Here is a 57,671-nt window from a genome sequence, read left to right on the forward strand (position 1 = left end):
TGCGCGACGACCTCCAGGTCGTGCTCGACGCCACGACGCCCGACGACACCGGCTTCTCGACGGTCGAGCGCACCATGCTGCGCAACATCCTCGGCCTGCACGAGCGTCGCATCGCCGACGTCATGGTGCATCGCGCCGACATCGTCGCGGTCAAGCGCGACATCCCGCTCGGCGAGTTGATGGACCGTTTCGAGAGCGCCGGCCATTCGCGCCTCGTGGTCTACAACGAGACGCTCGACGATCCCGTCGGCATCGTCCATATCCGCGATCTGCTCGCCTTCATGACCGCGCGTGCGCGCGTGTCGGGGGTCACGAAAACCAAGCGCAAGAAACCGCTGCCGGCCGGGCTCGATCTGCGTACGGTCGATCTCGCGCTGCCGCTCGAGGAAGCGCGCATCATCCGCAAGCTGCTCTACGTGCCGCCGTCGATGCGGGCGATCGACCTGCTTGCGCAGATGCAGGCCACCCGCATCCATCTGGCGCTGGTGGTCGACGAATATGGCGGCAGCGACGGCCTGGTCTCGCTCGAGGACATCGTCGAGCAGATCGTCGGCGAGATCGACGACGAGCATGACAGCGACGAGCCGCCCTCGATCGTGCGGTTGCCCGACAACGCCTTCATCGCCGACGCCCGCGCCAGCCTCGACGACGTCCGCACCGTGATCGGCGAGGACTTCGTCACCGGCGAGGCCGGCGAGGAAGTGGAGACGCTGGGCGGCTATCTCGTCAGCTTCGTCGGGCGCCTGCCGGTGCGCGGCGAGGTGATCTCGGGCCCCGGCCATTACGAGATCGAGGTGCTCGATGCCGATCCGCGCCGGGTCAAGCGACTGCGGATCTCGACGCGAAAGGAGCGTCCCGCGCCGCGCACCCAGCGCGAGAGCCGGCGCCGCGAGGCTGCGCCGGATGGCAGCCAGCCGACGGCCAGCGACACGCCCACCCCGCCGCCAAGCGACGGGACCGGTCCGCAGTGAGCCCTTTCCAGCGATTTCGCCAGATCGCGCTTGCCATCATCCTGACCTGGGGATGGAAGCGCGCGCTCGTCGCGATGGCTGCCGGCGCGCTCTCGGTGCTGGCGCTGGCGCCGTTCAACGCCTTCCCGGTACTGTTCATCACCTTCCCGGTGTTGGTCTGGCTGATCGACGGCGCCGGCGCCGGACGATATCGCGGCGTCCCCGCCGCGGCGCTTACCGGCTACTGGTTCGGCCTCGGCTATTTCGTGCCCGGCCTCTACTGGATCGGCTACGCCTTCTTCGTCGACGCCGATGTATTCGCCTGGCTGACGCCGTTCGCCGTGCTGGGCCTGCCGGCCTATCTGTCGATCTTCACGGCAATGGGCTTTGCGCTCGCCCGCCTGCTCTGGACCAAGAACGCGACGCGCGTGCTTGCGCTCGCGGCAAGCCTCACCATCACGGAATGGCTGCGGGGTCATGCGCTGACCGGCTTTCCCTGGAACGCGTTCGGCTATGCGCTGTCCGAGCCGCTGCCGCTGGCACAAACGGCGTCGCTGATCGGCCTGTGGGGCATGACGTTCCTGACGGTTGCGATCTTCGCAAGCCCCGCGGCGCTGATCGACCGCACGCCCGATCGCCGCCTGGCGTGGCGCGCACCGGCCGCGGCCCTGGCGCTCCTGCTGGTCATGAGTATCTTCGGCGCGATCCGCCTGTCGCTGCATCCGACCACGATGGTCGCGGGCCCCAAATTGCGCCTGATGCAGCCGGATCTCCAGCAGGACGCGAAATTCAACTACGCCGCCAAGGCGGAGGTGATGAAGAAATATCTGGCCTTGTCGGACCGCGCCTCCGGACCGCAATCGACCGGCGTGCGCGATGCCACCATCCTGATCTGGCCGGAATCCGCCTTTCCGTTCTTCCTGACTCGCGAAGCCGATGCGATGGCGCAAATCGCGGAGCTTCTGCCCAAGGGCACGGTGCTGATCACGGGCTCTGTCCGCGCGCCCGACCTGCCGCGGGGCACGCCGATCACACGCGCCTATAATTCGATCTACGTGATCGACCACGACGGCAGCGTGCTCTCTATGTACGACAAGCTGCATTTGGTGCCGTTCGGCGAGTTTCTTCCCTACCAGGGCCTGATGGAGAAGCTCGGTTTCGAGCAACTCACGCGTGTGCGCGGCGGCTTCATTGCCGGCACCGTGCGCCATGCGCTGCCGGTCCCCGGCGCGCCGTCCGCGCTGCCGCTGATCTGCTACGAAGCAATCTTTCCCGGCGAGGTGGCCGGACGCAATGAACGTCCGGGCTGGATCGTGAATCTCACCAATGACGGTTGGTTCGGAATTTCGACCGGTCCCTACCAACACCTCGAACAGGCGCGGATGCGCGCGATCGAGCTCGGATTGCCGCTAGTTCGCTCCGCCAATACCGGCGTTTCCGCAGTGATCGATCCGGTGGGACGCATCGTCGCCAGCCTCGGTCTCGGGATCGAAGGCATTTTGGATGCAAATCTGCCCGCCGCGATCCCGCCGACTATCTATGCGCGCGTGGGCGATGTCCCCGCGGCCATGTTTGTCGCGCTCGCCGTGTTTCTGGCGGTCCGCCGACGTGTTGCCAAACGGCGTCCCTGATCACGCAGCCGCGGCCGATAGCTTTTGACAACCGTAGTCCCACGGTTGACAGACTGCACGCGGCCTCCTCATTCTGCACCGGCTGCAAAAGACAGTGGGTATTGCTAAATTTCTCCGCAATGTTTCCCAATAACAGGGTCTGATTTTGACGTTGCTTACACCTCAGGCATTCCTGATTGCGCCGAAGGTGATGTTTGGAGGGCTGAGGAAATGTCGAAAGCGCCCAACCCTGTTGACAAATATGTCGGCAGTCGCGTGCGGATGCGCCGCATCATGTTGGGCATGAGCCAGGAAAAGCTCGGTGAAGCTTTGGGCCTGACTTTCCAACAAGTTCAGAAATACGAGAAGGGCACAAACCGGGTCGGCGCGAGCCGCATCCAGCAAATTGCCGAAATTCTCCAGGTGCCGGTGTCCTTCCTGTTCGAGGGCGGTCCGAGCGGCGTGGCGGGGCCGGACGGCTTCGCAGAAGGCGCATCGCCGTCTTACGTCTCGGATTTCCTCGCGACTTCCGAAGGACTCGCTTTGACCAAGGCGTTCACCCGAATCACCGATTCGAAGATGCGCCGCTCGATCGTCGATCTCGTCGAGCAGATTGCGGCCCGCGAAGGCCCCGACAAGCGCTGACGCGCCATCTCAATCCGATTTGAGACTGCGTCAAATCTGGCCTATGTCGTCATTTGTGGCCGCGCTTTGATGCGCGTCCTCCTTGATGATGCGATTCAAAGGCACAGATGCGCCCATGGCCAGCTCCAATTGGTTCGATTCTCAAACTATTCTCGATGGCATCCGCCGCTGGGTGGAGGTCGAGACGCCAACGGACACGCCTGAACAGGTCAACAAGCTCGTCTCGATGGTCGCGGAGCAATGCCGCGATCTCCCTGTTACGCTCGAGCGCATCGCCGGTGTCGATGGTTGCGGCGATCATCTCGTGGCGCGCTCGACCTGGGGCCAGGACCGGCCGGGCATCCTGGTGCTGAGCCACCTCGATACCGTTCACCCCATGGGATTCATCGAGCGCCTGCCGTTCAAGGTCGAAGGCGACAGCGCGTTCGGTCCCGGCATCTACGACATGAAGGGCGGCGCCTACATCGCCCACCACGCCTTTCGCGCGCTTTGCGCCACGGCCGATCGCCGGCCGCTCGGCATCACCCATCTGTTCACTTCGGACGAGGAGATCGGCAGCCCCACCTCTCGCGCACTCATCGAGACCGAAGGGCGCAAGGCGAAGTACGTGCTGGTGACGGAGCCGGCGCGCGAGGGCGGCAAGATCGTCACCGGTCGCAAGGGCGTCGGGCGATTCGAAGTGTTCATCAAGGGCGTGCCCGCGCATGCCGGCACGCGGCCCCAGGATGGCCGCAGCGCGATCCGCGAGCTTGCCAACGTCATCCTGGCGCTGGAGGCGATGAACGATCTGGCGCGCGGCGTCACCGTCAATGTCGGCGTGGTGCGCGGCGGCACGCGGCCCAACGTGACGCCGGAAGAAGCCTATGCTGAAATCGATCTGCGCGTGCCGAGCTTCAAGGACGCGGATGAATTCGTCGGCAAGATCCTCGCTTTGACATCGAAGACAGATGGCGTCACCGTCAAGGTCACGGGCGGGCTCAATCGTCCGCCTTACGAGAAGAGCAATGCAGGCGCTTCGCTGTACGAACATGCAAAGACGGTTGCCACGGAGATCGGCTTCGATCTGGTGGACGTTCACACCGGCGGCGGCTCGGACGGCAATTTCACCGCCGCCCACACCGCGACGCTCGACGGGCTCGGCGTCGACGGCAAGGGCGCGCACACCCATTATGAGCAGCTCTATGTCTCGTCGCTCGCACCGCGCGCGCGGCTGCTCCACCGCCTCTACCAGACGCTACGATGAGTGAGCGCAAATCAGATCCGGATCGCGAGGACAGCGAGCGCGCCTTCTTCGGACGCCGCAAGGGCCACAAGCTCAGGCAGCACCAGGCCGAGCTGATCGATCATCTGCTGCCGCGTCTTGCGCTCGCCATCGACCGCGCAGCACCGGCGGATGCCCGCGAGATCTTCGCCCCCGCAGCCGACGATTTGCGGCTCGAGATCGGCTTCGGCGGCGGCGAGCATCTTGCGGCGGAAGCGCAGACCTTCGCCACAACCGGCTTCATTGGCTGCGAGCCTTACGTCAACGGCATGGCGAAGATCCTCGCGCAGATCGAGGCCGCCGAGATCGGCAACATCCGCCTGTTCGCAGGCGATGCCGCCGAGCTCCTGGCCTGGCTGCCGGAAGCTTCGCTGTCGCGGATTGACCTGATCCATCCCGATCCCTGGCCGAAACGGCGGCACTGGAAGCGGCGCTTCGTCCAGGACCGGACCATCGCCGCGATGGCGCGCGTGCTGAAAGCCGGCGCCGAATTTCGTTTCGTCTGCGACATCGACGATTACTGCGCCTGGACGCTGTCGCATCTGTCGCGCTCGCAGGACTTTGTCTGGCTCGCGGAGCGCGCCGATGATTTTCGCCTGCCGTGGGCCGGATACACGATGACGCGCTACGGCCGAAAGGCCACGCGCGAGGGGCGCAAGGCGGCGTATCTGCGGTTCAGGCGGGTCTAGATCGTCTGCCGGTTGCGCCAGAAATTCACGACGCGCTCGGCGGTCGTCGGCATCAAGCGCGTGAAATTCGCGCGCGCCTGCTCAAGATCGGCATCGGCTGGCGTGCGATTCGGGCCGTGCCACATCAGGATCAGCGCCCGCACCGTCGGCCAGCTGACATTCAGCACACGCCCCAGAACCAGGATTGGATCGTAGCGGTCGCCCGTGATCAGGCGGTCGAGGACCGAGAGGCGGACTCCGGACATCGCCGAGAGCGAAGCGATCGCCTCCTCGTATTTGTAGGCCTTCGCGAAGCCAAACAGCGCGCTCTCGCCAAGATGGCCCCCGCGATGCAAGGCCAGCACCGTACGTTGCGCTCCCGAGAAATCGCGACGCGGGCCCGGCGGCAGCGTGGCTTCCTCGATGGCCGCCATGGCGCGCGTGATCTCGACCTGGCGCACGGGATTGACCACGCTCGAGAGGCGACGGCGGATGACGTCGAGCGTACCGTCGAGAAGCTGTTTCAGGTTCTCACCCGAAAGATCGCTGCGCTGGCCGATCCTGAGCGTCAGCACGCCATCCTGCGCGGCACGCTTGATCAGCTCCGAATAGCTGCCAAGCGAGAACACCGCGCCGGCATTGCCCGCGGCGCGGCGCACCACGTCGCGATCGCCGCGCTCGACCAGCACGTCGGTGATGACAGCCGACAGCGTGGGGCGTTCGCTCATCGCCAGCAGATGTCCCTGGCCCTTCAGTCGCGCGATTTCGACGAGAGCGGCGTCGTCGAGCACGGGCGAATGGCGCAGCACGGGGCCCGCCACCGCGATTTCGTTTTCGCGCGCGAGCTCGCTCACGAGACGCCGCGGCGCGTTGTTCAGGCGCGAGAAGCGTTCGGCGAGATCGACGCGCGAGGCGAGCTCGGCATGCGGGACGAGATCGATCAGCAGATTGTCGAAGAGATCGATGACATCGGGACGGAGGTTCTCGGCGTCCTGAAAGAACAGTTGGGAAATGGCATGCGCGATCTCGCCGCGACGCCGCGGGTCGCCGCGTTTGACGATATCGTCCAGTCCGGGAATGAGCGACGTGGCAACGGTCATGAAAACGCAAACTCGTAGGGGGCACGCCGCGGGTACGCCCTGGTCCAAGCCGCCCCACAATCAGGGAATCTAGGCCTTGGAGGTGAAGGAAGCGTTGCGCCAGCGGGCCGCACAGCGGGCGCAAAAAGCCTCGCGCGCCGTGCAATGGGCCTTGTCCGAGAGGGCGGAAAGGGCTATATCACCGGCAATTCATCTTCTCATACGATCCGCGTAGTGAGAGTGGGCCCGAAAGGACCCGCTCTTTTTTATTACCTGAACGCGGCCTGGTGGAAGATGTGCGGCCCGCCGATCTGTCGGGAGAGTTCCGAAGCGGGCTTGAAAGCTTAACCAAGCCTTAACCATACCGAGCGCCTTGACCTCTGACATGACCGAACCGAACCCTGGTTCCACGGATGCCGAATTGCTGGCCGAGCCGAGGCTCGTGGTCGAGCCGGGCGTCGCGGCGCGGGTGTCCGCGGTCGCGGGGCCGGTGCTCGAAGGCATGGGCTACCGCCTGGTGCGGATCCGCATTTCCGGGGAATCCGGCTGCACCGTGCAGGTTATGGCAGAGCGGCCGGACGGCTCGATGCAGATCGAGGATTGCGAGGCGATCTCGCGGGCACTGTCGCCCGTGCTCGACGTCGCCGATCCCGTCGATCGCGCCTATCGGCTGGAAATCTCCTCACCGGGGATCGACCGCCCGCTGGTGCGCCGCTCCGATTTCGAGCGTTATGCCGGCCATCTGGTGAAGGTCGAAATGGCTGTCGCCCATGAGGGGCGGAAGCGGTTCCGCGGCACGATCGGCCCCGTCGAAGGCGACCGCGTGCATCTGCATCGCGACGACATCAAGGCGGGCGAGGCTGCCGACGTTCTCCTGACGATGGAAGACATCGCCGAGGCACGGCTGGTGCTGACGGACGAGCTGATCGCGGAATCCATGCGCCGCGGCAAGGCCCAGGCCCGCGAAATGCGCCGCAATCTCGGCCTCGAGCCGCCGGCGGCGCCGCACGCCAGCATCAGCGAAAAAACGACCAAGAACACCAAGCCGACTAAGAAACCGACGCCGGCCGCGACGAAGAAGCCGGCTCCGACCAATACCAAGAAACATCGCCTGGCCGCCGAACGCGCGCGACGGGGCGAAATCGATCCTGACGAAGGAGACTAGCCATGGCAGTCAGCGCCAATCGACTTGAATTGCTTCAGATCGCCGACGCCGTTGCGCGCGAGAAATCGATCGACCGCGGCATCGTCATCGCGGCGATGGAGGATGCCATCGCCAAGGCGGCGCGGGCCCGCTACGGCAGCGAGACCGACGTTCACGCCGAGATCGACCCGAAGAAGGGCGAGCTGCGGCTGTCGCGCCACATGCTGGTGGTCGAGACGGTCGAAAACCATTCCAACCAGATTTCGCTGGTGGATGCGCAGCGCGCCAATCCCGGTGCCCAGGTCGGCGACACCATCGCCGACACCCTGCCGCCGCTGGAATATGGCCGCATCGCCGCGCAATCCGCCAAGCAGGTGATCGTGCAAAAGGTGCGCGAAGCCGAGCGCGACCGGCAATATATGGAATTCAAGGACCGCATCGGCGACATCGTCAACGGCGTCGTCAAGCGCGTCGAATATGGCAGTGTGATCGTCGATCTCGGCCGCGGCGAGGCCATCATCCGCCGCGACGAGATGCTGCCGCGCGAAGTGTTCCGCAACGGCGACCGCGTCCGCGCCTACATCTTCGATGTCCGCCGCGAGACCCGCGGGCCGCAGATCTTCCTCTCCCGCACCCATCCGCAGTTCATGGCAAAGCTGTTCGCGCAGGAAGTGCCCGAGATCTATGACGGCATCGTCGAGATCAAGGCGGTCGCCCGCGATCCCGGCTCGCGCGCAAAAATCGGCGTGATTTCTCGTGATTCCTCGGTCGATCCGGTCGGCGCCTGCGTCGGTATGCGCGGTTCGCGCGTGCAGGCGGTGGTGAACGAATTGCAGGGCGAGAAGATCGACATCATCCCCTGGTCGCCCGACATCGCGACCTTCGTGGTCAACGCGCTGGCGCCGGCCGAAGTCTCCAAGGTCGTCATCGACGAAGACCGCGAGCGCATCGAGGTCGTCGTGCCCGACACCAACAACCAGCTCTCGCTGGCGATCGGCCGCCGCGGCCAGAATGTGCGTCTGGCCTCGCAGCTCACCGGCTGGGACATCGACATCCTGACCGAGCAGGAGGAATCGGAGCGCCGCCAGGCCGACTTCGAGAACTCCACCCGCGTCTTCATGGAATCGCTCAATGTCGACGAAGTGGTCGGCCAGTTGCTGGCGTCCGAAGGCTTCACGTCGGTCGAGGAACTCGCGATGGTGGACGTCAAGGAACTCGCCGGCATCGAAGGTTTCGACGAGGAGACCGCGCAGGAACTCCAGAACCGCGCCCGGGAATATCTCGAACAGCTGGAAGCCGAGCTCGAGGCCAGGCGCAAGGAACTCGGCGTCGAGGACGCCGTGAAGGACGTGCCCGGCGTCACCTCGAAGATGCTGGTGAAGTTCGGCGAGAACGACATCAAGACGGTCGACGACCTCGCCGGTTGCGCCACGGACGATCTGGTCGGCTGGACCGAGCGCAAGGAAGGCGGCGAGCAGACCAAATATCCGGGCGCGCTCGATGGCCTGGAGATCTCCCGTGACGATGCTGAAGCGATGATCATGCAGGCCCGCGTCAAGGCCGGATGGATCACCGAGGCCGATCTCGCCAAGCCTGCTGAAGAGGCCGAGGCGACCGAAGATCAGCCGGCTTAGGGCGAAGGAGGATGTCACCCGGATGCTCGCCGATACTGACCCCGAACTCGACCATGGACCGCGGACCGAAAGGTCCGCGACCGTGCGGATGTGTGCGGTCAGCCGCGAGGTCCGGCCGATCGACGAGCTGATCCGCTTCGTCGTCTCGCCGCAAGGGCACATAGTTCCCGATCTCAAGCGCAAGCTGCCCGGACGCGGCATGTGGGTCACCGCCTCGCGCGAGGTGGTTGCGGAAGCCGTTCGGCGTCACCATTTTACGAAAGCCTTCAAGCGCGAGCTGCGCATCCCTCAGACGTTTCCCGCCGACCTCGAGGCGCTCCTGGTCCGGAGCGTGGTCGAAGCCCTTGGGATTGCGGCCAAGGCGCGCCAGATCGTCGCCGGTTTCGGCAAGGTCGAAAGCGCGCTTCGGGAGGGTACGGTCGAGGTCCTGATCCATGCCAGCGACGGGGCCGCGGACGGAATCCGCAAATTGGACATGCTGGCGCGTCAAAATGAGGGAAATCGCGGCGCCAAGCCGGAGATTCCCGTCGTCACTGCACTAAAATCGACAGAATTGGATTTGGCACTTACCCGGTCAAATGTGATACATGCTGCCCTGCTCGCGGGCCCGGCGAGCAAGTCATTCCTGTCACGTAGCCAGATGCTGGTCCGATACCGGATGGCGGACGCTGACAGGACTGCCGAAAAGCCCGGCCAGGATTTCTGAGAGACAACGACCACCCGATAGCACGGTGCGGCAACGCACAAGACAACAAGATCAGGATTAGGACTGCTTAATGGTTGATACCAAGACCCCTGGCGACAAGAAGCTGAGCGTTCCGAGCAAGACGCTATCGCTCAAGCCGCGCGTCGAAACGGGCACCGTGCGCCAGAGCTTCAGTCATGGCCGTAGCAAGCAGGTCGTGGTCGAGAAGCGTGGCAAGCGCCGTGTCGACGGCAGCCCTGAACCGCAGGTGGCCGAAGTGGCGAAGCCCGCGCCGGCCGCCGCGCCCAAGCCTGCCCCGGCACGCCCCGCGCCGCCGCGCAACGCCGGCTCCGGCGTGGTGCTGCGCACGCTGACCGAGGACGAACGTTCCGCCCGCGCCAGCGCGCTGGCCGATGCCAAGGTGCGCGAAGTCGAAGAGCGCCGCCATGCCGAGGAAGAGGCCCAGCGCCGCGCGGTCCGCGAAAGCGCCGAGCGTGCTGATCGTGAGGCCGCCGAAGCCCGCCGCAAGGCCGAGGAGGAGCGTCACCGTCACGAGGAGGAAGCCAAGCGGAAGGCCGAAACCGAGGCCAAGAAGCGTTTTGGCGAAGGCGAGCAGCCGCAATCTGTGGCGCGCCCTGCAACGGGGACCTCGGCCGCTCCTGCAGCGCGGCCCGGAGCGCCGATGGCGCGACCCGGCACAACCACCACGGCACGCCCGGGAACAACGACCGCGCGACCCGGAACGACCACGCAGCGGCCGGGAGGCCCGGTGGGCCGCGCCCCCGCCGTCGCAGCCGGACCGGACGAGGACGACGGTCCGCGCCAGATCCGTCGCGGCCCCGGCGGCGCTGCGCGGCCTGTGGTCGCTCCCAAGCCCACCCACAAGCCCGGCCCGCAGAAGGAGCGCGGCCGCCTGACGGTCGTCACCGCCTTCAATGCCGACGACGTCCGCGAGCGCTCGATCGCCTCGTTCCGCCGCCGCACCCAGCGCCTGAAGGGCCATGCCGCGAACGAGCCGAAGGAAAAGCTCATCCGCGAGGTGGTCATTCCGGAAGCGATCACCATCCAGGAGCTCGCCAACCGCATGTCGGAGCGCGCGGTGGAAATCATCCGCATGCTGATGAAGCAGGGCGCGATCCACAAGATCACCGACGTGATCGATGCCGACACTGCGCAGCTGATCGCCGAGGAGCTTGGTCACACCGTCAAGCGCGTTGCCGCGTCCGACGTTGAAGAAGGCCTGTTCGACGCCATCGACGATTCGACCGACACCGAGCCGCGCTCGCCGGTGGTGACGGTGATGGGTCACGTCGACCACGGCAAGACCTCGCTGCTCGATGCGCTTCGTCATGCCAACGTGGTCTCCGGCGAAGCCGGCGGCATCACCCAGCATATCGGCGCCTATCAGGTGCTGTCGCCCGAAAGCGGCAAGAAGATCACCTTCATCGACACGCCCGGCCACGCCGCGTTCACCGCGATGCGCGCGCGCGGCGCCAAGGTGACCGACATCGTCGTGCTGGTGGTTGCGGCCGACGACGGCGTGATGCCGCAGACGATCGAAGCCATCAACCACGCCAAGGCGGCGCGGGTGCCGATCATTGTTGCCATCAACAAGATCGACAAGCCCGACGCCAAGCCCGAGCGCGTGCGCACCGAGCTGCTCCAGCACGAGGTGCAGGTCGAATCCTTCGGCGGCGAAGTCGTCGATGTCGAAGTGTCGGCGAAGAACAAGACGAATCTCGACAAGCTGCTCGAGATGATCGCGCTCCAGGCCGACATCCTCGACCTCAAGACCAATTCGGATCGTCCGGCCGAAGGCACCGTGATCGAAGCCAAGCTCGATCGTGGCCGCGGTCCGGTCGCGACCGTTCTGGTCCAGCGCGGCACGCTCCGTGTCGGTGACATCATCGTCGCCGGCGCCGAAATGGGCCGCGTCCGCGCGCTGATCTCGGATCAGGGCGAGACGGTGCAGGAGGCAGGTCCATCCGTGCCGGTCGAGGTGCTCGGCTTCAACGGTCCGCCGGAAGCCGGCGATCGTCTCGCCGTGGTCGAGAACGAAGCCCGCGCCCGCCAGGTCACCAGCTACCGCGCGCACCAGAAGCGCGAGAACGCGGCTGCCTCGATCTCCGGCATGCGCGGCTCGCTCGAGCAGATGATGTCGCAGTTGAAGACGGCGGGCCGCAAGGAATTCCCGCTGATCATCAAGGCCGACGTGCAGGGCTCGCTGGAAGCGATCCTCGGCTCGCTGGAGAAGCTCGGCACCGACGAAGTCGCCGCGCGCATCCTGCATGCGGGTGTCGGCGGCATCTCGGAATCGGACGTGACGCTCGCGGAGGGCTTCAACGCCGCGATCATCGGCTTCTCGGTTCGTGCGAACAAGGAGGCCGCTGCGGCCGCCAAGCGCAACGGCATCGAGATCCGCTACTACAACATCATCTACGACCTCGTGGACGACGTGAAGAAGGCCATGAGCGGCCTGCTCGCGCCGACCCTGCGGGAAACCATGCTCGGCAATGCCGCGATCCTGGAGATCTTCAACATCTCCAAGGTCGGCAAGGTCGCCGGCTGCCGCGTCACCGACGGCACCGTGGAACGCGGCGCCAACGTGCGCCTGATCCGCGACAACGTCGTCGTGCACGAAGGCAAGCTGTCGACGCTGAAGCGCTTCAAGGACGAAGTGAAGGAAGTCCAGTCCGGTCAGGAATGCGGCATGGCCTTCGAGAACTATCACGACATGCGCGCCGGTGACGTCATCGAGTGTTACCGCGTGGAGACGATCCAGCGCTCCCTGTAAGTCCAAATCTTACCGAAGCGCCTGGATCTTTTTTGAACTGAATTGCGGGAGTACGATGGCCGGATTTTTTCCGGCCATCCACCCCTCTTCGTTTCAGCAAGACAAATGACAATGCCCGTGTCCCAAAAGCGGGCATGACGAGGTGATTTTCAGACCATGCCCCGCCATCATCAAAAAAAGAGTTCCGCGTCTGGCGGCTCGCAACGTCAGTTGCGGGTCGGCGAGCAGGTTCGCCATGCGATAGCCGAGATTCTGGCGCAAGGCAGCGTGCATGATGCTGACCTCGAAGGTCACATCATCACCGTGCCGGAGGTGCGGATGTCGCCCGACCTGAAGCTCGCAACAGTCTACGTGATGCCGCTCGGTGGCCGCGACACCGAGATCGTCCTCGCTGCGCTCGAGCGCAACAAGAAATTCCTGCGCGGCGAGGTCGCGCGGCGCGTTAACTTGAAATTTGCACCTGACCTTCGCTTCCGCGTCGACGAACGATTCGACGAAGCGGAACGGATCGAGAAGCTTTTGCGAACACCCGCGGTGCAGAAGGACCTGGAACAGGATCCGGATACGGATCGGGAAGAAGAACGATGACGATGGACCCGGCTCACGGCACGATCGGCGGCGAAGAGGCCGATCAGCTCGACGTGCAGAAGAATAATTTTGCGGACATGAGCGGCAATTCTCAGCCCGCTCAAGAGCCGCGCCGCGTCAACAACGATCCGCGCGCCAACAAGCAGAAGGGCAACCAGCCGCGCCGCGACCGTCGCGACGTCCACGGCTGGGTCGTGCTCGACAAGCCGATCGGCATGACCTCGACGCAGGCCGTTGCCGTGCTCAAGCGCCTGTTCAACGCCAAACGCGCCGGCCATGCCGGCACGCTAGATCCGCTGGCCTCCGGCGGCCTGCCGATCGCGCTCGGCGAGGCCACCAAGACCGTCCCCTTCGTCATGGACGGCCGCAAGCGCTACCGGTTCACGGTGTGCTGGGGCGAGGAGCGCGACACCGACGACATCGAGGGCCGGGCGACCGCAACCTCGGACCAGCGCCCGACTCGGGAGGCCATCGAGGCCCTGCTGCCCCGTTTCACCGGGGTGATCCAGCAGATCCCGCCGCGCTATTCCGCGATCAAGGTCCAGGGCGAGCGCGCCTACGACCTCGCCCGCGACGGCGAGATCGTGGAACTGGCCTCGCGCCCGGTCGAGATTCACCGATTAAGCCTTGTAGATCAACCGGATAGCGACCGGGCCGTGTTCGAGGCCGAGTGCGGCAAGGGCACCTATGTCCGCGCGCTGGCCCGCGATATGGGCCGGATTCTCGGCACTTACGGCCATATCTGCGCACTGCGGCGGACCCTGGTCGGCCCATTTGGCGAGAACGACATGATTCCGCTGGATCAGCTGGAGGCTTTGTGCGATAGAGCCGCGTCCGGCGAGGGTAGCCTCGCCGACGCGCTTATGCCCGTTGAGACCGCGCTGGACGACATCCCGGCACTGGCCGTCACTCGGGCTGATGCGGCAAGGCTCCATCGGGGCCAGGCCGTTTTGTTGCGCGGACGGGATGCGCCCACTTGTAGCGGCACAGTCTATGTCACGGTGGCAGGCCGGCTTCTCGCGCTTGCCGAAGTCGGCAATGGCGAAATCATCCCCAAGCGTGTGTTCAACCTGACCGGCCTGACTGCCAGCGCCGATCGCAACGAGAGAAATTGACGATGTCGATTGCCGCAGAACGCAAAGCGGAAGTCATCAAGACGAATGCCAACAAGGCCGGCGATACCGGCTCGCCAGAGGTTCAGGTCGCGATCCTGTCGGAACGCATCGCCAACCTCACCAACCATTTCAAGACCCACGTGAAGGACAATCATTCGCGTCGCGGTCTCTTGAAGCTGGTCTCGACCCGCCGCTCGCTCCTCGACTATGTGAAGAAGAAGGACGAGGCGCGCTACAAGGCGCTGCTCGAGAAGCACAACATTCGTCGTTAAGAGTTCTTGCGCGCGCCAACCGGCGCGCGTTTTCGCGCGTGATTTCGAACGAAAGCGTTTGTTTAAAGGTTTTTCGTCGAGGCTGCGTGCGCGTCGGATGCGAGCCGTTGACGGCGAGCATCCGGGCATGATGGGCGAACACCGCGCTTCGGTGTTCGCGTTCGTGCCGACTGACAGTCCAGCAGCAATCCGGCGGCTGGGCACAACGGGCAAGGCGCCCGTATGACCCGAAGGGATGGACGCCATCCGAAATCCAAAAACCATGGCAGGATCGCAGGACGCTGATCGCCCGCTTCGATCAACGTCCCGCAATCTTGCGCATGGTTTTTGTTTTTCGACCCGTCCTTCTTTCGAGAACCCATGAAAGAAGACCTCTATGTTCAATAAGCATTCAGTCGAGATCGACTGGGGTGGACGCCCTCTCAAGCTTGAAACCGGCAAGATCGCCCGCCAGGCCGACGGCGCCGTCGTCGCGACCTACGGCGAGACCGTGGTGCTCGCCACCGTCGTTGCCGCGAAGTCACCGCGTGAAGGCGTCGACTTCCTGCCACTGACCGTCGACTACCAGGAGAAGACCTACGCAGCCGGCCGCATTCCCGGTGGCTATTTCAAGCGCGAGGGTCGTCCGACCGAGAAGGAAACGCTGGTCTCCCGCCTGATCGACCGTCCGATCCGTCCGCTGTTCGTCGACGGCTGGCGCAACGAGACCCAGGTGATCGTGACCGTGCTCTCGCACGATATGGAGAACGATCCCGATATCGTCGCGCTGGTGGCCTCATCGGCTGCGCTGACCCTGTCGGGCGCTCCCTTCAAGGGCCCGATCGGCGCCGCGCGCGTCGGCTTCGCCAATGACGAGTTCATCCTCAACCCGACGCTCGACGAGATGGTCGACACTCAGCTCGACCTCGTCGTCGCCGGCACTGCGGACGCCGTGCTGATGGTGGAATCGGAAGCCAAGGAGCTGAACGAAGAGATCATGCTCGGCGCCGTGATGTTCGGTCACCGCCACTTCCAGCCGGTGATCAACGCGATCATCGAGCTCGCCGAAAAGGCCGCGAAGGAGCCGCGCGAGGTCACCGCGATCGACAATTCGGCGCTCGAAAAGGAAATGCTCGGCATGGTCGAGCAGGAACTGCGCGCCGCCTACGCCATTCCGGTCAAGCAGGATCGCTACGCCGCGGTCGGCAAGGTCAAGGAAAAGGTGATCGCGCACTACTTCCCGGAAGGCCAAGAGCCGAAATACGACAAGCTGCGCATCGGCGGCGTGTTCAAGGAGCTCGAAGCCAAGATCGTTCGCTGGAACATTCTCGACACCGGCAAGCGCATCGACGGCCGCGATTCCAAGACCGTGCGCAACATCGTCGCCGAAGTCGGCGTGCTGCCCCGCGCCCACGGTTCGGCGCTGTTCACCCGCGGCGAGACCCAGGCGCTGGTCGTGACCACGCTCGGCACCGGCGAGGACGAGCAGTACATCGACGCGCTGTCGGGAACGTACAAAGAGACGTTCCTGCTGCACTACAATTTCCCTCCCTACTCGGTCGGTGAGACCGGCCGCCTCGGCGGTACCAAGCGCCGCGAGATCGGCCACGGCAAGCTCGCCTGGCGTGCGATCCACCCGGTGCTGCCGCCGCACCACGAATTCCCCTACACCACGCGCGTGGTGTCGGAGATCACCGAATCCAACGGCTCCTCGTCGATGGCATCGGTCTGCGGCGCCTCGCTCGCGCTGATGGACGCCGGCGTGCCGTTGAAGCGGCCGACCGCGGGCATCGCAATGGGCCTGATCCTCGAAGACAAGCGCTTCGCGGTTCTCTCGGACATCCTCGGTGACGAGGACCATCTCGGCGACATGGACTTCAAGGTCGCCGGTACCGAGCAGGGCATCACCTCGCTCCAGATGGACATCAAGATCGAGGGCATCACCGAGGAGATCATGAAGGTCGCGCTCGGTCAGGCTAAGGATGGGCGTATCTACATCCTCGGCGAGATGTCGAAGGCGCTCACCAACGCCCGCGCCGAGCTCGGCGAATACGCGCCGCGCATCGAGACCTTCAAGATCGCCACCGACAAGATCCGCGAAGTGATCGGCACCGGCGGCAAGGTGATCCGCGAGATCGTCGAGAAGACCGGCGCCAAGGTCAACATCGAGGACGACGGCACCGTGAAGGTCGCCTCCAGCGACGGCGAGGCGATGAAGGCCGCGATCAAGTGGATCAAGTCGATCGCCTCCGATCCGGAAGTCGGCCAGATCTATGACGGCACCGTCGTCAAGGTGATGGAGTTCGGCGCTTTCGTGAACTTCTTCGGCTCCAAGGACGGCCTTGTCCACATCAGCCAGCTCGCCTCGGCGCGAGTGCAGAAGACCTCCGACGTCGTCAAGGAAGGCGACAAGGTCAAGGTCAAGCTGCTCGGCTTCGACGACCGCGGCAAGACCCGCCTGTCGATGAAGGTGGTCGACCAGGAGACCGGCGAAGACCTCGAGGGCAAGGGCGAGAGCCAGCAGCCCGCGCGCGAAGCGGCCGGCGAGTAAATCTCGCTACCTGCCAGAAACACGAAGGGCGGCCTCGCGGCCGCCCTTTTTGTTTGTCGCTTGCCGAACTTTGGAATCAGGCCGCGATGTCGTAGCGATCGAGGTTCATCACCTTGGTCCAGGCCTTGGCGAAGTCCTTGACGAACTGCTCTTTGGAATCCGACGTGGCATAGACCTCTGCGTAGGCGCGAAGCTGCGAGTGTGCGCCGAAGATCAGGTCGACGCGCGTGCCGGTCCACTTGACCGCGTTGGTCTTGCGGTCGCGGGCCTCATAGGTGCCGTCGGTGCCGGCCGGCGTCCACTGCGTGCTCATGTCGAGCAGGTTGACGAAGAAGTCGTTGCTCAGCGTTCCCACCTTCGAGGTGAGGACGCCGTTCTTCGAACCGTTCGCATTGGCACCGAGCACGCGCAGACCGCCGACGAGCACCGTCATCTCCGGGCCGGTAAGCCGGAGCAGCTGCGCACGATCGACCAGAGCCTCCTCGGGCATCATGAACTGCTGCCGCTTGCCGATGAAGTTGCGGAAGCCATCGGCCCGCGGCTCCAGCGGAGCAAACGAAGCGGCGTCGGTCTGCTCCTGCGAGGCATCCATGCGGCCCGGCGTGAAGCCGACCTTGACGTCGACGCCGGCATCCTTGGCGGCCTTCTCGACCGCGGCGGTGCCGCCGAGCACGATGAGGTCCGCCAGCGAGACCTTCTTCGCACCGGATGACGCGTTGAAGTCCTTCTGGATCGCTTCGAGCTTGCCCAGGACCTTCGAGAGCTGAGCCGGCTCGTTCACTTCCCAATCCTTCTGCGGGGCGAGGCGGATACGCGCGCCGTTGGCGCCGCCGCGCTTGTCCGAGCCGCGGAACGTCGAGGCCGACGCCCAGGCGGTCGAGACCAGCTCCGAGACCGACAGACCCGAGGCCAGGATCTTGGTCTTCAGCGAGGCGATATCCTGCTCGCTGGCCAGCTCGTGATTCACAGCAGGGATCGGATCCTGCCAGATCAGGGTTTCCTTCGGCACCAGCGGACCGAGATAGCGCACCACCGGACCCATGTCGCGATGGGTGAGCTTGAACCAGGCACGGGCGAAGGCGTCCGCGAACTGATCGGGATTCTCGAGGAAGCGGCGCGAGATCTTCTCATAGGCCGGATCCATACGCAGCGAGAGGTCGGTCGTCAGCATCGTCGGCCGATGCTTCTTGGACTTGTCGAAGGCATCGGGAATGATCGCCTCGGCGCCCTTGGCCGTCCACTGCTGCGCACCGCCCGGGCTCTTAGTCAGCTCCCATTCGTACTTGAACAGGTTCTCGAAGAAGTTGTTGCTCCACTTCGTCGGCGTCGTGGTCCAGGTCACCTCGAGACCGCTGGTGATGGAATCGCCGCCAATGCCCGACGCGTGCTTGCTCTTCCAGCCGAGGCCCTGATCTTCGAGCGCGCCCGCTTCCGGCTCCGGTCCGACCAGCGACGGATCGCCGGCGCCGTGGGTCTTGCCGAAGGTGTGGCCGCCGGCGATCAGTGCGACGGTTTCCTCGTCGTTCATCGCCATGCGGAAAAAGGTCTCGCGAATGTCCTTGGCCGCGGCGATCGGATCCGGCTTGCCGTTCGGGCCTTCCGGATTGACGTAGATGAGGCCCATCTGCACCGCGCCGAGCGGCTCGGCGAGCTGGCGTTCGCCGCTGTAGCGCTCATCGCCCAGCCAGGTGCCTTCCGGACCCCAATAGAGCTCTTCCGGCTCCCAGACGTCGACGCGGCCGCCGGCAAAGCCAAAGGTCTTGAAGCCCATCGACTCCAGCGCGACGTTGCCCGCCAGCACCATCAGATCGGCCCAGGAAATCTTGCGGCCGTATTTCTGCTTGATCGGCCAGAGCAGACGGCGTGCCTTGTCGAGATTTGCGTTATCGGGCCAGCTGTTGAGCGGCGCGAAACGCTGCTGTCCGGCGCCGGCGCCACCGCGACCGTCGGTGGTGCGGTAGGTGCCCGCGCTGTGCCAGGCCATGCGGATCATGAGGCCGCCGTAGTGACCGAAGTCGGCGGGCCACCATTCCTGCGATTCCGTCATCAGAGCGGTCAGGTCCTTGATGACCGCGTTCAGGTCGAGCGACTTGAATTCCTTGGCGTAGTCGAAGTCCTTGTCCATCGGGTCGGACTTGGCGGAATTCTTGTGCAGCATCTCGATGCTGAGCTGGGTCGGCCACCAATCGCGGTTCGCCGGCACACGTTTTCCACCCGAAAACGGGCACTTTGAAGTGTCGTCCATGAATACCTCCTCTGGTGGCGTCGAACTCGCGCCTTTGACCAGGTAGAAACACTCTAAGCTTCACGTTCGATCAGGGGAAGTTGACTTTAATGATCGCAGCGATAAGATTTTCTGATGCTAAACCTCACGCTGCGCCAGCTCCGGTATTTCGACGCCCTGGCCCGTCACAGTCATTTCGGCCGCGCGGCTGAGTCCTGCTCGATCTCGCAGCCTGCCCTGTCGATGCAGATCAAGGAGCTGGAGGAGGCGCTCGGCGGTCTGCTGCTGGAGCGCAGCGCCCGGCAGGTGGCGCTGACCCGATTTGGCGAGGAGCTCGCGCAGCGCGTCCGCGACATCTTGCGCTCGGTCGACGAGCTCGGCGATTTCGCCCGCGCCTCGCAGGACCGGTTCTCCGGACGGCTGCGCATCGGCATGATTCCGACGATCGCGCCCTATCTGCTGCCGACGATCACCAAGAATCTGACGCGCATGCATCCGGAGCTCGACATCCGCGTGCGCGAGACGATGACGCCGCGGCTGATTCAGGAACTGGTGGAGGGTCGGCTCGATACCGCCATCGTGGCGCTGCCGGTGTCCGAGCCCTCGCTCACCGAGGTCGCCCTGTTCGAGGAAAAATTCCTGCTGGTGCGGCCGAGTGCGGATGAGGGAACGCCGGCACCGTCGCGGGAGATGATGCGGGAGATGCGGCTGCTGTTGCTCGAAGAGGGGCACTGCTTCCGCGATCAGGCGCTGTCATTCTGCAACATGCAATCGGCGCCGCCACGCGAGATGCTGGATGCCAATTCGCTGTCGACGCTGGTCCAGATGGTCAGCGCCGGCATCGGCGTCACGTTGATCCCCGAGATGGCGGTGTCAGTTGAGACGCGATCGGCCTCGGTCTCGCTCGCGCGCTTCCGCGACCCGCAGCCGTCGCGCACCATCGGCATGGTCTGGCGCAAGACCAGCCCGCTGGCGCGGCAACTCCTGCAAATCTCCGAGGTGGTGTGCCTGTCGGCGGGCAAGGTGCGCGCACGTCCATCCGTGCGCAGCAAGCCAACCTGAGGCCTCGATGTCGCATCCCATCATTCGCCCAGCCCGCGCGGACGAATACGACGAGATCGGCCGTATCTGGATGGAGAGCTGGGTCTCGACCGGCCTCGGCGAGACGAGCGACTTCCTGCTGGCAAACCTGCGTGCACGGATCCGGCGCGAGACCGAGGACGGCTGGAGCCTGTTCGTCGCCGACGACGACGGCACGATCGCCGCGATGCTGGCGCTGCATTTGCCAAAACTCTATCTCGACATGCTGTTCGTCGCGCCCGCCTATCAGGGCCAATCGCTCGGCCGCCAATTGCTTGGCTTCACGCGCACACAAATGCCCGACGAGATGTCTCTGCGCTGCATCCGCGAGAACGAAAAAGCCTGGCGCTGGTACGAGCGCGAGGGCTTTGTGTTCGAGAAAGAAGAGGTCGAGCCGTCGAACGGATTCATGATGAAGTATTATCGGTGGCGGCGGCAGCGACCCGCCGGATAGGCAGTGGTCGCCTGGTGCAGCTTGCGGTTGTCACGGTTCCAATTTACTGTGGCGTATCCGCCGTCCTCCTGCCCCCTGATCTCCCGGAATCGATGCTTCGAATTGCTGTCTCGCTGATCGCGTTGCTGTCCCTGCTCACCACGGCAGCCGCGCAAACCCCTCCCGCAACCACCGCGCCTCCCGCTCAGACGGCGGCGCCAGCCAAGAAGGCAGTCAAGAAGGCGGCGCCGAAGGCCAAACCGGCTGCACAACAGCCAGTTGCGGCGGAGAGCGGCCCCTGTCAGATCGGCGTCATTTCCGCGATCGGAGACCAGTTCTCGGTGCAACATGTCGGCCTCACGATGTTCGGCAACGAGTATATGGAGGCGCCGATCGAGACGTGGGGTATCGATGATCTGTTCGTCGCGAGGGTTCGCGCCACGGCTCCCGGCACGGCTGTCCGAAAGGTCGCTTACGCAAGCGGAGCCTTCAGGCCGTACTATCATCCGGAAGCGAAACTGTTCCGCAATGACCGCGACGACCTGACGGCGCTGGTGCGGCAGATCGCCGGAGCTGCAAATTGCGAACGCTACGTCGTAGCCACGAAAGCCCGCGTTTCGGTGGATGGCACCAATCAATCAATCGAGGGCCTCGGGGTCTACAAGAATTGGGCGAGCCCTTCCGGGCGCGGCGTCGTGGTTTCCTATTTCCGCATAAACGTTTTTGACGGACGGACTTTCGACATCCATCGGGCGCCTACCCGCAGCTTCGGCGATGTGATTGCTTCGAGTTTCTCCAACAAGAACGACAATATGCAAATCCTCAACAATCTCGAATTTCCCAAGACCCCTGAACAGGTGACCAGCAGTGCATTGCTGCGTGACAGCACACGCAGCCTGCTCACGGCCCAGCTGGACAGGTATCTACCCGCGTATATCAAGGGCGAGTAAGCGCCTTTGCCGAGGGGACGCGACAAAGACTATCGCTCGTCCGCTTCCTGCGGCTGGGCTGCATTTGACGTTTTGGCCCGGCTCGTCGTCCTTGCGGCCGTCGCGTGGTGCTTTTCGACATCTGCTTGGGCGCAGACCAAATTGGTACCACCAGGGGCGGAAACGGCAGGATCAGCCGTCAAGCAAAGCAACAACAAGACGACCACGCGGCGTGAAGCGACGGGCAAACCCGCTCCCGTGGTCGGCGGCCCGTGCGACTTCGGTGTCGTCGTCACCACCGGCGATGAGTTCACCGTGCTGACGACCGGCCTGACCGTATTTCAGCACAAGAAGACGGTCGTCCCGATCCCGGGCTGGGGACTCAATGATCTGATCTTCGCGCGGATTCGCGCCACGATCCCTGCCGGCGTGTCCGTTCTGAGAATCCCCTACAACCCGGCGAAATTTCCTCCCCGCGATGAGTCCAAGGACACATTGAAGGACAGGTTGTTCCGCGATCTCAATGCGGAGCTGGCCCAATACATGCGCGACGTCGTGAAAGGAACGAATTGCCGGCACTACATCCAGATCCTCAATTCAATCAGCCCTTTCGGGTCATCCAACTATACGGTCCGCGGCTTCGGCATCCTCAACCATGATGTGGTGCTCGGGCGTCGCATCTATCTCTACGCCCTGGCGTTTGTCCGCATCTTCGATGGGCGCGACTTCTCCGTTGTCAGACAGAGTTCTGCGCTGATCAACACGCATCATTCCCTTATGGTGCAGAGGCTCCTGGGCGTGCAAATCGGCGGCCCCTATCGCGAACTACCCGCAGAATCGTTTCCAACCCGCCCTGAAGATGCCGCCGACAATCCCGCACTGCGCGACGACGTGCGTGCCATGCTGACGGAAAGCCTCGACAAGACGCTGCCGCTGCTGATCGGGGTTCAACGAGCGGCGCGCAACAGCGACGCGCGCTGATCGACACGTCCTTCGCAGCAGGAACTGGTCTCGATTATTGAGAAATCGTGGGCACGTCGCTTGCGCGCCTTTGCCCACTCTACGAGAGCTAATCCTGCGCCTTCAAATCGTCCGGCCGCGGCATCAGGACGGTGTTGTAGCCGGAATCGACATAGTGGATCTCGCCGGTCACGCCGCCGGAGAGATCCGACAACAGATACAGCGCCGAGCCGCCGAGCTCGTCGAGCGTCACGCCCCGGCGGAGCGGCGAATGTTTTTGCATGAAGGCGAACATCGCGCGCGCCTCGCCGATGCCGGAGCCGGCGAGCGTGCGGATCGGGCCGGCGGAGATCGCGTTGACGCGGATGCCGCGCGGTCCGAAATCCGAGGCGAGATAGCGCACCGAGGCTTCCAGCGCCGCCTTGGCCACGCCCATCACGTTGTAGTTCGGCATCGCGCGTTCCGAGGCGCCGAAGGTCAGCGTGATCATGCTGCCGCCCTCCGTCATCAGCTCGGCGGCGCGTTTTGCCACTTCCGTGAAGGAGAAGCAGGAGATCACCATGGTGCGCGAAAAATTCTCGCGGCTGGTGTCGGCGTAGCGACCCTTGAGCTCGTTCTTGTCGGCGAAGCCGATCGCGTGGATCACGAAATCCAGCCGGCCCCACTTTTCGCGCAAGGCCGTGAATGTGGCGTCGACGCTGGCGATGTCCTCGACGTCGCAGGGCAGCACCATGTCGACGCCAAGCTGCTCCGCCAGCGGCTTAACACGCTTGCCCAGCGCCTCGCCCTGGAAGGTGAAGGCAAGCTCGGCGCCGTGGGCATGCAGCGTCTTCGCCATGCCCCAGGCGATCGAATGATCATTGGCGATGCCCATGATCAGACCGCGCTTGCCTTTCATTAAACCTTCCATTGCCTGATAGCTCCCATTATTCCGGCGTCATCGCCCGCCTTGCGCGCACTTGCGCACTGGGGCAGGCGATCCAGTATTTCGAGGCGATTACTGCAAATCGAGAAGTTGCGGCGTGCTGGATGCCCGCCTTCGCGGGGCATGACAGCGTGCCAAAATTACGCATCCAGCCGGCTGAACACCAGCGTGGCGTTGGTGCCGCCGAAGCCGAAGGAGTTCGACAGCACGGTGCCGATTTTGACGTTGTCGATGCGCTTGCGCACGATCGGCATGTCGGCGAACACGGGGTCGAGCTCCTGGATGTGGGCGCTCTCGCAGATGAAACCATTGTTCATCATCAGCAGCGAATAGATCGCTTCCTGCACGCCGGTTGCGCCCAGGGAGTGACCGGTCAGCGCCTTGGTCGCCGAGATCGGCGGGCACTTCTCGCCGCTTCCGAACACCCTGCGGAGTGCGTCGATCTCCGGCGGATCGCCGGCCGGGGTCGATGTCGCGTGCGGATTGATGTAGTCGACCTTGGTCTTCACGGTCGACATCGCCATGCGCATGCAGCGCTCGGCGCCCTCACCTGATGGTGCGACCATGTCGTAGCCGTCGGACGTCGCGCCATAGCCGACGATCTCGCCGTAAATGCGTGCGCCCCGCGCCTTGGCATGCTCGAGCTCTTCCAGCACCAGCACGCCGGCTCCGCCGGCAATCACGAAGCCGTCGCGGTTGACGTCGTAGGGACGGGAGGCCGTCGCAGGCGTGTCGTTGTACTTCGAGGACATCGCGCCCATGGCGTCGAACAGCACCGACAGCGACCAGTCCAGCTCCTCGCAGCCGCCGGCGAAGATGACGTCCTGCTTGCCGATCTGGATCGTTTCATAGGCATTGCCGACGCAATGGTTCGACGTCGCGCAGGCCGACGAGATAGAATAGTTCACGCCCTTGATCTTGAACCAGGTCGCAAGCGTTGCGGAGGCCGTGGAGGACATCGCCTTCGGCACTGCAAACGGCCCGACACGCTTCGGTCCCTTGGTGCGGGTGATGTCGGCGGCTTCGACGATGGTGCGCGCCGACGGACCGCCGGAGCCCATGATGATGCCGGTGCGAATATTGGAAATTTCGTCGGGCGAAAGACCGGAATCCTGGATCGCCTGTTCCATCGCGACGTGATTCCACGCCGCGCCCTGACCGAGGAAACGCATGGCGCGGCGGTCGACCACCGTCGAAGGATCGAGCGTCGGCGCACCCTGCACCTGGGAGCGGAAGCCGAGCTCGGCATATTTTTCAGCCCGCGAAATGCCCGACTTCGCCTCGTGAAGGCTCGCAAGCACCTCCTGGGTGTTGTTTCCGATGGAGGAGACAATGCCCATCCCGGTGACCACAACCCGCCTCATGACAGCCTCGCCTCAATCGTTGTCTTCGTGGTGATGCGCTCAGCCCAGGCTCGTGCCCTGCTTGAACAGGCCGACCTTCAAATCCTTTGCGCGATAGATAATCTGGTCATCCACCGAAAGCCATCCGTCGGCGATACCGAGCACCAGCTTTGAACGCATCACGCGCTTGATATCGATGTTGTACACAACCTTGCGGGCCTCCGGCAGCACCTGGCCGCTGAACTTCAGCTCGTTCAGGCCAAGCGCGCGACCGCGACCTTCACCGCCGCTCCAGCCCAGATAAAAGCCGACCATTTGCCACAGCGCATCGAGCCCGAGGCAGCCGGGCATCACCGGATCGTTCTTGAAGTGGCAGCCGAAGAACCAGAGGTCGGGCTTCACGTCGAGCTCGGCGCGCACCACCCCCTTGCCGAATTCGCCGCCGGTCTCGCTGATGTCCGTGATGCGGTCGAACATCAGCATCGGCGGCAGCGGCAATTGCGCATTGCCAGGGCCGAACATCTCGCCGCGGGCACATGCCAGCAGATCTTCATATTCGTAACCGTTGCGCCTGTTCAGCATGCGGAAGCCTTTGTGTTCAAACCCCGATTGAGCGGCGTTTCCGGCGAAAATGGGCCCCATCCTGTTCGAAAGGCGACATCTGTTGCCATTGTCAGACGAGAATACCGAAGGACCCTGGATGGATAGCGAGCGGCCCTCAATGCCGGGTCGCGCCAAAATGGGTTAAGCGGAACCGCGGGCTCTCTAACACAGGCCATTTCGGGTAGCAAAGCGCTCTCATGAAGGTAAAATGACGGGCCGCCACCCCGGTTCCCTGCCTGATTAGAACCGCTCTAGTTGCGAGAAACTTGCATCTGCATCTATCTCTCCATATATGTTGGGCAACGACAGTGTTCACGCGTGCCCGAAGCTGGAAATGAACGAAAATAACGCGCCCCATCGCGACGAAGAGGCCCATGCGGCGGCTCTTATGTCCGGCCGCCAGCCGGCGTTGACCGGCTGCCCGTGGCACGACGTCAACGAAATGCTCCAGTCCGCAGGGCTTCGCCCCACGCGCCAGCGCATGGCGCTCGGCTGGCTCCTGTTCGGCAAGGGTGCACGTCACCTCACGGCTGAAATGCTTTACGAGGAAGCGACGCTGGCCAAGGTGCCGGTCTCGCTGGCGACCGTCTACAACACGCTGAACCAGCTCACCGATGCCGGTCTGCTGCGTCAGGTCAGCGTCGACGGCACCAAGACCTATTTCGACACCAACGTCACGACCCACCATCACTACTACCTCGAGAACAGCCATGAGCTGGTCGACATCGAGGATCCGCATCTGGCGCTGTCCAAGATGCCTGAGGTGCCCGCGGGTTACGAGATCGCCCGCATCGACATGGTCGTACGGTTGCGCAAGAAGCGCTGAGATCTATCCTGAACTGCTGATTTGATCGTCATGGCCGGGCTTGTCCCGGCTATCCACGTTATTCGGTCAGGCGTCGAAAAATGCGTGGATGCCCGGGCATGACGGTGGAGCAACAGTTCCGCTCCCGCCCAGATCAATTCACCTGCTCGTCCGAGTAGACGCCCCAGAGGCGCTCCTGCTGGATCCAGCCGTCAAAGCCGTTACCGCTGACGCGGCACCAGTTTGCAGTGCACTTCTTCACCTGGGTGACGACACCGGCCTGGAGCCTGGCCGCAACCGCGCTCTCGGGATCGGCGCGGTCGTAGATCGGCGCGAGCTCGTCCTTGTGCTTCATGGTGACGACAGCAGTACGGCGGCCCGACAGCAGCGAGTGATAGACCCAACCCTCGGCGCCCTCGGAATCGCGGACCCGGCGCCAGTTCTCGAACTCGGCGGTGATTTCGACCGGCAGGCCGGAACGGGTGTAGACCCAGGCGACGTCGTTGTCCTTGGTCGGGCCGGCGCGGACGTTGACGTGATCCGATTTCAGGCTGACGTAGCGCGGCACCGGGAGGCCTGAGGCCGTCTGAGGGGTGTTGTCCTTTGCCGAATGCCCGGGACTGACCGAAGCGCTCAACCAGGTGCAAACGAGCGCCATCACCGAACAAAAACGCCCCAACGCCATCAACCCGTCTCCTGTCGAAGGTCCGGCCGAGCCGGTCCCTCGCCCTAAATTCCCAAACCAGGCCGCTGTCGCCCCTGACCCCGCCCCACGCGGGTGTTCCCGAGCCCTTTACCCGTGGTTCTTGTCTTGGCCCGGCCTTCTGCTAGAGAGGACGGACATCTGAACAACCGGTTTGTCCCGATTTTCCGGCCGGAAATGTCGGGAGAGCTTGAAGGAAACGCCGGGGACGACACGGCAAGCGCAGTGTCGAACAACCGGGTTAATGAGGCCTCAACGGCCGGCCTTTGGCGACAGAGGCGGCTCGCAACGCCTCATGAGGGCAGGACATGTCGGTGAAGAAAAAGCCCCTCGTCGTGGTGACGCGCAAGCTTCCGGATTCGATCGAGACCCGGATGCGCGAGCTGTTCGACGCGCGGATCAATCTCGACGACACGCCGATGTCGCCCGAGCAGATCGCGGAAGCCGCCCGTACCGCCGACGTGCTGGTCCCAACCGTGACCGACCACATCTCCGCCGACATCGTCAACCAGCCCGACTGCAGGTTGAAACTGATCGCGAATTTCGGCAACGGCGTCGACAACATCGATGTCGAGGCCGCGCATGCCCGCGGCATCACCGTCACCAACACGCCGAAAGTTCTGACCGAAGACACCGCCGACATGACCATGGCGCTGATCCTCGCCGTGCCCAGGCGGATGATCGAAGGCGCCTCGATCCTGACGGAAGGAAAACCCTGGCCGGGCTGGTCGCCGACCTGGATGCTCGGCCATCGCATCGGCGGAAAGCGCCTTGGCATCATCGGCATGGGCCGCATCGGCCAGGCGGTCGCACGCCGCGCCCGCGCCTTCGGCTTGCAGATCCACTACCACAATCGTCGGCCGGTGGCGCCGAAGATCGCCGAAGAGCTGGGCGCGACCTATTGGGAAAGCCTCGACCAGATGCTGGCACGGATGGACATCATCTCGGTGAACTGTCCGCACACGCCGGCGACCTACCATCTGCTGTCGGCGCGCCGGCTGAAGCTTATTCGCAAGGACGCCTACATCGTCAACACCGCGCGCGGCGGGGTCACCGACGAGGACACGCTGATCAAGCTGATCGAAGGCGGCGAGATCGGCGGCGCCGGCCTCGATGTCTATGAGCACGAGCCCGCGGTGAACCCGAAGCTGGTGCGGCTCGCCAAGGCCGGCAAGGTGACGTTGCTGCCGCATATGGGCTCGGCCACGATCGAGGGCCGCGTCGAGATGGGCGAGAAGGTGATCATCAACATCCGAACCTTCCTCGATGCGCACAAGCCGCCGGATCGCGTGCTGCCGAGCATGCTGTGAGGTCTATTTGCTGCGTGTTTCGCGCTTGCGCCAGTCGGCAACGAAATCGATAAAGGCCCGCAGCGCCGGCGGCGTTTGTCGCCGGCTTGGATAGTACAGGAACGGCCCGGGAAACGGCTCGCACCAATCCTGAATCAGACTGACGAGCGCGCCGGACTTCAGGGCTTCGCCGACATAACCATCAAGCGTCGCCCAGATGCCGGCGCCGTCGAGCGCGGCGCGCATGGAAAGGCCCATGTTGGTCGAGATCAGCTTTGCCGGCGGATCGACCTTCACCAGCTGGCCGGCCTTCTCGAACTCCCAATCGTGCATGACACCGCTGGAGTAGCGGGCGCGGATGCAATTATGGTCGAGCAGATCCTTCGGATGCTCCGGCTTGCCGCGGCGCGCGAGGTAATCGGGCGAAGCGACCACGACATAGCTCTGCGGGCCGCTGAGCGAGATCGCCACCATGTCCTGCGCGAGATGCTCGCCATAACGTACGCCGGCATCGAAGCCCGCGCTGACGATATCGACAAACCCGCTCTCGGAAACGATCTCGAGGTCGACCTGCGGATAGGCCTTAAGGAACGGCCCGATCATGGGGGCCAGCACGAGATCGACCGCGGGTGGCGGCGCGTTAATGCGCAGCCGGCCCGAGGCCATCTCGCGCAGGCCCCGGACCTGATCGAGGGCCTCGCCGACATCGCGCAGCGCCGGAGCCACGCGCGACAGCAGCAGCTCGCCCGCCTCGGTCAGGGCGACGCTGCGGGTGGTGCGGTTCATCAGGCGGACGCCGAGGCGCTCCTCCAGGTCCCGCAATCGCTGGCTAAGGCTCGACACCGACACGCGAATATCGATCGCCGCGCGCCGGAAATTGCGGGTGCGGGCGACCGCCATGAAGACGTCGAGATCACGCAGGTCGGGCTCAGCCATTGTTCGTTAATGTGAACAAGCCATTCTCGATTGTCCAGCTTATCGGCGCAATCGATCAAGCGCATATCAGGCCTCGTCACGCGGCGCAGTCAGCGCCTTTTCGAGGAGAGCCATCATGGAACAGCGCAAACTCGGTTCGACCGGTCCCACCGTCTCCGCTCTCGGTCTCGGGTGCATGGGCATGTCCGAGGTCTACGGCCCCGCCGATCGCGGCGAGAGCATCGCCACGATCCACGCCGCACTGGATGCCGGCATTACCCTGGTCGACACCGGCGATTTCTACGCCATGGGCCACAATGAAATGCTGGTGCGCGAAGCGCTCAAGGAGGTGCCGCGCGACAAGGTGCAGATCAGTGTCAAGTTCGGTGCGCTGCGCGGTCCTGCCGGCGAATTCACCGGCATGGACACGAGGCCGGCCGCAACGAGGAACTTCCTAGCCTATTCGCTGCAGCGGCTCGGCACCGACTACATCGACGTCTACCGTCCGGCGCGGCTCGATCCCAACATTCCGATCGAGGAGACCATCGGCGGCATCGCCGATCTCGTGAAGGCCGGCTACATCAAACATGTCGGCCTGTCCGAGGTCGGCTCCGCCACCATCCGCCGCGCGCATGCCGTGCACCCGATCGCCGATCTCCAGATCGAATATTCGCTGATCGAGCGTGGCATCGAACGCGACATCCTGACGACCTGCCGCGAGCTCGGCATCGGCATCACGGCTTACGGCGTGTTGGCGCGCGGCCTCATCAGCGGCCATTGGTCGAAGGACTCCGGCAAGACAGGCAAGGACTACCGGCTGATGACGCCGCGCTTCCAGGGATCGAATCTCGATGCCAATCTCGCATTGGTGGAGCAGCTGCGCGCCATCTCCGCTGAGATTGGCGCGACGCCGGCACAGGTCGCGATCGCCTGGGTGGCGGCGCAAGGCAAGCAGATCGTGCCGCTGGTCGGCGCCCGCACCCGCAACCGCCTCACCGAAGCACTCGGCGCGGCCAAGGTCACGCTGACGCCGGCTCATCTCGCCGTGCTGGCAACGGCCTTCCCGCCCGATGTCGCTGCCGGCACGCGTTACGCCGCTGAGCAGATGGCGCATCTCGACAGCGAGAAGCCGGCCACAGCATAACGTCTGCAATCAAGTGCGATGGGCGCTGAGATCGGTGATCACAGGCCCATCGCCATTGAGCGGATTGGCGGGATCGCGCGCGTAACGCAGCGTCTCGAAGCGCATCGCGCGCGCATCGATCATCAGGAGGCGGCCGACGAGGCCGTCGCCAAAGCCGACGATCTCGCGGATCGCCTCCAGCGCCATCATCGAGCCCATCACGCCCGCGAGCGCGCCCATGACGCCGGCTTCCGCGCACGCCGGCACGGTCCCGGGCGGCGGCGCTTCCGGGAATAGGCAGCGATAGGTCGGATTGAATTCGCCCTGCTCGTTTGTCTCATGCGCGCGGATGGTGGTCAGCGAGCCATCGAAGGTGCCGAGCGCCGCCGTGATCAGCGGCCTCTTGGCGAAGAAGCAGGCGTCCGAGGCCAGATAGCGGGTCGAGAAATTGTCGGAGCCGTCGAGCACGAGGTCATAGTCCCCGATCAGCGACAGCGCATTGTCGGCATTGAGCCAGGTGGCGTGACCGACGAAGCGGACATGCGGGTTGAGCGCCGAGATCCGTTCGGCCGCGCTCTCGACCTTGTGCCGGCCGATATCGGGCGTGGTGTGAATGACCTGGCGCTGGAGGTTCGACAGCGACACCACGTCGTCATCGACCACGCCGAGCGTACCGATGCCGGCGGCCGCCAGATACATCAAAGCGGGCGCACCGAGCCCGCCGGCGCCGATCACCAGCACGGAGGCCCGCTTCAGCGCAGCCTGGCCGGGGCCACCGACATCGCGCAGCACGATATGGCGGGCATAACGTTCGAGTTCGTCCGGGCTCAGCATCGTTATCCTTCCAGATCCTCTCCTCATGGTGAGGAGGCGCGAAGCGCCGTCTCGAACCATGCAGGCCCCGCTGCGGCTGCACGGCCTTCATCCTTCGAGACGCCGCTTACGCGGCTCCTCAGGATGAGGAGCTAGACCTCTCCTGCCGGTCTGAACCACCGCAACATTGTTCGCGACCAACGAGATGTGCTTCAATGGCATTGCGTTCAATGGGCGGGCTGGATTTGTCATGAGATCGATGCTTGCGGCAACACTGATGTTTGCGGCTGCGACAGGCGCGAACGCCCAGATGACGACACCGCAGCTTCCCGGCACCAAGCCGAAGCCGGTCCAGACCGTTCCGATCCGGCCTCCTGCATTGCAGACGCCGGCTGCGACGGCCGATGCCATGGCGCAGGCGGAGCGGCTGTCGCTGCAGTCCGACCTCGCCTGGGTCGGCCAGTATAACGGCGCCATCACCGGCGACGTCAGCGCGCGCCTGGTCGAGGCCATCAAGGAGTATCAGAAGGCCAAGGGCGGCAAGGCGACCGGCGTGCTCAATCCGCAGGAACGCGCAGCGCTCGCCGAGACCGCGCGCCGCAAACAGGACAGCGTCGGCTGGAAGATCGTGACGGAAATGACCAGCGGCGCGCGGCTCGGCATTCCCTCAAAGCTGGTGCCGCAGCAGGCGACCGACGCCAACGGCTCGAAATGGACCTCGCCCACTGGCACGGTGCAGGTTCTGCTCAGCCGCCGCAAGGAGGCGAACCCGACCACAGCCAAGCTTGCCGAAGCGGAGAAGAAAGAGCCGGGTCGCAAGGTCGACTACACCGTGGTAAAGCCCGACTTCTTCGTGCTGTCGGGTCTGCAGGGCCTGAAGAAATTCTATTTGCGCGGCACCTCCAGGGGTGACGAGGTCCGCATCATGACGATCCTCTACGATCAGGCGACCGAGAACACGGTCGAGCCGGTCGTGATCGCGATGTCGAGCGCCTTCAACGCGTTTCCGTCGGGGCCACAGGCGGGGCCGCCGCCACGCAAGACCGTCGAATATGGCACCGGCATTGTCGTCAGCGACGATGGCGCGATCCTCACGGACCGCCTCGTCACTGATAGCTGCCTCGCGATCACGATCGCCGGCTATGGCAGCGCCGACCGTCTCGCCGAGGACCGGGAACACGACCTCGCGCTGCTGCATATTTACGGCGCCCGCGGCCTGGAGCCCCTCAACCTCGCGGCCGGCGCAGCGAAGACGAGTGTCGATGTCATCGGTATCGCGGATCCGCAGAGCCAGGGCGGAGCCGCGGGTGTGTCGAGCCTCAAGGCTACGCTGGCATCCGTCGGTGGTGGCGATTCCCCACTCTCACCGCCACCGTCTGTCGGCTTCTCCGGCAGCCCCGCCATCGACGGCGACGGCAAGTTCGCCGGCATCGCACTATTGAAGCCGGCGATGGTTGCGGGCCCCGCGACGTCGGTGCCGGCGTCGCAGGCGGTGATGGTCTCCGCGGAGACGGTGCGCGATTTCCTGAAGGCGAACGGTGTCGCGGCGAACGGAACGTCCACAGATGCGAAAGCCGCTGTCGTGCGCGTGATCTGCGTGCGCAAGTAGCTCTCGTGTCCCGGGCGCGGTGCGGCATGAAATGCGCGCCGCTGAAGAAGCGCTGCGCTGCGTCCGGGGCATGAGACCTAGCTCAGCCTGAACCTGATCCCGGCCTTCGCAAGACCACCCGAGATCCCGACCGGCGTGCCGTCCGCACGCCAGCAAGCGGCGCCACTCATGGTGCCGTCGTCGTGGAAGGCGATACCATTCATGCCGCCGGCGACTGCCGCGACAGGCTGCACCTTGTGGCCGAGCTCCGCGAGCTTCGCGCGCACGCTCTCCGGCACCCTCTGCTCGACCTCAAGCGCATTGCCTTCGGTCCAGACCCGCGGCGCCTCGACTGCTTCCTGCAAGCTCATACCGTGGTCGATCAGATTGAGCAGCGCCTGCATCGCGCTCGGGAAGATTCGTTTTCCGCCGGGCAAGCCGAGCGCATAGCGCAACTTTCCATCACGGAGTGCCATCATCGGCGACATCGAGGTCGTCACCCGCTTGCCCGGCGCCAGCGACAGGGCGTGGCCTGGACGCGGATCGAACAGGTTCATGTAGTTGTTGGCGATGGCGCCCAGGCCCGGGATCATGATCTTGGCGCCGAACAGATTGTTGATGGTCTGCGTGGTCGCAACCACGTTGCCGAACGCATCCGCCGCCGTCATGTGCGTGGTGTGAGCGCCTTCAAGCTGCGACACGCCGGCGCCCCAGCTCTGCGCCCGTGCCGGATCGATCGCAGCGCGGCGCTCCTCGGCGTAGGCCTTCGAGGTCAGCCGCTCCACGGGGACGCCGACATAATCAGGATCGCCGCTGGCCGCGGCGCGGTCGGCGAATGCGATCTTCAGGACCTCGGCAAGATAGTGGATGGTCTCGGGCGTACCGAAGCCGAGGCCTTGGATGTCGTAGCCTTCCAGGATGTTCAGCATCTGTGCGATATGCACGCCGGAAGCCGCGGGCGGCGGCGGGCCAAAGATAGTCCAGCCGCGGTAATCGGCGCGGATCGGCTGCCGTTCGACGGTCTTGTAGCTGGTGAGATCGTTGCGCCGGATGAAGCCGCCGGCCTTTTCCATATAGTCGACCAGGATATCGCCAAGCGGCCCCTCATAGAGCGCCTTTTCGCCGTGGTCGGCGATATGCCGCAACGTCTCGGCATACTCGGCCTGTACCACGCGCTCGCCGACCTTGAGCGGCTCGCCGTCTGGCAGATAGATCGCCGCGATCGGCTTGTCCTTGCGCATCTCGGCGGCGCTCTCGGTGATGCATTCGTGCAGATAGGGTGTCGTCGCATAGCCGCGCGCGGCGTGCTTGATCGCGGGCTGCATGACGTCGGCAAGGCTCATGGTGCCGAAGCAGCGCAGCGTCTCGCACCAGGCTTTCAGCGAGCCCGGCGTGGCGACCGCCTTTGGTCCGTTGAGATTTTCATTGCCGACGGTGTCGAACACATCATGCGCGGAACCCGGCGTGGGGGTGTAGCTGGTGTCAAGCACCGCCGCGGGCACGGTGCTCTGTCCGTCGATGAAACGGTGGCTGCCGTCGGCGAGCCGGATGTGCGCCATGCCACCGCCGATGATGCCCACCATCATCGGCTCGACCACGGTCAGCGTGAACAGGGTCGCTATCGCGGCGTCGATGGCGTTGCCGCCGGCGGCCAGCATCTCCGCGCCGGCGCTGGAGGCCAGTGGATGGTTGCTGACCACCATGCCGCGGCTCGATACCGCCGGCATCTTCTGGCATTCGAAATTCGTCGCCGTCCGGTCGCGCCAGTTTCCGCCCATGCCGCTTGTCCTTATTATTCACGGCTGCAAGCACAGCACACGGACGAGTACGGGTCCAGTAATGGTACGGATTCGTTGGCATTCCCGATTCCGCCATCATCGTGACTGCTGATTCGGACCTCCGCGATCCCCTTTGGATCGGGCCGGCACGTCCTGAGCGAGAAGAGCTCAGCATCGAGATCGATGCACGTTCGCGTGGCGTTTCCCGAGACCCAAGCACTCCAAAGGATTGATCTTCAATGCACACGATCGCACTGGCCACCCAAAAGGGTGGCAGCGGCAAGAGCACGCTCGCCATCGGCCTCGCGCTGGCAGCCAAGCAGGCCGGCTTCACCGTTCGCCTGATCGAAACCGACCCGCAGGGCACACTGTCGAACTGGCAGCGCCGCCGCACCACCGATGATCTCGTCGTCGAGCCGATCTATCACGCCGCCGACATCGAGCCGCGCCTGAAGATGCTGGCCGACGGCGGTCTCCAGATTGCGATCGTCGATACCGCCGCCGGCCTCAGCGCCGCGACCACCGCCGCGATCCGCCATTCCGACCTCTGCCTGATCCCGGCACGCCCGAGCGTCGCCGACATCGAAGCGACCGTTTCGACGCTGAGCGTCGCGCGCGCCTGGAAGCGGCCTTACAGCTTCGTGCTGAACCAAACCCCGATCCGCGGCCAGCGCATCGACAACGCCGCCAACACGCTCGCCGAGGAAGCAGCGCTTGATCTCGCCGAGGTGCTCGCGCGTCCCCTGATCGTGATGCGCAACGATCACCAGGACTCGCTCGCCAGCGGCCTTGCGGTGAGCGAATTCGCGCCGAACGGCAAGTCGACCGAGGAGATCCGCGGCCTCTGGCACTGGATCGAGACCCGGCTCGAGCTCGCCGCCACCAATGTCTTGATCGACCAGGTCATCGCGGCCGCGGACGGAATGTTGCACGTCGCCGCCGAGCTGGCCGCCGATGAAACTACGATACTGGCGTCCTGAGCGGGGGTATCGCTCGGATGGCAGCCGGACCTTCACCATCCGGAAGGGCCTTAGCGACGAAGCAATCCGGCCACCAGCCCGGCCGGATTGCTTCGCTTCGCGTTTTTGGGAAACTCTATCTCCGCTGTCATTGCGAGGAGCTTTGCGACGAAGCAATCCAGACTGCTTCGTTGGAAAGCTTCTGGATTGCTTCGCTGCGCTCGCAATGACGGTCGTGGTGGGCTCGTCACCGCCGCTGAACTTACGACCTCTCGGATACGAGCCTGATTTTCACTTCTGACATTTCGGACACCAGAAGGTCGACCGGCCGTTCTGCGTAAAACGCTTGACGATGCCGCCACATCGCGGCGTGGTGCATTTCTCGCCCTCGCGATCGTAGACCTTGAACGAGTGCTGGAAATAGCCGAGCTCGCCCGAGGTCTGGCGATGATCGCGCAAGCTGGAGCCGCCGGCCTTGATGGCGTCGTTCAGCACGGTGTGGATCGCGCCGACCAATCGCTTTGCATGGTCGGTCGGCTCGCCCCCGGCAACGCCCTTGCGTTGTCCGGCCTTGGTCGACAACGTCGCGGCGATCCGGCGCGGCGACAGATGCGAACGATGCAGGGCTTCGCAGACATAGATATTGCCGAGCCCGGCGACCACGCGCTGATCGAGCAGCGCGGCTTTCAGGCTCGTGGTCTTGCCGGCGCAGGATCGCGCCAGCATCGCGGCGTCAAATTCGTTGCCAAGCGGCTCGGGCCCGAGCCCGCGCAGCAGCGGCTCCTCGTCGAGCGCGCTGCGCGCGATCACTTTCATGTAACCGAAGCGGCGCGGATCGTTGAAGATGATGTCGGCGCCGGAGGACATCCGAAACAGCACGTGATCGTGCGCGGAGTCCTTGGCTCGCGGATAGTGAAACTCGCCCGGCGCCGCCTCGTTGTCCGGCTTGATGACGCGAAACGAACCCGACATGCCCAGATGCATCAACAGCACGTCGCCGGAGGTGAGATCGGCCATGAGATATTTTGCACGGCGGCCGAGCCCCGTGACGACCTGCCCCTTCAGTCGGGCCACGAAGTCCGGCTGGAAAGGAAAGCGCAAATCAGGCCTGCGGGTCTCCGCGACCAGGATTTTCGCACCCTCCATGACAGGCTGAAGGCCGCGGCGGACGGTCTCGACTTCGGGCAATTCGGGCATGGTCAGGCATTCACCTTATGAGAGCGGTGTGATAGCGCCATTGCGGCGGGCGCGCTATGGTCCGCCTCGTGGAGTAGAGTAATGGATCGGCCGGGCGAAACCACGCATTTTGGCTTCAGGGACGTCCCCCTGGGCGACAAGCAGACGCTGGTGAACGATGTGTTTCACAGCGTGGCGTCGCGCTATGATTTGATGAACGATTTGATGTCCGGTGGCCTGCATCGGGTCTGGAAGGACATCATGATCACCGCGCTCGACCCGCCGCGAGGCGACCGGCGGTTCGCGCTGCTCGACGTTGCCGGCGGCACCGGCGACATCTCGTTCCGCGCCGCCAAGGCCGCAGGCCCCGGCTTCCATGCCACCGTCTGCGACATCAATTCCGGGATGCTGGAGGTAGGCCGCGAGCGCGCCGCAAAGCGGCATCTCAAGACCCAGGTCGATTTCGTCGAGGGCAATGCGGAAGCGCTCTCCTTCGCCGACCGCAGCTTCGACGCATATACGATCGCTTTCGGCATTCGCAACGTGCCTCGGATCGATCTCGCGCTGGCCGAGGCCTATCGCGTGCTCAAGCCAGGCAGCCGCTTCCTCTGTCTGGAATTCTCCACCGTCGAGATGCCCGGACTCGATCGTCTTTATGACCTGTTCTCGTTCAAGGTCATCCCGCCGCTCGGCCGCATGATCACGGGTGACGCCGAGTCCTACCAATATTTGGTCGAGTCGATCCGCAAGTTCCCAAGACCCAACGCCTTCGCCGATATGATCCGTAATGCCGGCTTCGCCCGCGTGAACTGGCAGATATTGTCCGGCGGCATCGTCGCACTGCATTCGGGCTGGCGTTTGTGATCTCTGCCATAACCCATAGTGCGCGCCTGATGCGCGCCGCGTTCGTATTCGCGCGCGAGGGCGTGTTCGGCGCCGTCGATCCCAGCCTGGTGCCGCCGCCCGGACAGCTCGCGCTGAAGCTTGCGCGCATCGTCGAACGGGGCGGCCCTAAGGACGGGCCTCGGCTGTCGCGCGCGCTGACCCGGATGGGCCCGGCCTATCTCAAGCTCGGGCAATTTCTGGCGACGCGCCCCGATGTGGTCGGCGTTGCCATGGCGCGCGATCTGGAAAGCCTGCAGGATCGCCTGCCGCCGTTTTCGCAAGTCGAAGCGGAAGCCGTGATCGCGACGTCGCTGGAGCGTCCGCTGACGGACGTATTCGCGAGCCTCAGTGCGCCGGTCGCAGCGGCCTCGATCGCACAGGTGCATCGCGGCGAAGTCTTGCGCGATGGCATCCGCAAGGCGGTCGCCGTGAAAGTGCTGCGCCCCAACGTGGCCGCACGCTTCCGCCGCGACCTCTCCGACTTCTTCTTCGTCGCATACAAGGCCGAGTCCTATTCGTCCGAGGCGCGGCGCCTGCGTCTCATCGAGGTCATCAACACCATGTCGCGCTCGGTCGCGATGGAGATGGACCTGCGCCTCGAGGCCGCGGCGCTGTCGGAGATGGCGGAGAACACGCGCGACGATCCTGATTTCCGCGTACCGACCGTGGACTGGGACCGCACCACGCACAACGTGCTGACGATGGAGTGGATCGACGGCATCGCGCTGAACGATCACAAGCGCCTGGCCGAGTCGCAGGTCGACCTGCCCGATCTCGGCCGCAAGGTGATTCAGAGTTTCCTGCGCCACGCGCTGCGCGACGGCTTCTTCCACGCCGACATGCATCCGGGCAATCTGTTCCTGGATGACGCCGGTCGCCTCGTCGCGGTTGATTTCGGCATCATGGGCCGGCTCGGCATGAAGGAGCGGCGCTTCCTTGCCGAAATCCTGCTCGGCTTCATCACCCGCGACTATCGTCGTGTCGCGGAAGTGCATTTCGAGGCAGGCTACGTCCCGGCGCATCACTCGGTCGAGAACTTCGCGCAAGCGATCCGCGCCATCGGCGAGCCCATTCATAACCGCACGGCGGAAGAGATCTCGATGGCGCGGCTGCTGACGCTGCTGCTCGAGGTCACCGGCCTGTTCGACATGACCACGCGGCCCGAGCTGATCCTGCTCCAGAAAACAATGGTGGTGGTCGAGGGCGTGGCACGCGGCTTCGATCCCAAGCTCGACATCTGGAAGGTCGCCGACCCCGTGGTGCGGGAATGGATCGAGCGCAATCTCGGTCCGATCGGCCGGGTCCAGGGCGCGATCTCCGGCACCGGCGATCTCGCGCGCATCCTGATGCGCCTGCCTGATATCGCCGCGCGCTCGGTTACGGTGCTCGAACAGCTGGAGACCATGACCCGGGAGGGCATCCGGCTGTCGCCGGAGAGCATCGCGGCGATGGGCCGCAGCGAAGGCCGCAAGAACCGTTGGCGCACCGTGGCGCTCTGGATCATCGCCGCGACCTTCATCGGCATCCTGATCGCCGTCCGGAATCTTTGATTGCAGTGCAATCATGCGAATGATAGCATCGCCATCATTTGTGCTGGAGGGGTGTCATGGCGAGCCTGACCATTCGCAAGCTCGATGAAGGCATCAAAACTTACCTTAGGCTGCGCTCGGCCAGGAACCGCAGGTCGGTCGAGGAAGAGGTCCGGGTCATCCTCGGCGAGCTGATCGAGGGCCGCGAGGAGCCCCTGACGCCGTTCACGGCGCCGCCCGCGGCTTCCGCCACCCCCACGCCCCAGCGCAGCGGCGCCCTCCCCGAGGCCAACGTCACCCTGATCATCGGCGGCGGGATCGCGGCCTACAAATCGCTCGACCTGATCCGCAGGCTCAAGGAGCGGCGGATCGAGGTCCGCTGCGTGCTGACCAAGGCGGCGCAACAATTCGTCACGGCATTGGCCGTGAGCGCGCTCTCGCATGAGCGCGTCCACACCGACCTGTTCGATCCCGAGAGCGAGTTCGACGCCGGTCATATCCGGCTGGCGCGCGAGTGCGACCTGATCGTGGTGGCGCCTGCGACCGCGGATTTGATGGCCAAGATGGCCAACGGCCATGCCGACGATCTCGCCAGCGCCATCCTGCTTGCGACCAACCGCAAGGTCCTGCTCGCGCCGGCGATGAACCCGCTGATGTGGAACAACGCGGCGACGCGGCGCAACGTCGCGCAACTTCAACGCGACGGCGTGATGCTGATCGGGCCGAATTCCGGCGAGATGGCGGAAGCCGGTGAAGCCGGCATCGGTCGCATGTCCGAGGCGATCGAAATTGCGGCTGCCACCGAGCGACTGCTGCGGCCGCCGTTGCCGCGCCCCCTCGCCGGCAAGCGCGTGCTGATCACGGCTGGTCCGACCCACGAGCCGATCGATCCGGTGCGCTACATCGCCAACCGATCCTCCGGTAAGCAGGGCTTTGCGATCGCCGCCGCGGCACAGGCCGCGGGCGCCGAGGTAATCCTGGTCAGCGGCCCGGTCGATCTCAGCGATCCCCAGGGCGTGACAGTCAAGCATGTGGAATCGGCACGGCAGATGCTGGAGCAGGTGCAGGCCGCGCTCCCCGCTGACATCGCGATCTTCGCCGCCGCCGTCGCCGACTGGCGGGTCGCCAATGAAGGCGAGCAGAAGCTGAAGAAGACTTCGGCCGGCATGCCGCCGCTCCAGCTGGTCGAAAACCCCGACATCCTCGCGACGATCTCCAAGCTGACCGACCAGCGGCCGCCACTGGTGATCGGCTTTGCCGCCGAGACCGAGCACCTCATCGACAACGCCAAGTCGAAGCTTGCCCGCAAGGGCTGCGACTGGATTGTCGCCAACGACGTCTCCCCCGCAACCGGGGTGATGGGCGGAGACCGCAACACCGTGCACCTCATCAGCAAGAGCGGTGAGAAGAACGATGAGAAGGATGGCGACATTGCAGTTGATTCCTGGCCGGCGATGACCAAGGAACAGGTCGCCATTCGATTGGTCGCGCATATCGCAAAGAGCGTGACCGGCAAATCCCGGGAGCCCGCATCTTGAGCACCAAAGTCACCGTCGAACTGCAACGCCTGCCCCATGCGGAGGGGCTGCCGCTGCCGGCCTATCAGACCAATGATGCCGCCGGTCTCGACCTGATGGCGGCGGTGCCCGAGAACGAGCCGCTGACGCTCGCGTCCGGCCAATACGCGCTGGTGCCGACGGGACTCGCGATCGCGTTGCCGCCCGGCTACGAGGCGCAGGTGCGGCCGCGCTCCGGGCTTGCGGCCAAGCACGGCGTCACCGTGCTGAACTCACCGGGCACGATCGACGCGGACTATCGCGGCGAGATCAAGGTGATCCTGATCAACCACGGCCAGACCGCCTTCGTGGTCAAGCGCGGCGAGCGCATCGCGCAGATGGTGATTGCGCCAATGGTGCAGGCCGCGCTGGTTCCCGTGTCGACATTGTCCGCGACCGATCGCGGGACCAGCGGATTCGGCTCGACCGGCCGCTAACACACCGAATCACCCGAGGAATTACGCGAATTGGAACACCGCCTTCGGCATTTTTTTGGGACCGCCGTTGCGTTCACGATCTGGACTCTTACCGGTGGAGTCACGGTGAGGGTATTGTCGTTTGATTCGCGCGCGACGGGGGTCGCCGCGCGCAAATTCGTGCGATCTTGGGGCAACTATGTCAGGCGTGATCGTGTCGATGCGTCGGACGCTGCTGTCGTGCACATCGCTGGTGCGCAACGGCTTGTTGGGAAGCGCTCTCGCGGCGCTGCTGCCGGCTGCGCCGGCTGAGGCCGCCGACCTCGTCGACACACTCTCAACGTTGCTGGATTTCAACCGGCAGGAGCTCGCGGTGCTGGCCACCGCGCTGGCCTTGCTCGGCTTCTCGGTGGTCGCCGCGATCCTCCTGATGCGCACGCGCGTGCGCACGGCGAAGAACGAGGCGCGGCTGCGCGCCCGGATCGGGGAACTCCAGCTCCAGGCCGACCGCTTCGGCGCATTGCTGTTCGCCGAGCCGCAGATCCTGATCTCTTGGCCGGCCGGCGACAATCGCGCGCAGATCTCCGGTGACATCTCCATGGTGCTGCCGCGCGACTCCTCTCCGCAGCGCGTGCTCGCGTTTGGAACCTGGTTGCCGCCGGAACCGGCGCTGCAGATGGATCACGCCGTCGATGCGCTGCGCGACCGCGGCGACGGGTTCCAGCTGACGCTCACCACCGCGCATGGCCACACGCTGGAGGCCATCGGCCGCGCCATCGGTGGCCAAGCCATCGTCAGGATTCGCGAACTCTCGGGGCTCCGCCGCGATCTGGCCGAGACCAATCTGCGTTACAAGGCACTTTCCGACGAGACGGAGATGTTGCGCGGCTTCGCGACCGCCGCCCCCTGGCCGATCTGGGCCAAGGGCGAGAACGGCGCGCTGGCTTATGCCAATCCCGCCTATGTCCGTGCGACCGAGGCGGCGAGCATCACCGACGCCCAGGAGCGCAAGCTCGAGCTGCTCGACAGCGCCGACCGCACCGCGATGGAGCGGGGACTGAAGGAAGCGGCCAATTTCACCTCGCGGCTGCCGATCGTGATCGGCGGCGAGCGGCGCATCTATGATGTGCGCGCCGTCAATGTCGGTGGCGGCAATGTCGGCGTTGCCATCGATGCCAGCGAGGCGGATGCCTTGAGCTCGGCGCTGGTGCGGATGGCGGAGGCGCATCGCCGTACGCTGGACCAGCTCTCCTCGGGCGTTGCCGTGTTCGATGGCCAGCGCCGGCTTGCCTTCTACAATGATTCCTACCGCCAGCTGTGGGACCTCGACCGCACCTTTCTCGACGCCAACCCCGATGATTCCAGCGTGCTCGACAAGCTTCGCGCCGCGCGCAAATTGCCGGAGCAGCCGGACTTCCGCGCCTGGAAGGCCAAGCTGCACGAGGCTTATCGGGCGGTCGAGGCCGCCAAGGACACCTGGTATCTGCCCGATGGGCGCGCGCTCTCCGTCGTCACCACGCCGAATCCCGAGGGCGGCGTCACCTATCTGTTCGACGACGTCACCGAGAGCCTGGAGCTCGCCCGCCGCTTCGACGGCATGATCCGGGTCCAGCGTGAGACGCTGGATAGCCTCGCCGAGGGCGTTGCGGTGTTCGGCAGCAATGGCAGGGCGCAGCTGTTCAACCCGGCGTTCGTCCGGATGTGGAAGCTGTCCGCTGACGCCATGCGCGACGAGCCGCACATCCAGACGGTCGAGGGCTGGTGCCATCAGCTGTTCGACGACGCGATCGTTTGGCGGCAGATCCGCGAGGCCGTCACCTCGATCGAGAGCCGCGCCGACATTCCGCTGAAGCTTGAGCGCAAGGACGGCAGCGTGCTCGACGGCATGATCCGGCCGCTGCACGACGGCGCCACGATGCTGACGTTCCAGGACATCACCGACACCGAGAACGTCGAGCGCGCTCTGCGCGAGCGCAACGAGGCGCTGGAGGCGGCCGACCAGATGAAGGTGGATTTCGTCCACCACGTCTCCTACGAGCTGCGCTCGCCGCTCACCACCATCATCGGCTTTGCGCATTTCCTCAGCGATCCCTCGACCGGGCCGCTGACCCCGAAACAGGCCGAATATCTCGACTACGTCACCAAATCGACCAATGCGCTGCTGGCGCTGACCAACAACATCCTGGATCTCGCCACCATCGACGCCGGTGCCATGAAGCTGGAACTCGGCCCGGTCGACGTCAGCAAGACCATCGAGCTCGCCGCCGAGGGTCTTCAGGACCGGCTCGCCACCGACCGCATCCGCCTCAAGGTCGAGATCGCGCCCGATGTCGGCAGCTTCACCGGCGACGAGAAGCGCGTGGTGCAGGTGCTCTATAATCTCCTCGCCAACGCCGTCGGGTTTTCTCCACCGGATTCCACCGTCGGCATCAGCGCCCGCCGCACCGAACGCAGTGTGGTCTTCACTGTGACAGATTCCGGGCCTGGAATACCTGCCGACATGAAGGACAAGGTGTTCAACTGGTTCGAGAGCCGCTCGCAAGGCTCGCGTCATCGCGGCGCCGGGCTCGGCCTGTCGCTGGTGCGCTCCTTCGTCGAGTTGCATGGCGGCAATATCCGGGTGGATTCGATCGTGGGCAGGGGCACGGTCGTGATCTGTGACTTCCCGACCGACCAGGCGGCGCATCGCGACGCCGCCGAATGACTGCGCCAACCACATTCGCCGTCGCGCTCCGCAACGAGACAGCCACTGCGCAACTAGTGGCCGACCTCGCGCTGCTGGTCGGCCCCGGCGATGTCATCACGCTCACCGGCGATCTCGGGGCCGGCAAGACCGCGGCGGCGCGGGCCATGATCCGCTACCTCGCCGGCGACGATGCACTGGAAGTGCCGAGCCCGACCTTCACGCTGGTGCAGGGCTACGAGCTGCCACCGTTCCCGGTGATGCATGCCGACCTCTACCGCGTCGAGGACGAGAGCGAGCTCGAAGAGATCGGGCTGTCGCCGCTGCCGGAAGCAACCCTCGTCCTGATCGAATGGCCGGAGCGCGCGCCGTCGGCGATGCCTCAAGACCGCATCGACATCGCGCTGACGCACCGGCCGGCGCTGGGCTCGAATGCACGCGCCGCCGACATCACCGGCCATGGCAAGGCTGCCGCCATCGTCGCGCGGCTGCAGGCGCTGCGCGAATTCCTCGATGCATCCGGCTACATGGAGGCAACGCGCAAACGCATGGCGGGCGACGCCTCGACGCGCTCCTATGCGCGGCTGCAGCGCGACGACGAGATCGTCATCCTCATGAATTCGCCGCAGCGCCCCGATGGTGCTGCGATGTACAACGGAAAATCCTACAGCGCCGCGGTGCATCTCGCCGAAAACATCAAACCCTTCGTCGCCATCGACGAGGGCCTGCGCGCGCAGGGAATCTCGGCGCCCGCGATCCATCATTCCGACCTCGACCACGGGTTCCTGATCAGCGAAGACTTCGGCACCGAAGGCGTGATCGAGGGCGATCCGCCGCGCCCGATCGCCGAACGCTACGAAGCCGCGGCCGATCTGCTGGCCGTGCTGCACGGCAAGACGCTGCCGCAAACGCTGCCGCTCGGGCGGCAGACCTACGCCATTCCCGTCTTCGATATCGAGGCGCTGCTGATCGAAATCGGCTTGATGCCGGAATGGTACCTGCCTGATCGCAACGCGCCGCTGGACGACGCGAAGCGCGCCGAATTTTTCGCCATGTGGCGCGAGTTGCTGCAGAAGGCGCAGGCCGCGCCGAAGACCTGGATCATCCGCGATTATCACTCGCCGAATCTGATCTGGCTCAGCAATCGCACCGGCATCGAACGCGTCGGCGTGATCGATTTCCAGGACACCGTGCTGGGGCCGCAATCCTACGACGTGGTGTCGCTGCTCCAGGACGCCCGCATCGACGTGCCCGAGGCGATCGAGCTGACGCTGCTGTCGCGCTACATCAAGGCGCGCCGCGCCAGCGAGGCGAGCTTCGATGCGGCCGGCTTCGCCGAGCTCTACGCCATCATGTCGGCGCAGCGGAACACGCGTCTGCTCGGCACCTTTGCCCGCCTCAACCGCCGCGACGGCAAGCCGCATTATCTGCGTCACCAGCCGCGGATCTGGACCTATCTCCAGCGCTCCCTGGCGCATCCCACGCTCGCCCATCTGCGCGACTGGTATCTCGCCAACGTCCCGCCGCCCCAAAGGCAGGCCCAAGGCCCGGCCCAAGGCTGAGGCCCAAGGCGGAAAAGGCTAGTAGGGGCTGAAAAGGCTGATTCAGGGCTCGATTTACCGGCTGTTAGCCAAGACGCCGGTAACCTGGCGGCGGAGCAGCCGGATGATTACGGGGCTGGAGCAGGGCAGATGGCGGTGAAGACGGACCAGCGCGGCAACAGCCGGGTTGTTTTCGAGCGCGGGATCGCGGCCCAGATGATGGGTATCGACGGCACCTGGCGGCGCGATTGCACCATGGAGGACGTCTCCGACAGCGGCGCCAAATTGACCATCGACGGCTCAGTCGAAGGCCTGCATCTGAAGGAGTTTTTTCTGCTGCTGTCGTCCACCGGACTTGCGTACCGACGCTGCGAGCTCGCCTGGGTGAATGGTGACCAGATCGGCGTCAACTTTCTCAAGCTCGGTGACAAGAAGAAAAAGGCGCGGTCAACGTCCATCGGGGCGTAACGGCAACACCTGTCGTACAAGCGTCACGGCAGGTGGTTAAGGCGGTTAAGACGCGGTGCGGTCGGTCGAACCTCATGTTAGGATTGCTGCGAACGCGAGATCAGTAGGTCTGAGAAAGCGAAGGATGCCCGTCAAACCGACCAAAGCCATGGTGCTCGCCGCAGGGTTCGGCCTGCGCATGCGTCCGTTGACGGACAAGATGCCGAAACCGATGGTTCCGGTGGCCGGCCAGCCGCTGCTCGACCATGTGCTCGACAAGCTCGGTCGGGCCGGCGTGAGCGAGGCGGTGGTCAACGTGCATTACCTGCCGGACCAGATCATCGATCACACCGCATCCCGCCAGCATCCGCGCGTGACCATCTCGGACGAGCGCGACCAGGTGCTCGGCACCGGCGGCGGCGTGGTCAAGGCACTGCCGCTGCTCGGGGACGCACCGTTCTTTCACGTCAATTCCGACACGCTGTGGATCGACGGCGTACGCTCCAACCTGACGCGGCTCGCCGAAAACTTTGATCCCGCGCGGATGGACATTTTGCTGCTGATGGCGCCGACGGCGACCAGCATCGGCTATAGCGGCCGCGGCGATTACGGCATGCTGGCCGACGGTGCCCTGCGCAAGCGCAAGGAAAAAGAGGTCGTTCCGTTCGTCTATGCCGGCGCTGCGATTTTGTCGCCGTCGATCTTCGCCGATGCCCCCGCGGGCGAGTTCTCGCTGACCAAGATGTTCGATCGTGCCAACGAGCAGGAGCGGCTGTTCGGCCTTCGCCTCGACGGCGTCTGGATGCATGTCGGCACGCCTGATGCCGTGCACGCGGCGGAAGAGGCGTTTCTGGAGAGCGTGGCGTAGGGCTGCGCCATTGTCCCCTACGGCACCTGTTCTGGTCCGGCAAACAGCGGGGACTATCCCACCTCCGCCCATGACCATTTGACTCCGCCTCCCTATATTGGCGCCTGATTCCCGAATCAGGCAGCTCATGCGCGTTTTCAGCGTTCCCATCTCAGTTCCGTTCCTGCGCACCGTCGTCTCAGGCTTGCTCGACGGCCGGCTGGTCGAGGGCTTTGAGGCACGCAAGGAGCCGGCACGGCTGGCGGATGCCACGCTGTACCTGCCGACACGGCGCGCCATGCGCGTCGTCCGCGAGATCTTCCTCGACGAGATGAAGGCGGAGGCTGTCGTGCTGCCGCGGATCGTCGCGCTCGGCGACATCGACGAGGATGAGCTCGCTTTCGCCGATGAGGGCGAACAGTTTTCCGGCGCAACGCCGCTCGACATTCCGCCGCGGCTCGGCGAGCTCGAACGGCGGCTGACACTGGCGCAACTCGTCGCGGCCTGGGCCAAGGGTCCGGTGCTGTCTCCGCTGGTCGTCGGCGGCCCCGCGTCGACGCTGGCACTGGCGTCCGATCTCGCGCGGCTGATCGACGACATGGTCACGCGCGGCGTCGACTGGAGCGCGCTCGATGGCCTCGTGCCCGATATGCTCGACCGCTACTGGCAGCATTCGCTCGAATTCCTGCGCATCGCGCGCATCGCCTGGCCCGGTCATCTCGCCGAAATCAAACGCATCGAACCCGCTGCCCGCCGCGACCTCCTGATCAATGCCGAAGCCAGGCGGCTGACCGTGCATCGCCATGGCCCCGTGATCGCGGCCGGTTCGACCGGCTCGATGCCGGCCACGGCAAGATTTCTCCACGCAGTCGCTTCGCTGCCGCATGGCGCCGTGGTGCTGCCCGGCCTCGACACTGATCTCGATGACGATGCCTGGCGCAGCATCGGCGGCGTCCGCGATGCGCTCGGCAAGTTCGCGGAGCATCCGGTCTCGAACCATCCGCAATATGCCATGCACGCGCTGCTGGATCGCTTTGGCATCAAGCGCAGCGACGTCGATATCCTCAAGCCTCCGGCGGAAGGCGGTCGCGATCTGCTCGCCTCCGAATCGATGCGGCCATCGGCCAAGACCGAGATCTGGCACGATCGGTTGAAGCAGCCGGATGTGGCCTTAAAGATCACCGGCGGTATGAAGAACCTCGCGGTTGTCGAAGCTCCCAACCCTGAAATGGAAGCGCTCGCCATCGCCATTGCGATGCGCGAGGCGCGGCACCTCGACAAATCCGCCGCACTTGTCACGCCCGATCGCGCCCTGGCGCGGCGGGTGATGGCCGCGCTGACCCGGTGGGATCTCGCATTCGACGATTCCGGCGGCGACGTCCTGATGGAAACCTCCGCCGGCGTCTTTGCCCGACTGACAGCTGAGGCTGCGACCAAGGGACTGGAGCCGCCGACGCTGCTCGCAATGTTGAAGCATCCGCTATGCCGGCTCGGCCGGGCCCCTGGCGCATGGAAGGCTGCGATCGAAGGCCTGGAGCTCGCCTTGTTGCGCGGCACGCGCCCGCCTGCAGGCACCGCCGGCCTCTTGCGCGAATTCAATCGCTTTCGCGAGGAGCTGGCCAAGCTGTGGCGCAGCGAAGTCTCCGCGCTGCATAAGGCCGAGCCGCGCGCACGTCTCAAGGCGGAAGACCTCGATCGCATCCAGGCGCTGATCGATGCCTTACGACAAGCCTTGGCGCCGATCGAGAGTCTTGCGTCATCAAAACCGTATGACTTCGCCGAACTCGCGCATCGGCATCGCGAGATCATGATCGAGCTGTCGCGCGACGAGCAGGGCATTTCCGTGGCCTTCGAGGACCGCGAGGGCCTCGCGCTCGCGAGCGCCTTCGACGATCTCCTGCGCGGCGGCACGACCAGCGGACTGATGGTCACGCTGCCCGACTACGCAGACGTGTTCCAGACCGCGTTCAGCGATCGCGCGGTGCGGCGGCGGGACAGGCCAGGCGCGCGGCTCCAGATCTACGGACCGCTGGAATCACGCCTGATGCAGGCCGACCGCATCATCGTCGGCGGGCTGATCGAGGGGGTCTGGCCACCGGCGCCGCGCATCGATCCGTGGCTGAGCCGGCCGATGCGGCACCAGCTGGGCCTCGATCTGCCGGAACGCCGTATCGGCCTCTCCGCGCATGATTTTGCGCAACTGCTGGGCGGCGACGAGGTCATCCTCACCCACTCCGCCAAGGCTGGCGGTGCCCCGGCGGTTGCCTCGCGCTTCCTGCACCGGTTGGAGGCGGTCGCGGGCGATGCGCACTGGAAGGCCGCGATTCGCGCGGGCGAGAAATACGTGCAGTTCGCAGCCGCGCTGGACCAGCCCGACGAGGTGAGGCCGATCAAGCAGCCCGAGCCGCGACCGCCACGCGCGACCCGGCCGCTCAGGATGTCTGTGACTGGGATCGAGGACTGGCTGCGCGATCCCTATACGATCTACGCAAAACACATTTTGCGGCTCGACGCGCTCGATCCCGTCGACATGCCGCTGTCGGCCGCCGACCGCGGCTCGGCGATCCACGATGCGCTCGGAGAGTTCACGGAACGCTACGCCACCGATCTGCCCGACGATCCGGCGCGCGTGCTGCGCGCGATCGGCGAAAAATACTTTGAGCCGCTGATGGAGCGACCCGAGGCGCGGGCGCTGTGGTGGCCGCGCTTCCAGCGCATCGCACGCTGGTTCGGCGAATGGGAGACGGCGCGGCGCGACGCGATCGAGGCGATCGCCGCGGAAACTCGCGGCGAGATCTCGATCCCGCTCGACCATGGGCGCAGCTTCCGTCTCTCCGCGCGCGCCGACCGCATCGAACGGCGCCGGGGCGGCGGCTACGCCATCCTCGACTACAAGACCGGCCAGCCACCGACCGGCAAGCAGGTCCGCATGGGCCTGTCGCCGCAGCTCACGCTGGAAGCCGCGATCCTGCGCGAGGGTGGTTTTCCCGACATCGATGCCGGCGCGTCCGTGAGCCAGCTCGTCTATGTTCGCCTGAGCGGCAACAATCCGCCGGGCGAAGAACGCATTCTCGAACTCAAGTTCAAGCAGGGCGACGAGCCGCAGCCGCCGGACACCGCGGCTGCCGAGGCCAGGGCCAAGCTCGAGGCGCTGATCCGCGCCTTCGAGGACGAGAACCAGCCCTATACCTCGTTGAACCTGCCGATGTGGACCAATCGCTACGGCGCCTATGACGATCTCGCCCGGATCAAGGAATGGTCCGCGGCCGGTGGATTGGGGATCGAGGAATGGTGAAGGCACCGCGCCCCATCCCGGATGAGGTGCGCGCCAGGCAAGCGCGCGCATCGGACCCGTCCGCGTCGGCCTTCGTGTCGGCCAATGCCGGCTCGGGCAAGACGCATGTGCTGGTGCAGCGCGTGATCCGCCTGCTGCTCGCGGGCGTGCCGCCGGAAAAGATCCTCTGCATTACCTTCACCAAGGCGGCTGCCGCCAACATGGCCGAGCGCGTGTTCACCACGCTCGGGCATTGGGTGACGCTCGACGACACGGCACTCGATGCGGCGATCCGCGCGGTCGGCATCCCGCATCCCACTGCAAAATTGCGGCGCGACGCACGAAAGCTGTTCGCCTGTGCGCTGGAGACGCCGGGCGGGCTCAAGGTGCAGACCATCCACGCGCTGTGCACGCGTTTGCTCCAGCAGTTTCCGTTCGAGGCCAATGTCCCCGCGCGCTTCGCCGTGATCGACGAGCGCGACCAGACCGACATGATGGAACGCGCCAATCTGAAGGTGCTGCTGGAGGCCGCGCGCGACCCAGACAGCGTGACCGGCCGCGCGCTGCTGACCGCGATGGCGAGCGCCGCCGATGTCACCTTCAAGGAGGTGGTGCGCGAGGCTTGCCTGAGCCGCGATCACTTCATGGCCTGGACCGATGAAGCCGGCAGCGCGGAGCTGGCTGCCGTGCAGATGGCAGCGGCGCTGGGGGTGGACGCGAACGATCGCATCGAGGACGTCGAGACGGAGATTGTCGACGGTCCGTTCCTGCCGCGATCGCGCTGGAACGAGATCGCCTTTGCGCTGGAGGACGGCAGCAAGTCCGACAACGACCAGGCCTGCCGGCTTCGCGAGGCAAAGGTCTTTTCCGGCGCCGCGCAGGTCGATGCCTATCTCAGCGTTTTCCTCACCGACGAAAAGCTGCCGCGCAAGGCGGTGCTGACCAAGAAGTTTTGCGATCACAACCCGTCCGTCGCCCGCCTGTTCGAGAACGAGGCGCAGCGCGTCGCCGGATTGGTCGAGACGCGCCGTGCGGTGACCATGCGCGACCGCACCGCGGCCCTGCTGCATATCGCGACCGCGGCTGCCGCAAACTACCGCCGCGAGAAGCAGGAGCGCGGGCTGCTTGACTATGACGACCTCATCGACAAGACGCTGGCGATGCTCGATCGCGTTTCCTCGGGCTGGGTGCATTACAAGCTCGACCGCGGCGTCGATCACGTGCTGATCGACGAAGCCCAGGACACAAGTCCGCGGCAGTGGGACATCGTCGCGCACATCATCTCGGAGTTCACCGCCGGCGAAGGTGCGCGCGAGGGCCTGAACCGCACCGTCTTCGCTGTCGGCGACGAGAAGCAGTCGATCTTCTCGTTCCAGGGCGCCCAGCCCCGGGAATTCGATGCACGCCGGCGCGAACTGCACCGCAAGTTCACGGCGGCCGGACTGAAATTCGATCCGGTCGCCTTCACCTATTCGTTCCGCTCCGGCGCCGCGATCCTGCATTCGGTCGACCACGTCTTCCGCGAGCCCGCGATCTACAAGAGCATCCATTCGCTCGAGACCGGTCATCCCCTGCACAATGCACTCGGCGATGCCGGCCCCAGCGTGATCGAGCTGTGGGACCTTGCGGAAGCCGACGACAGGCAGGAAATCGAGGGCTGGCGCGCGCCGTTCGACGGCGTCGCCGCCACCAGCCCCGAGGTGAAGCTCGCGCGCCGGATCCAAACCGAGATCAAGCGGCTGGTCGAGAGCGGCACGCTGACCGGGCACGAAGGCGAGCGGCGTCCCTTGCGCTATGGCGACATGCTGATCCTGGTGCGCCGGCGCGGCAATGCGTTCGATGCCGTGATCCAGGCGCTGAAGCATGCCAACGTTCCGGTCGCGGGCGCCGATCGGCTCAAGCTCACCGAGCACATCGGAATCATCGACCTGATGAACCTTGCCGATGCGCTGCTGCTGCCGCAGGACGATCTCGCGCTCGCGGTCGCGCTGAAGAGCCCGCTGTTCGGGCTCGATGACGACGATGTGTTCCAGCTGGCCCATGACCGCAAGGGATCGCTGCGCCGCGCGCTTGGCGAGCATGCCACGACAAGCGAGACATTCGCTGCGGCGTTGCGAGGCCTCGAAGCCTGCGAAACGCGGGCGCGCGAGGAGACGCCGTTCGCCTTTTACGCCTGGTTGCTCGGGGGAGACGGCGGACGCGCGCGCATGCTGCGCCGGCTCGGTCATGAGGCCAATGACGCGCTCGATGAGTTCCTGGAGCTGGCGCTGAACTACGAGCGCAAGGCGCCCGCCTCGCTGCAGGGTTTCATGGCCTGGCTGCGCTCGGCCGATACCGAGGTGAAGCGCGACATGGAGATCTCCCGCGATGAGGTGCGGGTGATGACCGTGCACGGCGCCAAGGGCCTGGAGGCCTCGGTCGTGTTCATGGTCGACACTACATCGTCGCCAGCGGATTCGCAGCGGCTGCGGCTGATCCATGTCCCGCGCGGCAATGGCGGCGAGGTGGTGGTCTGGGCCGGACGCAAGGCGGATGATCCCAAACCCGTCGTCGAGGCGCGCAAGGCGATGCTCGAGGAGACCGAGGACGAATATCGCCGCCTGCTCTACGTCGCGATGACGCGCGCCGCCGACCGGCTCATCGTCGGCGGCTGCATGCCCGGCAACATGAAGACGGTTCGCAAGCTGAGCTGGTACGATCTGGTCGACACCGGGCTCGCCGGCTCGGGCCTGACGAAAGAGACGATCGAGACGCCGCTGGGAAAGGCGACGCGCTTCTCCCGACCGGAGGATGTCGTGGCGCTGGGCACGCCCGCGGCCTCGTTGGACCAGGCGACCGCGCTCCCGGACTGGCTGCGGACGCCGGCACCGCGCGACACCATCGACGACGATCCGGTGCGCCCCTCCGGCCAGCCGTCCGGGGACGGCCGCGCCGTGCAGTCGGGCGAATCAGTGCAGTCCCGCGCGCTCGCGCTGCAACGCGGCACGCTGGTGCACCGGCTATTGCAATCGCTCCCCGACATCGCCACTGAGCGCCGACGCGAGGCCGCGCTCGGCTTCATGGCGCGCAACGCGGCGGATTGGGCGGAGGCCGACCGGACCGCGCTGGCCGACAAGGTGCTCGGCTTGATCGCCGAGCCACGGTTTGCGCCCGTGTTTGCGGCCGGCAGCCGGGCGGAGGTCGCGATCGTCGGCCGGCTGGAACGGCCGGGCCACGCCCGGGCGCTGGTGTCGGGGCAGATCGACCGGTTGGTCGTTCGGCCGGATGAGGTCCTGATCGTCGATTTCAAGACCAATCAGGCGGCTCCCAGGAGCGCCGATGCGGCGCCCGCCGCCTATGTCCGGCAGCTTGCGCTCTATCGGGCGGTGCTATCGCGGCTTTATCCCCAAAAGCCTGTCCGCGCCGTCCTGCTTTGGACCGAGGCCCTTGAATATATGGAGATTTCGGCTCCCGCGCTGGACGCGGCGCTGGCATCTCTTCATCTCGGTGTGAGCGTCCTTGACCCGGCAAGGAGCCATTCATAGGTTGACGCCATGATCTTGGCGCGATTCCCGTCGCGCCGTTCTCTCAGGTACGAGGTACTCCCATGGCCGTTGGTAAGGTTTCTGACACCGATTTCGAAGCCGAAGTGCTCAAGGCAAACGGCCCCGTGGTCGTCGATTTCTGGGCCGAATGGTGCGGCCCCTGCCGCATGATCGCACCCGCGCTCGACGAGATCGCCGGCGCGATGGGCGACAAGGTCAAGATCGTGAAGCTCAACGTCGACGAGAGCCCGAAGACCGCGTCGAAATATGGCGTGATGTCGATCCCGACCCTGATGATCTTCAAGGGCGGCGAGATGGCCTCCCGCCAGGTCGGCGCGGCGCCGAAGGCGAAGCTGCAGCAGTGGATCACTTCCGCGGTCTGATCCGCCGCGCGCAAGATTATTTTTGGAAACGGCCGGCGAAAGTCGGCCGTTTCGCGTTGATGGGACATGTCCAGCGTATGATGAGTCCCGCCTGTTGCCTCCTCCTCCCGCAAAACGCGCGCGAAAGTCGGACCCCCTCGTGGCGATGGAGGCGCGCTCGGTCGACGCGATCCCGCGCGGCAAGGAGTGGCAATACGAGCCGAAATGGGATGGCTTTCGTTGCCTGCTCTCGCGCAACGGCGGCAGCATTGATCTGCGCTCGAAATCCGGTGAAGACCTTGCGCGTTATTTCCCCGAGATCGTCGCCGCGGCGCTGAAGCTGAAGGCGGATCGCTTCACCCTCGACGGCGAGATCGTCGTGCCGCACGGCAAGGGGTTTTCCTTCGACGCGCTGCTGCAACGCATTCACCCTGCGGCGAGCCGCGTGAAGAAACTCTCGGAGGAGACGCCGGCGCTCTATCTCGCCTTCGATCTGCTTGCGACGGCCAGGGAGAAGCAGCTTGCCGGGCAACCGCTGAGGGAGCGGCGACCGGCGCTGGAAGCGTTTGCCAAGGCGAATCTGAAAAGCAGCATCTTCCGCCTCTCACCGGCGACGACGAGCTACGCCCTTGCGAAAAAGTGGCTGGCGCAATCCGGCGGCGGCTCGGACGGCGTCATCGCCAAGCGCGTCGACCTGCCCTACCAGGCGGGAAATCGCGACGGCATGCAGAAGATCAAGAAATTCCGCAGCGCCGATTGCGTGGTCGGCGGTTTCCGCTATGCGACCAACAAGATCGCCGGCCGGAGCGTGGTCGGTTCGCTGCTGCTCGGGCTTTACGATGACGATGGTCTCCTGCACCATGTCGGCTTCACCTCGGCGATCAAAGCGGCGGAAAAGCCTGACCTGACCGATCGGCTTGAGGCATTGATCGGCGAGCCCGGCTTCACCGGCAACGCGCCGGGCGGCCCCAGCCGCTGGTCCACCGAGCGCTCGGCGAAGTGGTGTCCGCTCAAGCCGAAGCTGGTGATCGAGGTCTGCTATGACCATTTCAGCGGCGACCGCTTTCGCCACGGCACCTCGATCCTGCGCTGGCGCCTCGACAAGGCCCCGCGGCAATGCAGCTTCGAGCAGCTGAAGCAGAAGGCGGTGGATCCGATGAAGCTGCTAAAACAGCCGTAGCCGTAGCCGCTAGGCAAGCCATCCCGTCGCCAGCGCGTTCGCCAACTCCGGCTGGCCGTTGCGGCGAGCGAGCGTGGCCATCGCCTCGTGATCATAGACCACATGGCGGAACGTGACCTGCCAGGCACCATCGGTTAGCTCAAGGATCGCATAGCGCGCGTGCGGCGTGCCGGCCTCGACGACATGCGGGAACGGATGCTTGTCACGGAAGCCCGGGCCGCCCACGCTGCCGGGATTGACGATCAGCCTTCCGTCGCGAAGTCGCACGGCACGGGCGAGATGGGTGTGGGCGCACAGGATCAGCGATTGCGTGATGCCTTGCGCAAATTTCTCGATGCGATCGAGCGGCGACAGCGCCACCGCGCCGTCGGGATGCACGGTATCGAGCCAATAGACTTCGTCATTGTCGGGCGTCGCGTGGCAGAGGAACACCTGATCGCGAAAGACGCGCGTCATCGGCTGCGCGCGCAGCCAGTCGAGTTGCGCGGCATTGAGCGCGGCATGGGCCGGGCGATCCCACGAGCCCATCTTCTCGGGCGGACGGTCGAGCAGATAGCGGTCATGATTGCCGAGCACGTGCACGGCATCGAGCTGCATCAGGATTTCGATGGTCCGGCGCGCATCGAGCGGGCCGCTCAGCATGTCGCCGAGATTGACGATCTCGGAGACGCCTTGCGCGCGGATGTCGGCGAGCACAGCTTCCAGCGCCAGGTAATTTCCGTGGACGTCGGCAATCGCGGCAAAACGCATGGGTCTTCCCGTAGCTCGGATGGAGCGAAGACTATACAGGAGGCGTGCCGTTGATGGCGAGCACGTGGCCGGCGAGATAGAGCGAGCCGGTGATCAGAATGCGCGGCGGCACTTCGTAGGCGAGCTTCGCCAAGGCGCGCAGTGCGGCCTCCACGCCGGGCGCGGGCTCGACGCGCATGCCGAGGCTGCGGGCGGCATCCGTAAGGCGGTCGACCGGCATCGCGTTGTCGGTGTCGGGAATCGGCACTGCGATGATGTGACGGGTCAGACCGGCGAAATTGGCGAGAAAGCCTTTCGCGTCCTTGTTGGCCATCATGCCCACGATCACGACCAGCGGCCGCGACACCCGCTCTTCGAGATCGCCGAGCGCGGCCGCCGCGACGCGGCCGCCTTCCGCATTGTGGCCGCCGTCGAGCCAGATCTCCGAGCCCTGCGGGCCGAGAGCGAGCAGCTCGCCCGAAGCGATGCGCTGCATCCGCGCCGGCCATTCCGCACCGACGATCCCCGCCTCGAACGCCGCCTGGTTGATCTTGAAGGCGTTGGTGGCCCGCAACGTCGCGATGGCGAGACCGGCATTGTCGAACTGGTGCCGGCCGAACAGGCGCGGCGCTGTGAGATCCATCAAGCCGCGCTCATCGGAATAAACCAGCCGCCCGTTCTCGACATTGACATGCCAGCTCTCGCCCGCGGCAAACAACGGCGCGCGCATGCGCCTGGCCTGCGCCTCGATCACGGCCATCGCCTCAGCCGGCTGCTCGGCGCAAACCACGGGCACGCCACGCTTGATGATCCCAGCCTTTTCGCCCGCGATCGACGTCAAGGTGTCACCGAGGAAATCCATGTGGTCCATGCTGACAGGCGTGATCACGCAGGCCGCCGGCGCGTCAACCACATTGGTTGAATCAAGCCGACCGCCAAGGCCGACCTCCAGCAGAACCACATCGGCCGGGTTCCGCGCGAACAGATGAAATGCAGCCGCCGTCTTGAGCTCGAACACGGTGGCCGGCTCGCCGGCATTGACACGCTCGACCTCTTCCAGTGCCGCGCGCAACTCGTCGTCGCCGACCAGCACGCCGCCCCCGACGCGGCCGAGCCGGAAGCATTCGTTGATGCGAACGAGATAGGGTGAAGTGTAAGCGTGGACGCGCAGGTTAGCTGCCTCCAGCGTCGCGCGCAGATAAGCGAGCGTCGAGCCCTTGCCGTTGGTACCGGCGATGTGGATCACCGGCGGCAGCTTGCGCTCGGGATGACCGAGCCGCTCGAACAGGCGGTGCATCCGCTCCAGCCCGAGATCGATGCGTTTCTGGTGCAGGGCCGACAGCCGCCCGATCAATTCGTCGAGCGGCGGCTTTGCGCGGTCGGAGGAAGCGTTCACGCGTGCGGCGCGGCCGGCGCCGTTTCGGGAGCCGATACAATCTGCGCCGGACTGACGACCGGCTGCACCGGCTTTGACGCGGTCTCAAGCGCCGGCGCCCTGGTCAACAGTCGGCAGAGCCGCGCCAGGGTCGGGCGCAATTCGTGGCGATGCACGACCATGTCGATCATGCCGTGCTCCTTGAGGTATTCGGCGCGCTGAAACCCCTCGGGGAGTTTTTCGCGGATGGTCTGCTCGATCACGCGCGCGCCGGCAAAACCGATCAGCGCACCGGGCTCGGCAATCTGCACGTCGCCGAGCATCGCATAGGACGCAGTGACGCCGCCGGTGGTCGGGTTGGTCAGCACGACGATGTAGGGCTGTTTTGCTTCACGCAGCATCTGCACCGCGACCGTGGTGCGCGGCATCTGCATCAGCGACAAGATGCCTTCCTGCATGCGCGCGCCACCACTGGCGGCGAACACGATGAAGGGTGACTTCTTCTCGACCGCGAGCTCGAGCCCGCGCACGATGGCTTCGCCCGCGGCCATGCCGAGCGAGCCGCCCATGAAGTCGAAATCCTGCACCGCGACGACGACGGCGGCACCTTCGAGCTTGCCGTAGCCGACCTTGATCGCGTCGTTCAGATTGGTCCGCGCGCGGGCATCCTTGATGCGATCGACGTACTTCTTCTCGTCACGG

General features: G+C 65.0%; 47 protein-coding genes (2 of these 47 only partly in view). 34 read left to right on the plus strand and 13 right to left on the minus strand.

All coding sequences use genetic code 11. The features are described 5' to 3' along the window. The 5 genes from IVA93_RS36445 to trmB form a co-directional block, all read left to right on the plus strand. Nucleotides 1-971, plus strand: the 3' portion of a protein-coding gene (locus IVA93_RS36445) for a hemolysin family protein (protein WP_026233030.1). 148 nt of this gene lie to the left of the window's left edge; the window shows 971 of its 1,119 coding nt (coding positions 149-1,119); its start codon lies beyond the left edge, outside the window; it ends in the stop codon at nucleotides 969-971. After that, nucleotides 968-2,581 carry an apolipoprotein N-acyltransferase gene (lnt, locus tag IVA93_RS36450; RefSeq protein ID WP_018455804.1) on the plus strand — a complete coding sequence of 538 codons (1,614 nt, stop codon included), beginning with the start codon at nucleotides 968-970 and terminating at the stop codon, nucleotides 2,579-2,581. The genes IVA93_RS36445 and lnt overlap by 4 nt, the downstream gene beginning before the upstream one ends. Before the next feature lie 210 nt (nucleotides 2,582-2,791). After that, nucleotides 2,792-3,205 (plus strand): helix-turn-helix domain-containing protein, encoded by a 414-nt coding sequence (locus IVA93_RS36455; RefSeq protein WP_007598327.1) that lies wholly within the window; start codon nucleotides 2,792-2,794, stop codon nucleotides 3,203-3,205. 85 nt (nucleotides 3,206-3,290) lie between these two features. After that, a complete protein-coding gene (locus IVA93_RS36460) occupies nucleotides 3,291-4,448 on the plus strand; it encodes a M20 family metallopeptidase (protein WP_247789585.1) in 1,158 nt (385 codons plus the stop codon). Continuing rightward, nucleotides 4,445-5,155: a tRNA (guanine(46)-N(7))-methyltransferase TrmB gene (gene trmB / locus IVA93_RS36465; protein ID WP_018455802.1), complete on the plus strand. Its 711-nt coding sequence runs from the start codon at nucleotides 4,445-4,447 to the stop codon at nucleotides 5,153-5,155. Before IVA93_RS36460 ends, trmB begins: the two co-directional genes overlap by 4 nt. On the opposite strand, the gene IVA93_RS36470 is transcribed toward trmB, so the two are convergent. Beyond that, nucleotides 5,152-6,234 carry a DUF2336 domain-containing protein gene (locus IVA93_RS36470; protein WP_018455801.1) on the minus strand — a complete coding sequence of 361 codons (1,083 nt, stop codon included), beginning with the start codon at nucleotides 6,232-6,234 and terminating at the stop codon, nucleotides 5,152-5,154. The genes trmB and IVA93_RS36470 overlap by 4 nt on opposite strands. 364 nt (nucleotides 6,235-6,598) lie before the next feature. Between IVA93_RS36470 and rimP the strand changes: the two genes are divergently transcribed. From rimP to pnp, 8 genes are all read left to right on the plus strand, one after another. Further along, nucleotides 6,599-7,378, plus strand: coding sequence for a ribosome maturation factor RimP (gene rimP, locus IVA93_RS36475; protein ID WP_018455800.1), 780 nt, complete (start codon nucleotides 6,599-6,601; stop codon nucleotides 7,376-7,378). Between the two features lie 2 nt (nucleotides 7,379-7,380). Next, nucleotides 7,381-8,991 carry a transcription termination factor NusA gene (nusA, locus tag IVA93_RS36480; protein WP_007603900.1) on the plus strand — a complete coding sequence of 537 codons (1,611 nt, stop codon included), beginning with the start codon at nucleotides 7,381-7,383 and terminating at the stop codon, nucleotides 8,989-8,991. A gap of 22 nt (nucleotides 8,992-9,013) precedes the next feature. Beyond that, nucleotides 9,014-9,697 (plus strand): RNA-binding protein, encoded by a 684-nt coding sequence (locus IVA93_RS36485; RefSeq protein ID WP_018455799.1) that lies wholly within the window; start codon nucleotides 9,014-9,016, stop codon nucleotides 9,695-9,697. Between the two features lie 70 nt (nucleotides 9,698-9,767). Next, entirely contained in the window at nucleotides 9,768-12,470 is a 2,703-nt protein-coding gene (infB, locus tag IVA93_RS36490; protein WP_018455798.1) for a translation initiation factor IF-2, read from the plus strand. A gap of 156 nt (nucleotides 12,471-12,626) precedes the next feature. After that, entirely contained in the window at nucleotides 12,627-13,058 is a 432-nt protein-coding gene (rbfA, locus tag IVA93_RS36495) for a 30S ribosome-binding factor RbfA (protein ID WP_026233028.1), read from the plus strand. Further along, a complete protein-coding gene (gene truB, locus IVA93_RS36500; protein WP_018455796.1) occupies nucleotides 13,055-14,173 on the plus strand; it encodes a tRNA pseudouridine(55) synthase TruB in 1,119 nt (372 codons plus the stop codon). The genes rbfA and truB overlap by 4 nt, the downstream gene beginning before the upstream one ends. Nucleotides 14,174-14,175: 2 nt before the next feature. Continuing rightward, on the plus strand, nucleotides 14,176-14,445 hold the full coding sequence (gene rpsO, locus IVA93_RS36505; protein WP_007598346.1) for a 30S ribosomal protein S15: 270 nt from the start codon (nucleotides 14,176-14,178) through the stop codon (nucleotides 14,443-14,445). Nucleotides 14,446-14,821: 376 nt separating this feature from the next. Next, nucleotides 14,822-16,975: a polyribonucleotide nucleotidyltransferase gene (gene pnp / locus IVA93_RS36510; RefSeq protein ID WP_018455795.1), complete on the plus strand. Its 2,154-nt coding sequence runs from the start codon at nucleotides 14,822-14,824 to the stop codon at nucleotides 16,973-16,975. A 76-nt stretch (nucleotides 16,976-17,051) separates the two neighbouring features. Here the strand turns inward: pnp and katG are convergent, their stop codons facing one another. Further along, the gene (gene katG, locus IVA93_RS36515; RefSeq protein ID WP_026233027.1) at nucleotides 17,052-19,220 is read right to left on the minus strand and encodes a catalase/peroxidase HPI; all 2,169 of its coding nucleotides are present in this window, start codon (nucleotides 19,218-19,220) and stop codon (nucleotides 17,052-17,054) included. 114 nt (nucleotides 19,221-19,334) lie between these two features. Between katG and IVA93_RS36520 the strand changes: the two genes are divergently transcribed. The 4 genes from IVA93_RS36520 to IVA93_RS36535 all read left to right on the plus strand — a co-directional run bounded on the left by IVA93_RS36520 (nucleotide 19,335) and on the right by IVA93_RS36535 (nucleotide 22,622). Next, nucleotides 19,335-20,261, plus strand: coding sequence for a hydrogen peroxide-inducible genes activator (locus IVA93_RS36520; protein WP_018455793.1), 927 nt, complete (start codon nucleotides 19,335-19,337; stop codon nucleotides 20,259-20,261). Between the two features lie 7 nt (nucleotides 20,262-20,268). Continuing rightward, nucleotides 20,269-20,733, plus strand: coding sequence for a GNAT family N-acetyltransferase (locus tag IVA93_RS36525; RefSeq protein ID WP_018455792.1), 465 nt, complete (start codon nucleotides 20,269-20,271; stop codon nucleotides 20,731-20,733). Next, nucleotides 20,706-21,662 (plus strand): hypothetical protein, encoded by a 957-nt coding sequence (locus IVA93_RS36530; RefSeq protein ID WP_231189580.1) that lies wholly within the window; start codon nucleotides 20,706-20,708, stop codon nucleotides 21,660-21,662. Before IVA93_RS36525 ends, IVA93_RS36530 begins: the two co-directional genes overlap by 28 nt. 72 nt (nucleotides 21,663-21,734) lie before the next feature. Then, nucleotides 21,735-22,622 (plus strand): hypothetical protein, encoded by an 888-nt coding sequence (locus IVA93_RS36535; protein ID WP_240550533.1) that lies wholly within the window; start codon nucleotides 21,735-21,737, stop codon nucleotides 22,620-22,622. A gap of 88 nt (nucleotides 22,623-22,710) precedes the next feature. Here the strand turns inward: IVA93_RS36535 and fabI are convergent, their stop codons facing one another. From fabI to fabA, 3 genes are all read right to left on the minus strand, one after another. After that, nucleotides 22,711-23,511: an enoyl-ACP reductase FabI gene (gene fabI / locus IVA93_RS36540; protein WP_026233026.1), complete on the minus strand. Its 801-nt coding sequence runs from the start codon at nucleotides 23,509-23,511 to the stop codon at nucleotides 22,711-22,713. A 155-nt stretch (nucleotides 23,512-23,666) separates the two neighbouring features. Then, nucleotides 23,667-24,890 carry a beta-ketoacyl-ACP synthase I gene (gene fabB / locus IVA93_RS36545; protein WP_026233025.1) on the minus strand — a complete coding sequence of 408 codons (1,224 nt, stop codon included), beginning with the start codon at nucleotides 24,888-24,890 and terminating at the stop codon, nucleotides 23,667-23,669. A gap of 39 nt (nucleotides 24,891-24,929) precedes the next feature. Beyond that, nucleotides 24,930-25,451 carry a bifunctional 3-hydroxydecanoyl-ACP dehydratase/trans-2-decenoyl-ACP isomerase gene (fabA, locus tag IVA93_RS36550; RefSeq protein WP_007603915.1) on the minus strand — a complete coding sequence of 174 codons (522 nt, stop codon included), beginning with the start codon at nucleotides 25,449-25,451 and terminating at the stop codon, nucleotides 24,930-24,932. Nucleotides 25,452-25,806: 355 nt separating this feature from the next. Here fabA and irrA point away from each other — a divergent pair, with 355 nt between their 5' ends. Further along, complete coding sequence (gene irrA, locus IVA93_RS36555) at nucleotides 25,807-26,298, plus strand: iron response transcriptional regulator IrrA (RefSeq protein ID WP_018455787.1); 492 nt, start codon at nucleotides 25,807-25,809, stop codon at nucleotides 26,296-26,298. 133 nt (nucleotides 26,299-26,431) lie between these two features. On the opposite strand, the gene IVA93_RS36560 is transcribed toward irrA, so the two are convergent. Further along, nucleotides 26,432-26,962, minus strand: a complete 531-nt coding sequence (locus IVA93_RS36560; protein WP_026233024.1) for an SH3 domain-containing protein — start codon at nucleotides 26,960-26,962, stop codon at nucleotides 26,432-26,434. Nucleotides 26,963-27,288: 326 nt separating this feature from the next. On the opposite strand from IVA93_RS36560, the gene IVA93_RS36565 reads away from it, so the two are divergent. Next, nucleotides 27,289-28,290, plus strand: a complete 1,002-nt coding sequence (locus IVA93_RS36565) for a 2-hydroxyacid dehydrogenase (protein WP_018455785.1) — start codon at nucleotides 27,289-27,291, stop codon at nucleotides 28,288-28,290. A 3-nt stretch (nucleotides 28,291-28,293) separates the two neighbouring features. Here IVA93_RS36565 and IVA93_RS36570 read toward each other — a convergent pair whose 3' ends face one another. After that, the gene (locus IVA93_RS36570; RefSeq protein WP_247295885.1) at nucleotides 28,294-29,205 is read right to left on the minus strand and encodes a LysR family transcriptional regulator; all 912 of its coding nucleotides are present in this window, start codon (nucleotides 29,203-29,205) and stop codon (nucleotides 28,294-28,296) included. 115 nt (nucleotides 29,206-29,320) lie between these two features. Here IVA93_RS36570 and IVA93_RS36575 point away from each other — a divergent pair, with 115 nt between their 5' ends. Further along, nucleotides 29,321-30,328, plus strand: a complete 1,008-nt coding sequence (locus tag IVA93_RS36575; RefSeq protein WP_247789587.1) for an aldo/keto reductase — start codon at nucleotides 29,321-29,323, stop codon at nucleotides 30,326-30,328. A gap of 9 nt (nucleotides 30,329-30,337) precedes the next feature. Here IVA93_RS36575 and IVA93_RS36580 read toward each other — a convergent pair whose 3' ends face one another. After that, complete coding sequence (locus tag IVA93_RS36580; protein ID WP_018455782.1) at nucleotides 30,338-31,141, minus strand: HesA/MoeB/ThiF family protein; 804 nt, start codon at nucleotides 31,139-31,141, stop codon at nucleotides 30,338-30,340. 229 nt (nucleotides 31,142-31,370) lie between these two features. Between IVA93_RS36580 and IVA93_RS36585 the strand changes: the two genes are divergently transcribed. Beyond that, nucleotides 31,371-32,729, plus strand: coding sequence for a serine protease (locus IVA93_RS36585; protein WP_026233023.1), 1,359 nt, complete (start codon nucleotides 31,371-31,373; stop codon nucleotides 32,727-32,729). Nucleotides 32,730-32,806: 77 nt separating this feature from the next. On the opposite strand, the gene ggt is transcribed toward IVA93_RS36585, so the two are convergent. Beyond that, a complete protein-coding gene (gene ggt / locus IVA93_RS36590; RefSeq protein WP_247370542.1) occupies nucleotides 32,807-34,486 on the minus strand; it encodes a gamma-glutamyltransferase in 1,680 nt (559 codons plus the stop codon). A gap of 239 nt (nucleotides 34,487-34,725) precedes the next feature. On the opposite strand from ggt, the gene IVA93_RS36595 reads away from it, so the two are divergent. Beyond that, nucleotides 34,726-35,466 (plus strand): nucleotide-binding protein, encoded by a 741-nt coding sequence (locus IVA93_RS36595; protein WP_018455779.1) that lies wholly within the window; start codon nucleotides 34,726-34,728, stop codon nucleotides 35,464-35,466. A gap of 270 nt (nucleotides 35,467-35,736) precedes the next feature. Here the strand turns inward: IVA93_RS36595 and mutM are convergent, their stop codons facing one another. Then, nucleotides 35,737-36,642, minus strand: a complete 906-nt coding sequence (mutM, locus tag IVA93_RS36600) for a bifunctional DNA-formamidopyrimidine glycosylase/DNA-(apurinic or apyrimidinic site) lyase (RefSeq protein WP_018455778.1) — start codon at nucleotides 36,640-36,642, stop codon at nucleotides 35,737-35,739. Nucleotides 36,643-36,723: 81 nt separating this feature from the next. Here mutM and ubiE point away from each other — a divergent pair, with 81 nt between their 5' ends. The 12 genes from ubiE to IVA93_RS36660 all read left to right on the plus strand — a co-directional run bounded on the left by ubiE (nucleotide 36,724) and on the right by IVA93_RS36660 (nucleotide 54,865). Further along, nucleotides 36,724-37,485: a bifunctional demethylmenaquinone methyltransferase/2-methoxy-6-polyprenyl-1,4-benzoquinol methylase UbiE gene (ubiE, locus tag IVA93_RS36605; RefSeq protein ID WP_247295877.1), complete on the plus strand. Its 762-nt coding sequence runs from the start codon at nucleotides 36,724-36,726 to the stop codon at nucleotides 37,483-37,485. Next, complete coding sequence (gene ubiB, locus IVA93_RS36610; RefSeq protein ID WP_026233022.1) at nucleotides 37,482-39,056, plus strand: 2-polyprenylphenol 6-hydroxylase; 1,575 nt, start codon at nucleotides 37,482-37,484, stop codon at nucleotides 39,054-39,056. The genes ubiE and ubiB overlap by 4 nt, the downstream gene beginning before the upstream one ends. Before the next feature lie 56 nt (nucleotides 39,057-39,112). Further along, nucleotides 39,113-40,573, plus strand: coding sequence for a bifunctional phosphopantothenoylcysteine decarboxylase/phosphopantothenate--cysteine ligase CoaBC (gene coaBC, locus IVA93_RS36615; RefSeq protein WP_018455775.1), 1,461 nt, complete (start codon nucleotides 39,113-39,115; stop codon nucleotides 40,571-40,573). Next, entirely contained in the window at nucleotides 40,570-41,028 is a 459-nt protein-coding gene (gene dut, locus IVA93_RS36620; protein WP_018455774.1) for a dUTP diphosphatase, read from the plus strand. The genes coaBC and dut overlap by 4 nt, the downstream gene beginning before the upstream one ends. Nucleotides 41,029-41,206: 178 nt before the next feature. After that, on the plus strand, nucleotides 41,207-43,711 hold the full coding sequence (locus IVA93_RS36625) for a sensor histidine kinase (RefSeq protein ID WP_018455773.1): 2,505 nt from the start codon (nucleotides 41,207-41,209) through the stop codon (nucleotides 43,709-43,711). Next, a complete protein-coding gene (locus IVA93_RS36630) occupies nucleotides 43,708-45,252 on the plus strand; it encodes a bifunctional tRNA (adenosine(37)-N6)-threonylcarbamoyltransferase complex ATPase subunit type 1 TsaE/phosphotransferase (RefSeq protein WP_018455772.1) in 1,545 nt (514 codons plus the stop codon). The genes IVA93_RS36625 and IVA93_RS36630 overlap by 4 nt, the downstream gene beginning before the upstream one ends. 129 nt (nucleotides 45,253-45,381) lie before the next feature. After that, nucleotides 45,382-45,699 (plus strand): PilZ domain-containing protein, encoded by a 318-nt coding sequence (locus tag IVA93_RS36635; protein ID WP_018455771.1) that lies wholly within the window; start codon nucleotides 45,382-45,384, stop codon nucleotides 45,697-45,699. A gap of 124 nt (nucleotides 45,700-45,823) precedes the next feature. Continuing rightward, on the plus strand, nucleotides 45,824-46,546 hold the full coding sequence (locus tag IVA93_RS36640; RefSeq protein WP_018455770.1) for a nucleotidyltransferase family protein: 723 nt from the start codon (nucleotides 45,824-45,826) through the stop codon (nucleotides 46,544-46,546). Nucleotides 46,547-46,673: 127 nt separating this feature from the next. Continuing rightward, on the plus strand, nucleotides 46,674-49,820 hold the full coding sequence (gene addB, locus IVA93_RS36645; protein ID WP_247295872.1) for a double-strand break repair protein AddB: 3,147 nt from the start codon (nucleotides 46,674-46,676) through the stop codon (nucleotides 49,818-49,820). After that, entirely contained in the window at nucleotides 49,814-53,323 is a 3,510-nt protein-coding gene (addA, locus tag IVA93_RS36650) for a double-strand break repair helicase AddA (RefSeq protein WP_247789589.1), read from the plus strand. The genes addB and addA overlap by 7 nt, the downstream gene beginning before the upstream one ends. Before the next feature lie 62 nt (nucleotides 53,324-53,385). Beyond that, nucleotides 53,386-53,706: a thioredoxin gene (gene trxA, locus IVA93_RS36655; RefSeq protein WP_007598398.1), complete on the plus strand. Its 321-nt coding sequence runs from the start codon at nucleotides 53,386-53,388 to the stop codon at nucleotides 53,704-53,706. 145 nt (nucleotides 53,707-53,851) lie between these two features. Continuing rightward, nucleotides 53,852-54,865 carry an ATP-dependent DNA ligase gene (locus tag IVA93_RS36660; RefSeq protein ID WP_018455767.1) on the plus strand — a complete coding sequence of 338 codons (1,014 nt, stop codon included), beginning with the start codon at nucleotides 53,852-53,854 and terminating at the stop codon, nucleotides 54,863-54,865. Nucleotides 54,866-54,874: 9 nt separating this feature from the next. Here IVA93_RS36660 and IVA93_RS36665 read toward each other — a convergent pair whose 3' ends face one another. The 3 genes in view from IVA93_RS36665 to accD are tightly spaced (at most 31 nt apart) and all read right to left on the minus strand, a layout consistent with a single transcriptional unit that may run on beyond the window. After that, nucleotides 54,875-55,615, minus strand: coding sequence for a metallophosphoesterase family protein (locus IVA93_RS36665; protein WP_083926409.1), 741 nt, complete (start codon nucleotides 55,613-55,615; stop codon nucleotides 54,875-54,877). Between the two features lie 31 nt (nucleotides 55,616-55,646). Continuing rightward, complete coding sequence (locus IVA93_RS36670) at nucleotides 55,647-56,990, minus strand: bifunctional folylpolyglutamate synthase/dihydrofolate synthase (protein WP_204513029.1); 1,344 nt, start codon at nucleotides 56,988-56,990, stop codon at nucleotides 55,647-55,649. Further along, nucleotides 56,987-57,671, minus strand: partial view of an acetyl-CoA carboxylase, carboxyltransferase subunit beta gene (gene accD, locus IVA93_RS36675; protein WP_018455765.1) — the 3' portion only. It continues 257 nt past the right edge of the window; 685 of the gene's 942 nt are visible here — the last part of the coding sequence; its start codon lies off the right edge, out of view — the gene reads right to left on this strand; its stop codon occupies nucleotides 56,987-56,989. Before accD ends, IVA93_RS36670 begins: the two co-directional genes overlap by 4 nt.

The sequence above is a fragment of the Bradyrhizobium sp. 155 genome (genome assembly GCF_023101105.1).
Classification (GTDB): Bacteria; Pseudomonadota; Alphaproteobacteria; order Rhizobiales; family Xanthobacteraceae; genus Bradyrhizobium; species Bradyrhizobium canariense_D.

What these genes read in the sequence shown, in the direction of transcription:
- rimP (WP_018455800.1), top strand. Translation starts at nt 6,599, where the DNA reads ATGACCGAACCGAACCCTGGTTCCACGGATGCCGAATTGCTGGCCGAG.
- IVA93_RS36580 (WP_018455782.1), bottom strand. Translation starts at nt 31,141, where the DNA reads ATGCTGAGCCCGGACGAACTCGAACGTTATGCCCGCCATATCGTGCTG.
- coaBC (WP_018455775.1), top strand. Translation starts at nt 39,113, where the DNA reads ATGGCGAGCCTGACCATTCGCAAGCTCGATGAAGGCATCAAAACTTAC.
- mutM (WP_018455778.1), bottom strand. Translation starts at nt 36,642, where the DNA reads ATGCCCGAATTGCCCGAAGTCGAGACCGTCCGCCGCGGCCTTCAGCCT.
- IVA93_RS36460 (WP_247789585.1), top strand. Translation starts at nt 3,291, where the DNA reads ATGATGCGATTCAAAGGCACAGATGCGCCCATGGCCAGCTCCAATTGG.
- katG (WP_026233027.1), bottom strand. Translation starts at nt 19,220, where the DNA reads ATGGACGACACTTCAAAGTGCCCGTTTTCGGGTGGAAAACGTGTGCCG.
- ggt (WP_247370542.1), bottom strand. Translation starts at nt 34,486, where the DNA reads ATGGGCGGAAACTGGCGCGACCGGACGGCGACGAATTTCGAATGCCAG.
- pnp (WP_018455795.1), top strand. Translation starts at nt 14,822, where the DNA reads ATGTTCAATAAGCATTCAGTCGAGATCGACTGGGGTGGACGCCCTCTC.
- IVA93_RS36635 (WP_018455771.1), top strand. Translation starts at nt 45,382, where the DNA reads ATGGCGGTGAAGACGGACCAGCGCGGCAACAGCCGGGTTGTTTTCGAG.
- irrA (WP_018455787.1), top strand. Translation starts at nt 25,807, where the DNA reads ATGAACGAAAATAACGCGCCCCATCGCGACGAAGAGGCCCATGCGGCG.
- addA (WP_247789589.1), top strand. Translation starts at nt 49,814, where the DNA reads ATGGTGAAGGCACCGCGCCCCATCCCGGATGAGGTGCGCGCCAGGCAA.
- nusA (WP_007603900.1), top strand. Translation starts at nt 7,381, where the DNA reads ATGGCAGTCAGCGCCAATCGACTTGAATTGCTTCAGATCGCCGACGCC.
- IVA93_RS36525 (WP_018455792.1), top strand. Translation starts at nt 20,269, where the DNA reads ATGTCGCATCCCATCATTCGCCCAGCCCGCGCGGACGAATACGACGAG.
- IVA93_RS36625 (WP_018455773.1), top strand. Translation starts at nt 41,207, where the DNA reads ATGTCAGGCGTGATCGTGTCGATGCGTCGGACGCTGCTGTCGTGCACA.
- rbfA (WP_026233028.1), top strand. Translation starts at nt 12,627, where the DNA reads ATGCCCCGCCATCATCAAAAAAAGAGTTCCGCGTCTGGCGGCTCGCAA.
- truB (WP_018455796.1), top strand. Translation starts at nt 13,055, where the DNA reads ATGACGATGGACCCGGCTCACGGCACGATCGGCGGCGAAGAGGCCGAT.
- IVA93_RS36660 (WP_018455767.1), top strand. Translation starts at nt 53,852, where the DNA reads ATGGAGGCGCGCTCGGTCGACGCGATCCCGCGCGGCAAGGAGTGGCAA.
- IVA93_RS36665 (WP_083926409.1), bottom strand. Translation starts at nt 55,615, where the DNA reads ATGCGTTTTGCCGCGATTGCCGACGTCCACGGAAATTACCTGGCGCTG.
- IVA93_RS36455 (WP_007598327.1), top strand. Translation starts at nt 2,792, where the DNA reads ATGTCGAAAGCGCCCAACCCTGTTGACAAATATGTCGGCAGTCGCGTG.
- IVA93_RS36585 (WP_026233023.1), top strand. Translation starts at nt 31,371, where the DNA reads ATGAGATCGATGCTTGCGGCAACACTGATGTTTGCGGCTGCGACAGGC.
- IVA93_RS36630 (WP_018455772.1), top strand. Translation starts at nt 43,708, where the DNA reads ATGACTGCGCCAACCACATTCGCCGTCGCGCTCCGCAACGAGACAGCC.
- IVA93_RS36575 (WP_247789587.1), top strand. Translation starts at nt 29,321, where the DNA reads ATGGAACAGCGCAAACTCGGTTCGACCGGTCCCACCGTCTCCGCTCTC.
- infB (WP_018455798.1), top strand. Translation starts at nt 9,768, where the DNA reads ATGGTTGATACCAAGACCCCTGGCGACAAGAAGCTGAGCGTTCCGAGC.
- fabI (WP_026233026.1), bottom strand. Translation starts at nt 23,511, where the DNA reads ATGGAAGGTTTAATGAAAGGCAAGCGCGGTCTGATCATGGGCATCGCC.
- IVA93_RS36560 (WP_026233024.1), bottom strand. Translation starts at nt 26,962, where the DNA reads ATGGCGTTGGGGCGTTTTTGTTCGGTGATGGCGCTCGTTTGCACCTGG.
- IVA93_RS36520 (WP_018455793.1), top strand. Translation starts at nt 19,335, where the DNA reads ATGCTAAACCTCACGCTGCGCCAGCTCCGGTATTTCGACGCCCTGGCC.
- fabB (WP_026233025.1), bottom strand. Translation starts at nt 24,890, where the DNA reads ATGAGGCGGGTTGTGGTCACCGGGATGGGCATTGTCTCCTCCATCGGA.
- rpsO (WP_007598346.1), top strand. Translation starts at nt 14,176, where the DNA reads ATGTCGATTGCCGCAGAACGCAAAGCGGAAGTCATCAAGACGAATGCC.
- trmB (WP_018455802.1), top strand. Translation starts at nt 4,445, where the DNA reads ATGAGTGAGCGCAAATCAGATCCGGATCGCGAGGACAGCGAGCGCGCC.
- IVA93_RS36595 (WP_018455779.1), top strand. Translation starts at nt 34,726, where the DNA reads ATGCACACGATCGCACTGGCCACCCAAAAGGGTGGCAGCGGCAAGAGC.
- trxA (WP_007598398.1), top strand. Translation starts at nt 53,386, where the DNA reads ATGGCCGTTGGTAAGGTTTCTGACACCGATTTCGAAGCCGAAGTGCTC.
- IVA93_RS36485 (WP_018455799.1), top strand. Translation starts at nt 9,014, where the DNA reads ATGCTCGCCGATACTGACCCCGAACTCGACCATGGACCGCGGACCGAA.
- IVA93_RS36640 (WP_018455770.1), top strand. Translation starts at nt 45,824, where the DNA reads ATGCCCGTCAAACCGACCAAAGCCATGGTGCTCGCCGCAGGGTTCGGC.
- IVA93_RS36470 (WP_018455801.1), bottom strand. Translation starts at nt 6,234, where the DNA reads ATGACCGTTGCCACGTCGCTCATTCCCGGACTGGACGATATCGTCAAA.
- IVA93_RS36570 (WP_247295885.1), bottom strand. Translation starts at nt 29,205, where the DNA reads ATGGCTGAGCCCGACCTGCGTGATCTCGACGTCTTCATGGCGGTCGCC.
- fabA (WP_007603915.1), bottom strand. Translation starts at nt 25,451, where the DNA reads ATGCTGAACAGGCGCAACGGTTACGAATATGAAGATCTGCTGGCATGT.
- addB (WP_247295872.1), top strand. Translation starts at nt 46,674, where the DNA reads ATGCGCGTTTTCAGCGTTCCCATCTCAGTTCCGTTCCTGCGCACCGTC.
- IVA93_RS36565 (WP_018455785.1), top strand. Translation starts at nt 27,289, where the DNA reads ATGTCGGTGAAGAAAAAGCCCCTCGTCGTGGTGACGCGCAAGCTTCCG.
- ubiE (WP_247295877.1), top strand. Translation starts at nt 36,724, where the DNA reads ATGGATCGGCCGGGCGAAACCACGCATTTTGGCTTCAGGGACGTCCCC.